The organism is Nonomuraea sp. CX421, assembly GCF_059358955.1.
This window is the reverse complement of the sequence record NZ_JCADBK010000018.1, coordinates 1-56364: the sequence shown is the minus strand read 5'-3', so window position 1 is coordinate 56364 and position 56364 is coordinate 1. Positions and strand designations below refer to the sequence as shown.

The 56364-nt window shown below is 71.9% G+C and carries 53 protein-coding genes and 2 pseudogenes (1 of these 55 only partly in view); 31 read left to right on the top strand and 24 right to left on the bottom strand.

Going from position 1 to position 56364, the window contains the following annotated elements; all coding sequences use genetic code 11:
• Positions 1–945, bottom strand: the 5' portion of a protein-coding gene (locus AC5L3X_RS27640) for a 2-dehydropantoate 2-reductase (protein ID WP_494860738.1). Its footprint begins 33 nt before the window's first position; 945 of the gene's 978 nt are visible here — the first part of the coding sequence; it begins with the start codon at positions 943–945; its stop codon lies beyond the left edge, outside the window.
• Here AC5L3X_RS27640 and AC5L3X_RS27635 point away from each other — a divergent pair.
• From AC5L3X_RS27635 to AC5L3X_RS27600, 8 genes and pseudogenes are all read left to right on the top strand, one after another.
• Positions 860–1288: pseudogene (locus AC5L3X_RS27635) on the top strand (hypothetical protein); the annotation flags it as partial. The gene AC5L3X_RS27640 and the pseudogene AC5L3X_RS27635 overlap by 86 nt on opposite strands.
• Before the next feature lie 64 nt (positions 1289–1352).
• Entirely contained in the window at positions 1353–1883 is a 531-nt protein-coding gene (locus AC5L3X_RS27630; RefSeq protein WP_494860736.1) for a molybdopterin-binding protein, read from the top strand.
• 58 nt (positions 1884–1941) lie between these two features.
• The gene (locus AC5L3X_RS27625) at positions 1942–3612 is read left to right on the top strand and encodes a thiamine pyrophosphate-binding protein (protein WP_494860734.1); all 1671 of its coding nucleotides are present in this window, start codon (positions 1942–1944) and stop codon (positions 3610–3612) included.
• 12 nt (positions 3613–3624) lie between these two features.
• Entirely contained in the window at positions 3625–4848 is a 1224-nt protein-coding gene (frc, locus tag AC5L3X_RS27620) for a formyl-CoA transferase (protein WP_494860732.1), read from the top strand.
• A gap of 1 nt (position 4849) precedes the next feature.
• Positions 4850–6967, top strand: a complete 2118-nt coding sequence (locus tag AC5L3X_RS27615) for an acetate--CoA ligase family protein (protein WP_494860731.1) — start codon at positions 4850–4852, stop codon at positions 6965–6967.
• Between the two features lie 154 nt (positions 6968–7121).
• Positions 7122–8528: an Nramp family divalent metal transporter gene (locus AC5L3X_RS27610; RefSeq protein ID WP_494860729.1), complete on the top strand. Its 1407-nt coding sequence runs from the start codon at positions 7122–7124 to the stop codon at positions 8526–8528.
• Complete coding sequence (locus AC5L3X_RS27605) at positions 8528–9016, top strand: hypothetical protein (protein WP_494860727.1); 489 nt, start codon at positions 8528–8530, stop codon at positions 9014–9016. Before AC5L3X_RS27610 ends, AC5L3X_RS27605 begins: the two co-directional genes overlap by 1 nt.
• On the top strand, positions 9013–10002 hold the full coding sequence (locus AC5L3X_RS27600) for a TerC family protein (RefSeq protein WP_494860725.1): 990 nt from the start codon (positions 9013–9015) through the stop codon (positions 10000–10002). The genes AC5L3X_RS27605 and AC5L3X_RS27600 overlap by 4 nt, the downstream gene beginning before the upstream one ends.
• Before the next feature lie 36 nt (positions 10003–10038).
• On the opposite strand, the gene AC5L3X_RS27595 is transcribed toward AC5L3X_RS27600, so the two are convergent.
• The 3 genes from AC5L3X_RS27595 to AC5L3X_RS27585 form a co-directional block, all read right to left on the bottom strand.
• On the bottom strand, positions 10039–10215 hold the full coding sequence (locus tag AC5L3X_RS27595) for a hypothetical protein (RefSeq protein ID WP_189123058.1): 177 nt from the start codon (positions 10213–10215) through the stop codon (positions 10039–10041).
• 76 nt (positions 10216–10291) lie between these two features.
• Positions 10292–11023, bottom strand: coding sequence for a GntR family transcriptional regulator (locus AC5L3X_RS27590; protein ID WP_494860830.1), 732 nt, complete (start codon positions 11021–11023; stop codon positions 10292–10294).
• An 87-nt stretch (positions 11024–11110) separates the two neighbouring features.
• Positions 11111–12376 (bottom strand): MFS transporter, encoded by a 1266-nt coding sequence (locus tag AC5L3X_RS27585; protein WP_494860723.1) that lies wholly within the window; start codon positions 12374–12376, stop codon positions 11111–11113.
• Positions 12377–12466: 90 nt separating this feature from the next.
• Here AC5L3X_RS27585 and sucC point away from each other — a divergent pair, with 90 nt between their 5' ends.
• The 7 genes from sucC (at position 12467) to AC5L3X_RS27550 (ending at position 20118) form a co-directional block, all read left to right on the top strand.
• Complete coding sequence (gene sucC / locus AC5L3X_RS27580) at positions 12467–13597, top strand: ADP-forming succinate--CoA ligase subunit beta (RefSeq protein WP_494860722.1); 1131 nt, start codon at positions 12467–12469, stop codon at positions 13595–13597.
• Entirely contained in the window at positions 13597–14481 is an 885-nt protein-coding gene (gene sucD, locus AC5L3X_RS27575) for a succinate--CoA ligase subunit alpha (protein ID WP_494860721.1), read from the top strand. The genes sucC and sucD overlap by 1 nt, the downstream gene beginning before the upstream one ends.
• Positions 14482–14497: 16 nt before the next feature.
• Complete coding sequence (locus AC5L3X_RS27570; protein WP_494860719.1) at positions 14498–15265, top strand: hydroxypyruvate isomerase family protein; 768 nt, start codon at positions 14498–14500, stop codon at positions 15263–15265.
• On the top strand, positions 15262–16122 hold the full coding sequence (locus AC5L3X_RS27565) for a 2-hydroxy-3-oxopropionate reductase (protein WP_494860718.1): 861 nt from the start codon (positions 15262–15264) through the stop codon (positions 16120–16122). Before AC5L3X_RS27570 ends, AC5L3X_RS27565 begins: the two co-directional genes overlap by 4 nt.
• A complete protein-coding gene (gene gcl / locus AC5L3X_RS27560) occupies positions 16119–17840 on the top strand; it encodes a glyoxylate carboligase (protein WP_494860717.1) in 1722 nt (573 codons plus the stop codon). Before AC5L3X_RS27565 ends, gcl begins: the two co-directional genes overlap by 4 nt.
• 11 nt (positions 17841–17851) lie before the next feature.
• Positions 17852–19381 (top strand): aldehyde dehydrogenase family protein, encoded by a 1530-nt coding sequence (locus AC5L3X_RS27555; protein WP_494860716.1) that lies wholly within the window; start codon positions 17852–17854, stop codon positions 19379–19381.
• A gap of 119 nt (positions 19382–19500) precedes the next feature.
• A complete protein-coding gene (locus AC5L3X_RS27550) occupies positions 19501–20118 on the top strand; it encodes a hypothetical protein (RefSeq protein WP_494860715.1) in 618 nt (205 codons plus the stop codon).
• Between the two features lie 48 nt (positions 20119–20166).
• On the opposite strand, the gene AC5L3X_RS27545 is transcribed toward AC5L3X_RS27550, so the two are convergent.
• Together AC5L3X_RS27545 and AC5L3X_RS27540 are read right to left on the bottom strand one after the other, a co-directional pair.
• Entirely contained in the window at positions 20167–20700 is a 534-nt protein-coding gene (locus AC5L3X_RS27545) for a hypothetical protein (protein ID WP_494860713.1), read from the bottom strand.
• Complete coding sequence (locus AC5L3X_RS27540) at positions 20700–21971, bottom strand: cupin domain-containing protein (RefSeq protein ID WP_494860711.1); 1272 nt, start codon at positions 21969–21971, stop codon at positions 20700–20702. The genes AC5L3X_RS27545 and AC5L3X_RS27540 overlap by 1 nt, the downstream gene beginning before the upstream one ends.
• 282 nt (positions 21972–22253) lie before the next feature.
• Here AC5L3X_RS27540 and AC5L3X_RS27535 point away from each other — a divergent pair, with 282 nt between their 5' ends.
• Positions 22254–22733: a DUF6328 family protein gene (locus AC5L3X_RS27535; RefSeq protein ID WP_189123048.1), complete on the top strand. Its 480-nt coding sequence runs from the start codon at positions 22254–22256 to the stop codon at positions 22731–22733.
• A gap of 12 nt (positions 22734–22745) precedes the next feature.
• On the opposite strand, the gene mnhG is transcribed toward AC5L3X_RS27535, so the two are convergent.
• Genes mnhG through AC5L3X_RS27505 form a run of 6 tightly spaced genes read right to left on the bottom strand, consistent with a single transcriptional unit; the run spans position 22746 to position 28887 of the window.
• Positions 22746–23069, bottom strand: coding sequence for a monovalent cation/H(+) antiporter subunit G (gene mnhG / locus AC5L3X_RS27530; RefSeq protein WP_494860709.1), 324 nt, complete (start codon positions 23067–23069; stop codon positions 22746–22748).
• Complete coding sequence (locus AC5L3X_RS27525; RefSeq protein ID WP_189123046.1) at positions 23066–23326, bottom strand: monovalent cation/H+ antiporter complex subunit F; 261 nt, start codon at positions 23324–23326, stop codon at positions 23066–23068. Before AC5L3X_RS27525 ends, mnhG begins: the two co-directional genes overlap by 4 nt.
• Positions 23323–23853 (bottom strand): Na+/H+ antiporter subunit E, encoded by a 531-nt coding sequence (locus tag AC5L3X_RS27520; protein ID WP_494860707.1) that lies wholly within the window; start codon positions 23851–23853, stop codon positions 23323–23325. Before AC5L3X_RS27520 ends, AC5L3X_RS27525 begins: the two co-directional genes overlap by 4 nt.
• Positions 23850–25415, bottom strand: coding sequence for a Na+/H+ antiporter subunit D (locus AC5L3X_RS27515; protein ID WP_494860706.1), 1566 nt, complete (start codon positions 25413–25415; stop codon positions 23850–23852). Before AC5L3X_RS27515 ends, AC5L3X_RS27520 begins: the two co-directional genes overlap by 4 nt.
• Positions 25415–26125: a Na(+)/H(+) antiporter subunit C gene (locus AC5L3X_RS27510; RefSeq protein WP_494860704.1), complete on the bottom strand. Its 711-nt coding sequence runs from the start codon at positions 26123–26125 to the stop codon at positions 25415–25417. The genes AC5L3X_RS27515 and AC5L3X_RS27510 overlap by 1 nt, the downstream gene beginning before the upstream one ends.
• Complete coding sequence (locus AC5L3X_RS27505; protein WP_494860702.1) at positions 26122–28887, bottom strand: Na+/H+ antiporter subunit A; 2766 nt, start codon at positions 28885–28887, stop codon at positions 26122–26124. Before AC5L3X_RS27505 ends, AC5L3X_RS27510 begins: the two co-directional genes overlap by 4 nt.
• Before the next feature lie 237 nt (positions 28888–29124).
• Between AC5L3X_RS27505 and AC5L3X_RS27500 the strand changes: the two genes are divergently transcribed.
• Positions 29125–31257: a DEAD/DEAH box helicase gene (locus AC5L3X_RS27500; protein WP_494860700.1), complete on the top strand. Its 2133-nt coding sequence runs from the start codon at positions 29125–29127 to the stop codon at positions 31255–31257.
• A 13-nt stretch (positions 31258–31270) separates the two neighbouring features.
• On the opposite strand, the gene AC5L3X_RS27495 is transcribed toward AC5L3X_RS27500, so the two are convergent.
• From AC5L3X_RS27495 to AC5L3X_RS27485, 3 genes are all read right to left on the bottom strand, one after another.
• Positions 31271–32305: a carbohydrate kinase family protein gene (locus tag AC5L3X_RS27495; protein ID WP_494860698.1), complete on the bottom strand. Its 1035-nt coding sequence runs from the start codon at positions 32303–32305 to the stop codon at positions 31271–31273.
• 150 nt (positions 32306–32455) lie between these two features.
• Entirely contained in the window at positions 32456–32674 is a 219-nt protein-coding gene (locus AC5L3X_RS27490; protein ID WP_494860697.1) for a hypothetical protein, read from the bottom strand.
• 79 nt (positions 32675–32753) lie between these two features.
• A complete protein-coding gene (locus AC5L3X_RS27485; protein WP_494860695.1) occupies positions 32754–33701 on the bottom strand; it encodes a zinc-binding dehydrogenase in 948 nt (315 codons plus the stop codon).
• 84 nt (positions 33702–33785) lie between these two features.
• On the opposite strand from AC5L3X_RS27485, the gene AC5L3X_RS27480 reads away from it, so the two are divergent.
• A complete protein-coding gene (locus tag AC5L3X_RS27480) occupies positions 33786–34424 on the top strand; it encodes a TetR/AcrR family transcriptional regulator (protein WP_494860693.1) in 639 nt (212 codons plus the stop codon).
• A gap of 37 nt (positions 34425–34461) precedes the next feature.
• Here the strand turns inward: AC5L3X_RS27480 and AC5L3X_RS27475 are convergent, their stop codons facing one another.
• Positions 34462–35289, bottom strand: a complete 828-nt coding sequence (locus AC5L3X_RS27475) for a PIG-L family deacetylase (RefSeq protein WP_494860691.1) — start codon at positions 35287–35289, stop codon at positions 34462–34464.
• An 11-nt stretch (positions 35290–35300) separates the two neighbouring features.
• The gene (locus tag AC5L3X_RS27470) at positions 35301–36719 is read right to left on the bottom strand and encodes a tetratricopeptide repeat protein (protein WP_494860689.1); all 1419 of its coding nucleotides are present in this window, start codon (positions 36717–36719) and stop codon (positions 35301–35303) included.
• 255 nt (positions 36720–36974) lie between these two features.
• On the opposite strand from AC5L3X_RS27470, the gene AC5L3X_RS27465 reads away from it, so the two are divergent.
• The 3 genes from AC5L3X_RS27465 (at position 36975) to AC5L3X_RS27455 (ending at position 39262) form a co-directional block, all read left to right on the top strand.
• Positions 36975–37463, top strand: a complete 489-nt coding sequence (locus AC5L3X_RS27465; protein WP_494860687.1) for a hypothetical protein — start codon at positions 36975–36977, stop codon at positions 37461–37463.
• Between the two features lie 395 nt (positions 37464–37858).
• Entirely contained in the window at positions 37859–38662 is an 804-nt protein-coding gene (locus AC5L3X_RS27460) for an NUDIX hydrolase (RefSeq protein WP_494860686.1), read from the top strand.
• Positions 38663–38878: 216 nt separating this feature from the next.
• Entirely contained in the window at positions 38879–39262 is a 384-nt protein-coding gene (locus tag AC5L3X_RS27455) for a hypothetical protein (protein WP_494860684.1), read from the top strand.
• Between the two features lie 217 nt (positions 39263–39479).
• Here AC5L3X_RS27455 and AC5L3X_RS27450 read toward each other — a convergent pair whose 3' ends face one another.
• The 3 genes from AC5L3X_RS27450 to AC5L3X_RS27440 all read right to left on the bottom strand — a co-directional run bounded on the left by AC5L3X_RS27450 (position 39480) and on the right by AC5L3X_RS27440 (position 42587).
• Positions 39480–39995: a GNAT family N-acetyltransferase gene (locus tag AC5L3X_RS27450; RefSeq protein ID WP_494860683.1), complete on the bottom strand. Its 516-nt coding sequence runs from the start codon at positions 39993–39995 to the stop codon at positions 39480–39482.
• 95 nt (positions 39996–40090) lie between these two features.
• Positions 40091–41395 (bottom strand): hypothetical protein, encoded by a 1305-nt coding sequence (locus AC5L3X_RS27445; RefSeq protein ID WP_494860681.1) that lies wholly within the window; start codon positions 41393–41395, stop codon positions 40091–40093.
• 151 nt (positions 41396–41546) lie between these two features.
• Positions 41547–42587 carry a helix-turn-helix domain-containing protein gene (locus tag AC5L3X_RS27440; RefSeq protein WP_494860679.1) on the bottom strand — a complete coding sequence of 347 codons (1041 nt, stop codon included), beginning with the start codon at positions 42585–42587 and terminating at the stop codon, positions 41547–41549.
• 385 nt (positions 42588–42972) lie between these two features.
• On the opposite strand from AC5L3X_RS27440, the gene AC5L3X_RS27435 reads away from it, so the two are divergent.
• A complete protein-coding gene (locus AC5L3X_RS27435) occupies positions 42973–43227 on the top strand; it encodes a hypothetical protein (protein ID WP_189123032.1) in 255 nt (84 codons plus the stop codon).
• Positions 43228–43287: 60 nt separating this feature from the next.
• Here AC5L3X_RS27435 and AC5L3X_RS27430 read toward each other — a convergent pair whose 3' ends face one another.
• Genes AC5L3X_RS27430 through AC5L3X_RS27415 form a run of 4 tightly spaced genes read right to left on the bottom strand, consistent with a single transcriptional unit; the run spans position 43288 to position 46591 of the window.
• Positions 43288–44322, bottom strand: a complete 1035-nt coding sequence (locus tag AC5L3X_RS27430; RefSeq protein WP_494860677.1) for a hypothetical protein — start codon at positions 44320–44322, stop codon at positions 43288–43290.
• The gene (locus AC5L3X_RS27425; RefSeq protein WP_494860675.1) at positions 44319–44807 is read right to left on the bottom strand and encodes a SigE family RNA polymerase sigma factor; all 489 of its coding nucleotides are present in this window, start codon (positions 44805–44807) and stop codon (positions 44319–44321) included. The genes AC5L3X_RS27430 and AC5L3X_RS27425 overlap by 4 nt, the downstream gene beginning before the upstream one ends.
• Before the next feature lie 51 nt (positions 44808–44858).
• Positions 44859–45827 (bottom strand): adenylate/guanylate cyclase domain-containing protein, encoded by a 969-nt coding sequence (locus tag AC5L3X_RS27420; RefSeq protein ID WP_494860673.1) that lies wholly within the window; start codon positions 45825–45827, stop codon positions 44859–44861.
• Between the two features lie 35 nt (positions 45828–45862).
• On the bottom strand, positions 45863–46591 hold the full coding sequence (locus tag AC5L3X_RS27415; protein ID WP_494860671.1) for a FadR/GntR family transcriptional regulator: 729 nt from the start codon (positions 46589–46591) through the stop codon (positions 45863–45865).
• Positions 46592–46700: 109 nt separating this feature from the next.
• Here AC5L3X_RS27415 and AC5L3X_RS27410 point away from each other — a divergent pair, with 109 nt between their 5' ends.
• From AC5L3X_RS27410 to AC5L3X_RS27370, 9 genes and pseudogenes are all read left to right on the top strand, one after another.
• Positions 46701–48194: an ABC transporter substrate-binding protein gene (locus AC5L3X_RS27410; RefSeq protein ID WP_494860669.1), complete on the top strand. Its 1494-nt coding sequence runs from the start codon at positions 46701–46703 to the stop codon at positions 48192–48194.
• Positions 48191–49138 (top strand): ABC transporter permease, encoded by a 948-nt coding sequence (locus AC5L3X_RS27405; protein WP_494860667.1) that lies wholly within the window; start codon positions 48191–48193, stop codon positions 49136–49138. The genes AC5L3X_RS27410 and AC5L3X_RS27405 overlap by 4 nt, the downstream gene beginning before the upstream one ends.
• The gene (locus AC5L3X_RS27400; RefSeq protein WP_494860666.1) at positions 49135–49968 is read left to right on the top strand and encodes an ABC transporter permease; all 834 of its coding nucleotides are present in this window, start codon (positions 49135–49137) and stop codon (positions 49966–49968) included. Before AC5L3X_RS27405 ends, AC5L3X_RS27400 begins: the two co-directional genes overlap by 4 nt.
• The gene (locus tag AC5L3X_RS27395) at positions 49955–50869 is read left to right on the top strand and encodes an ABC transporter ATP-binding protein (protein ID WP_494860664.1); all 915 of its coding nucleotides are present in this window, start codon (positions 49955–49957) and stop codon (positions 50867–50869) included. Before AC5L3X_RS27400 ends, AC5L3X_RS27395 begins: the two co-directional genes overlap by 14 nt.
• Positions 50838–51806 (top strand): ABC transporter ATP-binding protein, encoded by a 969-nt coding sequence (locus tag AC5L3X_RS27390; RefSeq protein ID WP_494860662.1) that lies wholly within the window; start codon positions 50838–50840, stop codon positions 51804–51806. The genes AC5L3X_RS27395 and AC5L3X_RS27390 overlap by 32 nt, the downstream gene beginning before the upstream one ends.
• The gene (locus tag AC5L3X_RS27385) at positions 51803–52984 is read left to right on the top strand and encodes a M20 family metallopeptidase (RefSeq protein ID WP_494860660.1); all 1182 of its coding nucleotides are present in this window, start codon (positions 51803–51805) and stop codon (positions 52982–52984) included. The genes AC5L3X_RS27390 and AC5L3X_RS27385 overlap by 4 nt, the downstream gene beginning before the upstream one ends.
• Positions 52985–53025: 41 nt before the next feature.
• Positions 53026–54225 (top strand): P1 family peptidase, encoded by a 1200-nt coding sequence (locus AC5L3X_RS27380; protein ID WP_494860659.1) that lies wholly within the window; start codon positions 53026–53028, stop codon positions 54223–54225.
• A 56-nt stretch (positions 54226–54281) separates the two neighbouring features.
• Positions 54282–55715 carry an aldehyde dehydrogenase family protein gene (locus tag AC5L3X_RS27375; protein ID WP_494860657.1) on the top strand — a complete coding sequence of 478 codons (1434 nt, stop codon included), beginning with the start codon at positions 54282–54284 and terminating at the stop codon, positions 55713–55715.
• A 320-nt stretch (positions 55716–56035) separates the two neighbouring features.
• A pseudogene (locus tag AC5L3X_RS27370) lies at positions 56036–56364 on the top strand (RNA-guided endonuclease TnpB family protein); the annotation flags it as partial.

The following is a 56364-nucleotide window of genomic DNA, read 5'->3' as shown; positions in this document are numbered from 1 at the left end:
GTCGCTCACCGCGTGGATGGCGCGCAGGGTGGGCACCTTCGCGCCCGTCAGGTCCGCCAGCTCGACCACCGCCGCGAGCAGCACGTCGAGCTCCATCGGTTTGCCCTTCTCCAGGTCCTGGAGCGTGGACGTGCGGTGCTCGCCCGCCTTCTCGGCGCCGCGCAGGCGGCGTTCGATCGAGATGCCGGGGTCGCAGCCGACGTTGCGGGCCACCTCGACGGTCTCCCGCATCATCGCCCTGACCAGCTCCCTGGCGCCGTGGTGACGGCATATGCCGGCCATGGTGGCCCTGGACAGCGCGCTGATCGGGTTGAACGCGATGTTGCCCATGAGCTTGATCCAGATGTCCCGGCGCAGGTCGGACTCGACCGGGCACTTCAGGCCGCCCGCCACGGCGGCGTCGCTGAACTCCGCGCACCGCCCGGTCGGCGTGCCGGTCGGCTCGCCGATCGAGAAGCGGGTGCCCTCCAGGTGCCGGATCACGCCCGGCTCCTCGATCTCGGTGGCGGCGTACACGACGCAGCCGATCGCCCGGTCCAGCGGGAGCGCGGCGGTGACCGCGCCTCCCGGGTCCACGCTCTCGATGCGATAGCCCTCGTAGGGGCCCTTCAGGCCGTGGAAGTACCACCACGGGATGCCGTTCTGCGCGGCGATGATGCTCGTGGCCTCGTGCAGCAACGGCTCGATCATGGGGCCGGCCGAGGCGTAGCCGTTCGCCTTGAGGCCCAGGAAGACGTGGTCCACCGGCCCGACCTCGCGCGGGTCGTCGGTGGCATGGGGGTGGGCGGTGAAGTCGCCCCTGGGGCTGAGGACCCGCACGCCGGACGTGCGGATCGCCTCCAGGTGGGGGCCTCTCGCGATGAGGGACACCTCGACTCCCGCCCTGTGCAGGGCGGCTCCCACGTACGCGCCGATGGCGCCGGCGCCAAGAACAGCGACCTTCACGCTCCGCTCCGTTCTCGCGTCGTATTGTGCATTCGGTATACAGTATGGAAAAATGCCGGTCAAGGAGCCGCCCGTGACTGTCGCCGGACCCGGACCCCACCTGCGCCCCGGACCACCCTCACCCGGCCGGATCGCGGCCGCCGCCGCGCGGCCAGGGGAGGCGGCCGAGGCGGTCGAGGTGCCGCTGCCCGAGGCGCGGGGATGCCGGTTGGCCGGGCCGCTGCGCGCGCTGGTCGCCGTGCCGGGCGCCGACGTGGCGGCCATGGACGGCTACGCGGTCGCCGGGGCGCCGCCGTGGCGGATCGTCGGCCGGGTCCTCGCCGGGGGCAGACCCCACGACGCTCCGTTACGGGCGGGGGAGGCGGTGGAGATCGCCACCGGCGCCCCGGTCCCCGGCGGCACCCGCCGTGGCGCCCGTCACCGTCGCGGAGGCCGGGGCGTCGCCGGGGTGCGGCGAGGTGGTGGTGGTGTGCGGGGCGTCGTCGCGCGGGCCGGCCGATCACCTGCGGGCGGTGCTCGCGGACCTCGGGGCGGAGACGCTGGTGGACGGGGTGGCCGTGCGCCCGGGGCATCCGCAGCTGCTGGCCCGGCTGCCGGGCGGGCCGCTGGTGGCAGGGCTGCCCGGCAACCCCTACGCCGCGCTCGGCGCGGCGCTCACGCTGCTGGTGCCCGTGCTGGACCGGCTGACCGGTACGGAGCGCGGGCGCGAGAGCGCCGCCCTGGCCGGACCGGTCAGGGCGCACCCGCACGACACCCGGCTGGTCGCGGTGCGGCGGACAGGCGGGGGAGCAGTACCGGTCGGGCACGACCGGCCGGGATCGCTCTGGGGCGCCGCGCTGGCGGATGCCCTGGCCGTGGTGCCGCCGGGCTGGGACGGCGAGCCGGTGGAGCTTCTCGACTTGCCCGGAGGTCTAGACAGGCCGTTCGCGAGAGGGTAACCATTGCCTTCATACGGTATGCAGTATGCGGAAGACACTCGCCCGAAAGGTTGGCACGATGTCGGAAACGATCTCCGGTGGTCATCTTGTAGCCAAGGCACTCAAGGCGGAGGGCGTGGACGTGATCTACACGCTCTGCGGCGGCCACATCATCGATATCTACGACGGCTGTGTCGATGAGGGCATCGAGGTCATCGACGTACGCCACGAGCAGGTCGCCGCGCACGCCGCCGACGGCTACGCGCGGATCACCGGCAGGCCCGGCTGCGCGGTCGTCACGGCCGGGCCGGGCACCACCGACGCGGTCACCGGCGTGGCCAACGCGTTTCGCGCCGAGAGCCCGATGCTGCTCATCGGCGGCCAGGGAGCGCTGAGCCAGCACAAGATGGGCTCGCTGCAGGACCTCCCGCACGTCGACATGATGAGCCCGATCACCAAGTTCGCGGCGACGGTGCCGAGCACCGAACGCGTGGCCGACCTGGTCTCGATGGCCTTCCGCGAGTGCTACCACGGGGCGCCCGGGCCGTCCTTCCTGGAGATCCCGCGCGACGTGCTGGACGCGAAAGTGCCGGTGGAGCGGGCGCGCATCCCCAAGCAGGGCCACTACCGCGCCTCGACCCGCCAGCAGGGCGACCCCGAGGCGATCGAACGGCTGGCCGACCTGCTGGCGCACGCGGAGAAGCCGTGCGTCCTGCTCGGCAACCAGGTCTGGACCTGCCGCGCGACCGACGCCGCGATCGAGTTCGTGCGCGCCCTGAACGTCCCGGCCTACATGAACGGCTCGGGCCGCGGCACGCTGCCCCCGGGCGACCCGCACCACTTCCAGCTGTCCAGGCGGCACGCCTTCACCGAGGCCGACCTGATCATCATCGTCGGCACGCCGTTCGACTTCCGGATGGGCTACGGCAAGCGGCTGTCGCCCACCGCCACGGTGGTCCAGATCGACCTCGACTACCGTACGGTCGGCAAGAACCGGGACATCGACCTGGGGATCGTCGGCGACGCCGGCCTCATCCTGGCGGCGGCGGCCCAGGCGGCGAGCGGCCGGATCGACGGCGCGGCGGCCCGGCGCAAGGAGTGGATCGACGAGCTGCGCGCGGTCGAGGCCAGGGCCTACGAGAAGCGGCTGCCGCGCCAGCTGTCCGACTCCTCCCCGATCGACCCCTACCGCCTCGTGCACGAGATCAACGAGTTCCTCACCGAGGACACGATCTACATCGGCGACGGCGGCGACATCGTCACCTTCTCCGGCCAGGTCGTGCAGCCCAAGTCGCCCGGCCACTGGATGGACCCCGGACCGCTCGGCACCCTGGGCGTCGGCATGGCCTTCGCGATGGCCGCCAAGCAGGCCCGGCCGGACAAGGAGGTGCTCTGCCTGTTCGGCGACGGCGCCTTCAGCCTCACCGGCTGGGACTTCGAGACCATGGTCCGCTTCAACCTGCCGTTCATCGGCGTCATCGGCAACAACTCCTCGATGAACCAGATCAGGTACGGCCAGGCCGCCAAGTACGGCCAGGAGCGCGCCCGCGTCGGCAACACCCTCGGCGACATCCGCTACGGCGAGTTCGCCAAGCTCCTCGGCGGCCACGGCGAGGAGGTGCGCGACCCGGCCGAGATCGCCCCGGCGCTCCAGCGGGCCCGCGAGTCGGGCAAGCCCTCGCTCATCAACGTGTGGGTCGATCCCGAGGTGTACGCCCCGGGGACCATGAACCAGACCATGTACAAGTAGGGAGAGGCGGCTGTGAAGGCTCTCGAAGGTGTCCGCGTCCTCGACATGACCCATGTCCAGTCGGGCCCGTCCTGCACCCAGATGCTCGCCTGGCTCGGCGCCGACGTGGTCAAGCTGGAGGCCCCGGCGGGCGACATCACCCGCCAGCAGCTGCGTGACGTCCCCGACGTCGACAGCCTCTACTTCACGATGCTCAACTGCAACAAGCGCAGCATCACCCTGAACATGAAGAGCGAGCGGGGCAAGGAGATCTTCACCGAGCTGGTGAAGGAGTCCGACGTCCTGGTGGAGAACTTCGGCCCCGGCGCGGTCGACCGGATGGGCTTTCCCTGGGAGCGGCTCCAGGAGCTCAACCCGCGCCTCGTCTACGCCTCGATCAAGGGCTTCGGCACCGGCCGCTACGCGAAATTCAAGGCGTACGAGGTGATCGCGCAGGCGATGGGCGGCTCGATGTCGACCACCGGCTTCGAGGACGGCCCGCCGCTGGCCACCGGCGCGCAGATCGGCGACTCGGGCACCGGCATCCACGCGGTCGCCGGCATCCTGGCCGCGCTCTACCAGCGCGAGCGGAGCGGCCGGGGACAGCGGGTGCAGGTCGCCATGCAGCACGCGGTGCTCAACCTGTGCCGGGTCAAGCTGCGCGACCAGCAGCGGCTCACGCACGGCCCGCTGCGCGAATACCCGAACCGGACGTTCGGCGACGAGGTGCCGCGCTCGGGCAACGCCAGCGGCGGCGGCCAGCCCGGCTGGGCGGTGCGCTGCGCGCCAGGCGGGCCCAACGACTACATCTACGTGATCGTCCAGCCCGTCGGCTGGCAGCCGCTGTCGGCCATCATCGGCCGCCCCGAGCTGGCCGAGGACCCCGAGTGGGCCACCCCGGAGGCCCGGCTGACCAAGCTGGACAAGATGTTCCAGCTCATCGAGGAGTGGACGATCCGCCACGACAAGTGGACCGTCCTCGACCGGCTCAACGCCGCGAACGTCCCGTGCGGGCCGATCCTGTCGACCAAGGAGCTGGTCGAGGACGAGAGCCTGCGCGAGGAGGGCATCGTCGTCGCGGTCGAGCATCCGGAGCGCGGCGAGTTCGTGACCGTCGGCAGCCCGCTGCAGTTGTCGGACTCGCCGGTCGAGGTGACCACGCCGCCGCTGCTCGGCCAGCACAACCAGGAGATCTACGGAGCCCTCGGCGTCAGCGTCGCGGAGCTGTCCGAGCTCAAGACGAACGGAGTCATCTGACATGGACGCGGTCCGCGAGGTCCTGGAGAAGGCGAGGGCCGAGGGGCGTACGGCCCTGACCGCCCCCGAGGGGCGCGTGCTCTGCCAGGCGTACGGCATAGCGACCCCCGGTGAGGGGCTGGCCACGTCGGCCGAGGAGGCGGCCCGGATCGCCGGGGAGATCGGCTTCCCGGTGGTGCTGAAGATCGTCTCCCCGGACATCCTGCACAAGACCGACGCCGGCGGCGTGCTGGTCGGCCTGAAGACGGCCGAGGCGGTCGCCGCCGGCCACGAGACGATCATCGCCAACGCCCGCGCCCACGACCCCGGCGCCCGGATCGAGGGCGTCCAGGTGCAGCAGCTCGTCGGCGGCGGGCACGAGGTGATCGTCGGCGCGGTCACCGACCCCACCTTCGGCAAGGTCGTCGCGTTCGGCCTGGGCGGGGTGCTGGTCGAGGTGCTCAAGGACGTGACGTTCCGGCTGGCCCCGCTCACGGGCGACGAGGCGCTCGGCATGCTGGACGACATCAGGGCCGCGGAGGTGCTGCGCGGCGTGCGCGGCGCCGAGCCCGCGAACCGGGAGGCGCTCGCCGGGCTGATCGAGAACGTCGGCCGGCTGGTGGCCGACTTCCCCGAGATCGCCGAGATCGACCTCAACCCGGTCTTCGCGAGCGCCGGCGGAGCCGTCGCCGCCGACGTGCGCGTCATCGTCGGCGAGCCAGAGCCGGAGCGCGAGCGCCCCTCGCGCGAGGAGATCCTGGCCAAGATGAACCGGATCTTCAAGCCGCGTTCCGTCGCCGTGATCGGCGCCTCCGCAGAGGAGGGCAAGATCGGCAACTCGGTCATGCGCAACCTGATCAACGGCGGCTACCAGGGCCGGATCTTCCCGATCAACCCGAAGGCGCCCGAGATCATGGGGCTGCCCGCCTACCGGAGCGTGTCCGACGTGCCCTACGACGTGGACGTGGCGGTCTTCGCCATCCCCGCCAAGTTCGTCGCCTCGGCGCTGGAGGAGGTCGGGCGCAAGGGCGTGGCCGGCGCGATCATGATCCCCTCGGGCTTCGCCGAGACCGGCAACGTCGAGGGCCAGCGGCAGATCGTGGAGATCGCCCGCCGGCACGGCGTGCGCATGCTCGGCCCCAACATCTACGGCTACTACTACACGCCGGAGAACCTCTGCGCGACGTTCTGCACGCCGTACGACGTCAAGGGCGGCGTCGCGCTGACCTCGCAGAGCGGCGGCATCGGGATGGCCATCCTGGGCTTCAGCCGCACCACCAAGATGGGCGTCTCGGCGATCGTCGGCGTCGGCAACAAGGCCGACGTGGACGAGGACGACCTGCTGACCTTCTTCGAGCAGGACGACAACACCCGCGCCGTGGCCATGCACCTGGAGGACCTCAAGGACGGCCGCGGCTTCGTCGAGGCGGCCCGCCGGGTGGTCAAGGAGAAGCCGGTCATCGTGCTGAAGGCGGGGCGCACCGCGATGGGCGCGCGCGCCGCCGGCTCGCACACCGGCGCCCTGGCCGGTGACGACAAGGTCTACGACGACATCCTCAAGCAGGCCGGCGTGGTGCGGGCGCCCGGCCTGAACGACATGCTCGAGTACGCCCGCGCGCTGCCGCTGATGCCCGCCCCCCAGGGCGAGAACGTGGTCATCATCACCGGGGCCGGCGGCTCGGGCGTGCTGCTCTCCGACGCCTGCGTCGACGCCGGGCTGACGCTCATGGAGATCCCGCCCGATCTGGACGAGGCGTTCCGCGCGTACATCCCGCCCTTCGGCGCGGCCGGCAACCCGATCGACATCACCGGCGGCGAACCGCCGTCGACCTACGCCAACACGGTCCGCCTGGGCCTGTCGGACGAGCGGATCCACGCGCTCGTCCTCGGCTACTGGCACACGATCGTGACCCCGCCCATGGTCTTCGCGGAGCTGGTCTCCCGCGTGGTGGCCGAGGAGCGGGCCAAGGGCAACACCAAGCCGGTCGTGGCCTCGCTGGCCGGGGACACCGAGGTGGAGGAGGCCTGCGAGTACCTGTTCGAGCATGGTGTGGTCGCCTATCCGTACACGACGGAGAAGCCCGTAGCGGTCCTCGGTGCGAAGTACCGCTGGGCCAGAGCCGCCGGACTGCTGCGCTAGAGCCAAGGGCACAGTTCAGGCGAGGGGGCGCATCGGGGCGCAGAAGAACCAACAACCCCCAGGAGGTCCTTTAGTGGACACATCAAAGCCACCGGTGGCGGCGTCGCCACCGGTGGAGGACGAACGAGTGTGGAAAGCGGGCCGGCTTGAGCCGATGCCCATCAGGAAGCTCCCTGACGCGCCTCCCTCGGTGCACATCCTCGGGCCCACCGTCTTCCTCGTGGCCCTGGGCGTCGGGATGGGCGAGTCGTACATGTGGCCCCGGCTGGTGCTGCTGTTCGGCCCGGAGATCCGGTGGCTCTTCCTGATCGGCGTGACGCTGCAGGCCGTGGTCATGCTGGAGATGGCCCGCTACGCCATGGCGACGGGCGAGAGCATCTTCTCCGGGGCGGCCCGCGTGTTCAAGCCGCTGATGTGGTTCTTCTTCGTCGTCGCGATCGCCGTCTACATCTGGCCGGGTCACTTATCGGCCGGGGCGGCGGCGTTCGAGGAGATCACCGGCATCCCCTGGGTGGCCACCGCGGTCGTCGGGCTCATCCTGGTCGGCGTGATCTTCAGCCTGACCAAGGTGATCTACAGCGTGCTGGAGAAGGTCCTGTCACTGCTCATCGGCGTCCTGGTGATCAGCACCTCGGTGGTCGCCTCCCTCGTCGGCTCCTGGAGCGACGTGGTCTCCACGATCACCGGCATGTTCGCCTTCGGCTACCTGCCGCCCGAGGCGATGTCGGCGGCCTGGTTCCCGGTCATCGTCGGCGCGTGCGCCTTCGCCGGGCCCTCGGGCATGCAGCAGATGTGGTACACCCTGCACCTGCGTGACTCGGGCGCCGGCATGGGCGTGCACATCCCGCGCATCCGGGGCCTGCGGCACGCCGGCGAAGAGGAGGCCATGCCGGCGCGCGGCTTCATGTTCGACACCGACGACCCGGCCGAGATGGCCAAGTGGAAGGGCTGGCGGCGCTGGGTCACCTTCGACGCGCTGCTGCTCTTCTGGGGCATCACCATGCTGGTCACGATCTCCTTCACGGTGATCGCCCAGGCGGCGGTGCGGCAGAACCCCGCCGTCCGCACGGCCGTCCAGGGAGACGACCGCGAGGTGGCGCTCGGCGCCATGTCGGACGCCGTCTCCTCGGTGGGCAGTTCGGTGCTCGGCATGATCTTCCTCGGGTTCATCGCGCTGATCGGGCTCAACGCGACACTGGGGCTGTTCGACTCCTTCTCGCGTGGCCAGGCCGACATGACGTACAACTTCGTCAAGGGCGCCAAGAAGCTGCGCATGTCCCACCTGTACGCGGGCTTCCTGTGGGGGGTGATCATCTTCGGCATCCTGATCCTGCTGTTCGGCCCGGCCGACGGGCCCAGCGGGATCCTGGACACGCTGGCGTTCCTGTCGACCTTCGCGATGGGCGCCTACTGCGTGACGCTGCTGCTGGTCAACAACCGCATGCTGCCCAAACCGATCAGGCCGAGGTGGTGGACGAACGTGATCATCGGATTTGGCGCGTTCTTCTACCTCGGCATGCTGTTCTACAGCCTGTTCGCCTTCGGCGTGGTCGTGGGCTGATGATCGGACGGCACAGCCTCGAACTCGCCCTGCCAGGGGCGTCGATCGGAGCCGTCGCCGGTGCCATGGCCGGTGGGCTGACCCTCCTCGCGGGGCAGTCCGCCGGCCTGGCCGCGCTCTCGGCGCTGGTGCTCGCCGCACCCCTCGCCCTGTTCGGGGGACTGTACGGCGTGCTGCTGGGCCGGGGCGTGTTCCGGCCGGGGACCTTCGGGCCGGCGGGCCTCTACTGGATGGCGGCCTACCCGCTGTCCCGGTTGTTCCAGGAGAGCGTGGCCGGGGTCGGCCTGGCCGACGGCGTGCTGCCCTTCCTGGGGTTCCAGGCCATGGTCAGCCTGGGCTTCGCGATCGGCTTCATCTGGCTGCATGAGCGGCTCATGCCGCACTGGCTGCTCCACCGCGCGGGGGACAACCCGCACGCCGCGGAGCTGCTCGACCACTACGTCCGGCACGCCCAGGTCCTGAGCCGGAGGAAGGGAGCGCGGCGGTGAACCTGCCCGCCTGGGTGTGGCTGGCCACGATCGGCGGCTTCTGCGTGGTGCTGGCATTCGACTTCTACCTGGTCGCCCGCAACCCGCGCGCGCCGTCGTTCAGGGAGTGCGTCGCCTGGGTGTCGTTCTACGTCGGCCTGGCGGTGCTGTTCGGCATCGGCCTGCTCGCGCTGTCGGGCCCGGCGCACGGCGGGGAGTTCTTCGCCGGCTGGATCACCGAATACTCGCTCAGCGTGGACAACCTCTTCGTGTTCCTGCTGATCATGAGCAGGTTCCGGGTGCCGTACGAGTATCGGCAGAAGGTGCTGCTCGTCGGCATCGTCCTGGCGCTGCTCATGCGGGGCGTGTTCATCGCGGCGGGCGCGGAGGCGGTGTCGCGCTTCGACTGGCTCTTCTACGTCTTCGGCGCCTTCCTCGTCTACACCGCGTGGAAACTGATCGGCAACGAGGAGGAGGAGGCGGAGTTCTCGGAGAACGTCGCGCTGCGCGCCATCCGGCGGGTGCTGCCGACCACCGACACCTACCACGGCGCCCGCCTGACGGTGCACCACGGCCGGCGGATGGTCACCCCGATGCTCATTGTGATGGTCGCGATCGGCACCACCGACCTGTTGTTCGCGCTGGACTCGATCCCGGCCATCTTCGGCCTGACGAAGGAGCCCTACCTGGTCTTCACCGCCAACGCCTTCGCCCTGATGGGGCTGCGGCAGCTGTTCTTCCTCGTGGGCGGCCTGCTCGACCGGCTGGTCTACCTGAGCAAGGGGCTGTCGGTGGTGCTCGCCTTCATCGGCGTCAAGCTGGTGCTGGAGGCGCTGCACCACGACGGTGTCTCGTGGGCGCCGCGGATCCCGATCCTGGTGTCTCTCGGGGTCATCCTCGGCACTCTCGCCGTGACCACGGTGCTGAGCCTGCGGAAGTCGGCCCGCGACGCCAGGAGCGCCGCGGCGGCGGAGAAGGCCGAGGTGTCGGAGCCGGTGGAGGGCTGACCGCCGTGGGCGGGGGCGTCGGCTCCTGCCCACGGCTCAGCTCCGCGGCGTCTCGCGGACCTCCTGGTCCACGGCCCATCGGCGCAGGTGGCTCTCCGCGTCGTCCGCGGAGTAGTGCTTGCGCAGCGCGATGCTCAGGCCGAGGCCGATCGCCCGGCCGTCGGCCGGTTGGCCCAGGGGATCACTTAGAAGAAAGCGGACAAACGCCTTCATCGACTCATCACCTCCATGTGAAGCTCATCCTCTACCCCCGGTGTTACCGGGCAAGCGACCGCTTGTGAACGTCTCGTCAATTCGCCGACGACGTGCGCGTGCGGCGGCGGCGTACCCGCTTGGGCGCAGGCTCGATCGGTTCGCCGGCCCGCTGCTCGCGGTAGGAGGCGCGGGTGCTCTCGGTGTGCTCGCGCATGATCTCGGCGGCCCGCCGCTCGTCGCCCGCCTCGATGGCGTCGATCAGGGCCGCGTGCTCGCGCCAGGACGTCATGCCGCGCTGGCGTGCCACGGGCGTGTGGTACCAGCGCACCCGGCGGGCCACCTGGGCGGCCAGCTCGGCCAGCACCTTGTTGCCGGACAGCGCGGTGACCAGCGCGTGCAGGTCGGAGTTGATCGCCACGGCGGCGTCGGTGTCGTCCGACTCGACCGCCTGGATGCCGCGCGAGCACAGCTCGCGCAGCCGCCGGACGCCCTCCTCGCTCGCGTGGTGCGCGGCGAGGCGGGCGGACTCGGTCTCCAGCAGCGCGCGCACGGCGAGCAACTGGTCGGCCTCCTCCACGGTCGGGACGTGCACGAACGCGCCCTGACCGGGATGCAGGTCGACCCAGCCCTCACCACTGAGCTGCTGCAACGCCTCGCGCACCGGCTGACGGGACACCCCGAGCAGCTGGGCCAGCTCACTCTCCACCAGGTGCTGGCCGGGCTTGAGCTGACTGGAGACGATGAGCTCCTGGATGGCCTCGATCACGCTCTCCCGGAGCGTGGCGGGACGGGGGATCTTGGCGCCCGCCTGGTCCGACAGCAGCATCATCTCTGGCTCCCAGAATGTTCTTCCGTTTTTCGTCGACTGCCTACAGCATACCGTGGGGTCTGGTGATCTCGCTGGTGAGCCTGGTCACACGGGGATCGTCGCCGGCAGTCCGGGCGCGCGGAGCCGCAGGCCGGCCGCCGCGGTCAGCCCCGCGACGGCCGCCGCCGCCAGCAGTGCCCCGCCCGGCGCGGTGAGGGCGATCGCGGCCAGGGCGACGCCGCCGATCCCCGCCAACGCCTTCGCGCTGTAGACGACCGCGTGGATCTGCCCGGTACGCTCCGCGCCGAAGTAGTCGCGGACCAGGCCGGCCACCAGCGGGTAGAAGGCGCCGCCCGCCGCGCCCGCCGTGACGGCCCCCAGCCACAGGGGCGCGGTGACGACGGCCGCGCCCGGCGAGGCGGACCACCCGGCGGCGAGGAGCGCCTGGCCGGCCGCGAGCAGAGTGAGGACGCCGGCCAGCACCCGCCTGCGCCCGAACGCCTCCGAGCAGCGCATGGCCAGCGCCCGGCCGGCGCCGTTCAGCGCCACGAGGACGGCGAGCGGGCCCCAGGCGCCGGTGCCCGCCACGACGATCACATCGAAGATCGACACCGCGCCCGCGCAGACGAGGACCCCGGCCAGGGTGGGCAGCGCGCCCGTCCGGAGCGCCTGGGGCAGCGAGAACTCCCGTAGCGGCCCCGGGGTCCGGCGCAGGATCGCCGCGTCCAGCGCGTGCGACCTCGGGTCGACGGTGTCCGGCCACCAGCGCTCCGGCGCCAGGCGCAGGAACCGGGCCGCGGCGCCGATGGCCGTGCACGCCAGGACCGCCGCGACGAGGAAGGCCGCCGGCAGGGCGTCCGGGACCAGGCCCACCCACACGATCAGGGGCACCGCGCCGTAGCCGAAGGCGCCGGTCAGCAGGCCGACCCGGGTCGCCGGCCGTTCGGGATGCCAGGAGGAGACGACCTCGCCGCACACGCCGTAGACCAGCCCGGCGCCCAGCCCGCCGAGCACGGCATAGCCGAGCAGGACGGCGGGGAGGGGGCCGGAGCCGGCCGTGAGGGCGAGCGTGAGCAGGCCGAGCCCGCTCAGCGCGGCGCCCGCGCCGAGGGCGGCCCGCACGCCGAGCCGCCGGCGCCGGACCAGGCGCAGGGCCGGGAGCGCGCCCGCGGCCTGGCAGGCGATCCACACCGCGAGCGGGACCAGGGCGGCGCCGTCGCGGGTGAGCAGGGCCGCGTAGCCGTACTGGAGGGGGCCGATCGCCACCATGGCGGCCCAGGCGAGCCGGAACATCCGAGGCCGGTCGGAGGGGACCGGTCCGACGAGGTAGGAGCGCCCGCGCCAGTCCCTGACCGCTGCAGTGTTTTCCATACTGTATGGAATATCCCGCATCGCGGACTCCTGTCGAGGGTCTGGACGAGGGATATTCCATACGGTATACCGTCTACAAAGGAGGCTCGAATGGACCTGTACGAACACCAGGCGAAGGAGCTCTTCCAGCGTCACGGCATCGAGGTGCCGGCCGGCGGGGTCGCCACCACACCGGCCGAGGCGCGCGCAATCGCCGCCCGCCTGGGCGCCCCCGTCGTGGTCAAAGCGCAGGTGCGGATCGGCGGCCGGGGCAAGGCGGGCGGGATCAGGGCCGCGCCCGGCCCGGCCGCCGCCGAGGAGGAGGCCGGCCGCGTCCTCGGGATGGACATCAGGGGCCACCGCGCGCACGCCGTCCTCGTCGAGGCCGCCACCGCCCCCGCCGCGGAGTACTACGCGGCCTACCTGGTCGACCGGGCCGAGGGCGCCTTCCTGGCCATCGTCTCCCGGCACGGCGGGATGGACATCGAGGAGGTGGCCGCGACCAGCCCCGACGCCGTGGCGCGGGTGCCGGTCGACCCGCTCACCGGCGTGGACGCCGCCACCGCCCGGCTGCTGGCCGAGCGGGCCGGCCTGCCGGAGGAGGCGGCCGGGACACTCGAACGGCTCTGGCGCGTCATGGTCGAGGAGGACGCCCTGCTGGTCGAGGTCAACCCGCTGATCCGCACCACCGAGGGGCGGATCGTGGCCCTCGACGGCAAGGTGACCCTCGACGGCAACGCCGCCTTCCGGCACGACCACCCGGCGCCGCCCCCGTCCGCCGGGCTGGAGGGCCGCGCGCGGGCCAAGGGCCTCAACTACGTCAAGCTGGACGGCCGGGTCGGCGTCGTCGGCAACGGCGCGGGCCTGGTCATGAGCACGCTCGACGTGGTCGCCGGCGCCGGAGCCGCCCCGGCCAACTTCCTCGACATCGGTGGCGGCGCCTCCGCCCAGGTCATGGCCGACGGGCTGGAGATCATCCTGTCCGACCCCGATGTGCGCTCCGTGCTGGTCAACGTCTTCGGCGGCATCACCTCCTGCGACGCCGTCGCCACCGGCATCGTCAGCGCGCTCGACCTGCTCGGCGAGCGAGGTCTGGCCCGGCCCATCGTCGTACGCCTGGACGGCAACAACGCCGAGGCGGGGCGGCGCATCCTCGGCGAGGCCGCGCACCCGGCGGTCCGCCAGGTCCCCACCATGGACGGCGCCGCCGAGCTGGCGGCCGGACTCGCGGCAGGTGCGTGATGGCGATCTTCCTGACCAAGGACAGCCGGGTGCTCGTCCAGGGCATGACCGGCGCGGAGGGCACCCGGCACACCGCCCGGATGCTCGCCGCCGGCACCGACGTCGTCGCCGGGGTCACCCCGGGCAAGGGCGGGCGCACGGCCGACTTCGGCGAGCGCGCAGTGCCCCTCTTCGGCTCGGTCGCGGACGCCGTCGCCGCCACCGGGGCCGACGTCAGCGTCGTCTTCGTCCCTCCCCGCTTCACCCTGGCCGCCGTCGAGGAGGCCGTCGCGGCGCCGATCGCGCTCTGCGTCGTCATCACCGAGGGCGTCCCGGTGCACGACGCCGTCCGGCTGCGCGCCCTGGCCGCCGGACGGACCAGGATCATCGGGCCCAACTGCCCCGGCCTGATCAGCCCCGGCCAGTCATCCGCCGGGATCATCCCCGCCGACATCACCTCCTCCGGGCGGATCGGCCTGGTCTCCAAGTCCGGCACGCTCACCTACCAGCTCATGTACGAACTGCGCGACCTCGGCTTCTCCACCGCCGTCGGCATCGGCGGAGACCCGGTCGTCGGCACCACCCACATCGACTGCCTCCAGGCGTTCCAGGACGACCCGGCGACCGACGCGATCGTCATGATCGGCGAGATCGGCGGCGACGCCGAGGAACGGGCCGCCGCCTACGTCGCCGCGCACGTCACCAAGCCCGTCGTCGCCTACGTCGCGGGCTTCACCGCGCCCGAGGGCCGGACCATGGGCCACGCCGGCGCCATCGTGTCCGGCTCGTCCGGCACCGCCCAGGCCAAGAAGGACGCCCTCGAAGCGGTCGGCGTCCGGGTCGGCCGCACCCCTTCGGAGACGGCCGCGCTGCTGCGTACGGTGCTCGGGAAGACGACGCCTTGAAGCGCTTGGAGGACCCATGCTGAAGTTCGACGTCAACCTCTCCCTCCTGTTCACCGACCTGCCCCTGCTGGAGCGTCCGGAGGCGGCGGCCAAGGCCGGATTCGACGCCGTCGAGCTGTGGTGGCCGTTCGCCGGGCCGCAGCCGTCCGACCGGGAGTTCGACGCGCTGAAGGGCGCCATCGACGATGCCGGGGTGCACCTGGTCGCGCTCAACTTCGACGCCGGCGACCTGGCCGCGGGCGATCGCGGCCTGCTGGCCCGCCCCGACGGTTCGGCGCGCTTCCGCGCCAACGTCGACGTCGCGGCCGGATTCGCCGCCGAGCTGGGCTGCACGGTGCTCAACGCCCTCTACGGCAATGACCCCGGCACCGACCGCGACCTCGCGGTGGAGAACCTCGCCCTGGCCGCCGACGTGGCGGCCCGCGCCGGCGCGACCGTCGTGCTGGAGCCGCTCAACTCCCAGGAATGCCCCCACTACCCGATCACCTCGTCGCGGGCGGCCTTCGCGGTGATCGACGCCGTCGGCCGCGACAACGTGGCCCTGCTCGCCGACCTCTACCACCTGCACGTGATGGGCGAGGACGTGCTGGCCCTCATCGACACCGCCACCCCCAGGTTCGGCCACGTACAGATCGCCGACGACCCCGGCAGGGGGCAGCCGGGCAGCGGGAGCATGCCGTACCCCGAGATTCTCACCCGCCTGGAAGCCGCCGGCTACCAGGGCCACGTCGGCCTGGAGTACCGGCACCAGGGGCCGGGCGCGTTCGCTTGGAGGAACCCGTGACCATCGGATTCGTCGGCCTCGGGATCATGGGCACCCCGATGGCCGCCAACCTGCTCAAGGCCGGGCACGCCGTGACCGGCTTCGACCTCAGCGGCGAGCGGATCGAACACCTGCTGGCCAGAGGCGGCACGGGCGCGCGGAGCGTGGCGGAGGCCGTCACGGACGCCGACCTGGTGATCACCATGCTGCCCGACTCGCCCCAGGTGGAGGAGGTCGTCCCCGAGATCCTGGAGCACGCCCGGCCCGGGCTGCTCTACCTGGATATGAGCACGATCAGCCCGCGGACCTCCCGCCGGGTGGCCGAGCTGGCCGCCCCCCGAGGCGTCAGGGCGCTCGACGCCCCGGTCAGCGGCGGCGAGCGCGGCGCGGTCGACGGCACCCTGTCGATCATGGTCGGCGGCGCGGCCGAGGACTTCGAGGCGGCGAAACCCGTCCTCGGCACGCTCGGCACCACCGTGGTGCACGTGGGCCCGCCGGGCGCCGGCCAGACCGTGAAGGCGGCCAACCAGCTCGTCGTCGGCGGGATCTACGGGCTGGTGGCCGAGGCGATCATGCTGCTGGAGGCCTCCGGCGTGGACCCGGTGGCCGGGCTGGACGTGCTGGCCGGCGGCCTGGCCGGGTCGCGGATCCTCGACCTCAAGCGGCACAGCATGGTCCGGCGCGAGTTCGCCCCCGGCTTCCGCCTCGACCTGCACCACAAGGACATGGGCATCGCGATCGCCGCCGCCCGCGAGGCCGGGGTCTCCCTCCCGCTCACCGGCCAGGTCGCCCAGCTCGTGGCGGCGGCCAGGGCGCAGGGCCACGGCTCACTCGACCACTCCGCCCTGCTCAAGGTGATCGAAAGGCTCAACGCATGAGACGTGTCCCGTGCATGGAGGCGGTGGTCGCGGTGCTGGAGTCGGAGGGCGTGGACACCGTCTTCGGCATCCCCGGCGCCGCCATCCTTCCCCTGTACGCCGCCCTGCGGACCAGCTCGGTCCGGCACATCACGGTCCGTCACGAGGAGGGCGGCACCCACGCGGCCGACGGCTGGGCCCGGGTGACCGGCAACGTCGGCGTCTGCGTCGGCACCTCGGGCCCGGCCGGCACCAACATGATCACGGGCCTCTACACGGCGATGGCCGACTCGATCCCGCTGATCTGCGTCACCGGCCAGGCCGCGACCACCAAGCTGCACCAGGAGGCGTTCCAGGCGGTCGACATCGTGGAGATCGCCCGGCCGGTGACCAAGTGGGCGGTGCAGCTCAGGGAGCCCGCCCAGGCGCCCTGGGTGTTCCGCGAGGCGTTCCGGGTCGCCCGGTCCGGCCGCCCCGGGCCGGTGCTCGTCGACCTGCCGATCGACGTGCAGCGCGGCACCTGCCTGTACGACCGCGAGCTGGACGCGCCACTGGCCGTCGAGATGCCCCGGCCGCTGCCCCGGGTGGTGCGCGCGGCGGTCGACCTGCTGCAGGGCGCCGAGCGGCCGCTGATCCTGGCCGGTGGCGGCGTGATCAGCGCCGACGCCTGCGAGGAGTTACGCGAGCTGGCCGAGCACCTGGGGATCCCGGTGCAGGTGACGCTCATGGGCAAGGGCGCCTTCCCCGAGGACCACCCGCTGTTCGCCGGGATGGCCGGCATCCAGACGCAGACCCGGTGGGGCAACGCCGCGTTCCTGGAGAGCGACCTGGTGCTGGCCGTGGGCGCGCGCTTCGGCGACCGGCACACCGGCGACCTCGACGTCTATCGCAGGGGCAGGCGGTTCGTGCACGTCGACATCGAGCCGACGCAGCTCGGCCGGGTCTTCGAGCCGGACCTCGGGATCGTCGGGCACGCCCGGCCGGTGCTGGCCGGCCTGCTGGCCGAGGCCCGCTCCCGCGCCCCGGAGCGCGGCCGTGAGCGGTGGGCGCACCGGATCGGCGAGCTGCGCGGCACGCTGACCCGCCGGGACGACTTCGACGACGTGCCGATCAAACCGCCACGCGTGTTCAGGGAGATCAACGCGTTCTTCGGCCGCGACACCACGTTCGTCACCGCGATCGGGCTTTACCAGATCTGGTCGGGCCAGTTCCAGACCACCTACCTGCCGCGCCGTTACCTGGTCTGCGGCCAGGCCGGGCCGCTCGGCTGGGAGGTGCCCGCCGCCATGGGCGTGAAGTGCGCGCATCCGGAGCGCCAGGTCGTGGCGGTGGTCGGCGACTACTCCTTCCAGTTCCTCATGGAGGAGGTGGCGGTCGCCGCCCAGTACCGGATCCCGTTCGTCATCGTGATGATCAACAACGAGTACCTGGGCCTGATCCGACAGGCCGAGCTGCCGTACGAGATGAACTACGCGGTAGACCTGCACTACGGAGAGGGTGGCATCGACCATGTCAAGGCGATGGAGGCCTTCGGCTGCCCGGCCCGCCGGGTGGAGCTGCCCGGTGACCTTCGCGACGCGCTGGCCTGGGCGAGCGCCGAGTCGGAGCGGGAACGTTTGCCGGTGCTCGTGGAGGTGATGGTGGAACGCGAGGCCAACGCCGCGATGGGCTCCTCGCTGGACGCGATCAGGGAGTTCGAGCCGCTGCCCGAGCTCGTCGCCGTCGACTGGTCCGACTGAGGAGGGCCCTCATGCAGCTCAAACCAGGGACGTCCTGGACGGACGCCTACGACAGATGCTGTGCCGCCGCCCCGGAGGCGTTCCACGACGACCGGGTGCTCAACCACTGGGGCGGGTTCTGGCAGCGCGACGGCCGCCCGGCCCCCGTCTTCTCACCGGTCGACGGCACCGCGATCACCGGCCCGCCCCGGCTGGACCGGGCAGGGGCGGCGCGGGCCGTGGCCGGCGCGGCCGACGAGCACCGGCAGTGGCGGCACGTGCCGCTCGCCGAGCGCCGCGCCAGGGTGTCGGCGGCCGTCGAGTCGATGGCCGCGCACCGCGACCTGCTGGCCCTGCTGCTGGTCTGGGAGATCGGCAAGCCGTGGAAGACGGCCTGCGCCGACGTCGACCGGTGTCTCGACGGGGTGCGCTGGTATCTCGGTGAGATCGACCGCATGGTGGCAGGCCGCGCGCCGCTGTCCGGGCCGGTCAGCAACATCGCGAGCTGGAACTATCCGATGAGCGTGCTCATGCACGCCGTGCTGGTCCAGGCGCTGGCCGGCAACGCGGTGATCGCCAAGACCCCGACAGGCGGCGGGCTGTCCTGCCTCACGCTGGCCACGGCCCTCGCCGTCAAGGAGGGCCTGCCGGTCACCCTGGTCAGCGGGGGAGGGGCGGAGCTGTCGCCGGTGCTGGTCCGGGGACAGTCGGTCGGCTGCGTCTCGTTCGTCGGCGGCCGGGACGCGGGGGCGCAGGTGGCCGCGTCGCTGGCCGACCTCGGCCGCCGGCACGTCCTGGAGCAGGAGGGGCTCAACTGCTGGGGCGTGTGGGACTACTCGGGCTGGGATCTGCTGACCGGGCAGATCCGCGCCTCGTTCGACTACGGCAAGCAGCGGTGCACCGCCTACCCGCGGTTCGTGGTGCAGCGGGAGCTGTTCCACGAGTTCCTGGCCGCCTACCTCGCGGCCGTCGGTTCGCTGCGCTTCGGCCATCCGCTGGCGGTCCGCGATCCGGACGATCCGCTGCCCGAGCTGGACTTCGGGCCGCTGATCAGCGCCTCGAAGGCCAAGGAGCTGGCCGACCAGGTGGACGAGGCCGTCGACAAGGGCGGGGTGCCGATCCACCGGGCCGCCCTCGACAGCGGACATTTCCTGCCCGGTCAGGATATTTCCGCGTACTTCGCTCCGACGGCGCTGCTCGACCCGCCCCGCTCCTCGCCACTGTTCCACGCCGAACCGTTCGGCCCGGTCGACACAATCGTCCTGGTCGACACCGAGGCCGAGCTGCTGGCCGCCATGAACGCCAGCAACGGGGCCCTGGTCGCCACCCTGTCCTGCGACGACGAGGCGACGGCCGAGCGCCTCGCCCCCGAGATCCGGGCGTTCAAGGTGGGCCACAACCGGCCCCGCTCCCGAGGCGACCGCGACGAGCTCTTCGGCGGGCTCGGCGCGTCCTGGCGCGGCGCCTTCGTCGGCGGCGAGCTTCTGGTGCGGGCGGTCACCGCCGGCCCCGAGGGCGAACGCCTGGTGGGCAACTTCCCGCACTACACCCTGCTGCCCTGATCCAGCCGGGCCGGGCGGGAACGGCTGACACCAACTCTTGGCCCGCACGAGAACCGTGCCGTCTCGAATTCGCGGAGAGGCCCCCCTAGCGTGAGGAACAGGGACGGAAGCAGGGGGCCGTGATGTTCATCGAGATCATTCAGGGTCAGGTGACCGCGTCCGGCGAACTGCGGGAGGCCCACGACTGGTGGCATCGCGAGATGTCGCACGAGGCGCACGGCTGGCTCGGCAGCACCATAGGCGTGACCGACAGCGGCGCCTACATCGCCGTGGCGCGCTACGACACGCAGGAGTCGGCATGGCGCACGGCCGACCTGGCCGTCCAGGGCAAGTGGTGGTTCGCGACCGCGAAGCTGTTCGAGGGACAGATGATCCTCCACGACTGCCCCCGAGTACGGCAGTACCTGGGCGGAGGGTCCGACTCGGCCGGATTCGTGCAGGTGATCCAGGGCCACCTCAAGGACCCGGACCGGATGGACGAGATCATCCGGCTCTGCGAGCCGGAGCTGGCCGCCTTCCGCCCCGACCTCATCGGCGGCACCACGGCCCTGCACGAGAGCGGCCTCTACACCGAGACCGCCTACTTCACCTCCGAGGAGGAGGCCAGAGCGGGTGAGCGCAAGGAGCCGCCGCCCCGGCTGCGCGACGCCTTGGCGGAGCTGACGAGTCTCTTCGAGGGGCCGCCCACCTACCACGACCTGCGTGACCCCTGGATGTACTCGCCCATCGGCACCTGACCGGAGGTCGTCTGCCGGCATGACGAGGCCGGCGGACGCCTTCCGTCGTCAGGAGGGGAGGACGAAGATGGGCGGGTCGACGGCGGGGTCTCCCGTGTCACGGCCGTCGCCGTTGTCGAGCACCGCGTCGCCCAGGTCGGCGTTGTCCTCGAACCACGCCTGTGCCGAGGTGCGCGAGCTGAGCAGCTCGCGCACTGAGGGGGAGCGCCGGCTCATCTCCCTGGCGCGCGGTGGCAGGACCACATAGAGGGTGTCCGGCGTGTGCTCGACGAAGCGCAAGGTCACGCCGTCCGGCAGCTGGTCGCCGATGTGCACCTTCCGGTCGAGCTCGTCGAGCAGCCGCTCGGTGTCGGTGACGAGACGTGCCCGGAACGGTTCGTCGACCATCGCCATGCGCACCAGACCGGCCACGCCCTTGCTGTTGAGGCGCGGTTCCTGCAGGACGACGCTCTCCTGCCAGAGCCGGAGAAGGCGTTCGTCCTCCTCGTTCAGCCTCTTGAGGGCCTCGCTCACGACGCGCTTCTCGGGGCCGTCGGTGAGATCGTTCCCGCGCCCCGCCGTCGCGTCCTGGTCAGCGGTCATCAGCTCTCGCCTCCATCGTCGTTGTCCGTGCAGTGCAGCAGGCCCTCGCTGACCAGCCGAGCGACAAGATCGATCTTGTCTTCGGCCGAGAGCGGGCCCGGTAGCTCGCCGACCGCGAACCGCTCGTGGCCGGCGACGAACGTCAGCGCGGGCGCCAGGAAAGCGGGCCCGGAGACGTAGTTGCCGGCGAACTCGACCCGTGCCTCCTCGGCGGTGGAGCCGGCCCGGCAGAGAGCACCGTGAGCGCGGGCCACGACACTGTCGAGGGTCAATCCGGCGATGGCGTCTATCGACCGGAAATGCCCGCCGCCCGCGGCCTTGCCGGTGGCCCGGACCCGCGCGCCGAGCCGGGCTTTGGCGCGTTCCATCAGCAGCGGTTGGCTGATCGCCGCCCGCGCCAGTTCGTCCGCGAGGGTCGCGAGCCGGGCCGCGTCCAGCGGGGCGTCCAGGAAGCCGGGCGCCAGCGCGCTCCGCAGGCCGGTGTGCTCGTCGGCGAACAGGGCCAGCGCCTCGCTCACGAGGTCGATCCACCTGAAGACGTGCAGACCGACGGTGAGGTGCAGGGACGAGGAGGAGCCCGTCACGGCCTCGTGCGGGAAACCGCGCGGCAGGTAAAGGACGTCGCCCGGCCGTAACGTGAACGCGCGGAAGCCGGAGAACGACTTCAGGGGCCCGGACTTCGCCGAAGCGAGGGGAAGGCTGTCCAGCGGGTCCGCGACGTGCCATTCCTTCGTGCCGTGCAACTGCAGGATGAAGACGTCATGGGTGTCGGCGTGCGGAAGGAATCCCTGGCTGTCGCGCGGAGTGAGATACAGGTTGGCGCCGACCGGGTGGTGGAGCGAGACCTCGAGCGCGCCGCAGAGCCGCGCGACCACGCCGGACCTGTGATGGATTCGGTTCAGGACGATCGAGAAACCGTCGTGGTAGGCCCGGTAGGCCTCCTGCACATCCGGCATGCCGCCCGCGTCCAGCCGGAAACGCCGATCCGTCCGGGTGCCCCTCGCATCCGTTCTGACCATGAGTCCGTCGTCGGCGGCTCGAATCGGGCCCGACGTCGTGGCCGTGATCAGCTCGTCGACATCGTCCAGCCCCGGCAGGCGCGAGAAATACTCCGGCGTCTCGCGATGGACGACAAGGGGCGCCGTCTCCCAGTACGAACGGATGAACTTGGTGGTCGAGACGGGATGAAGAAGCCAGGCGAGGCTGAACGGCTCGGTTAATTGCGGCAAATTGCCGGAAATTGTCGAGCTTTCCAGCGGTTCGCGGTTCATCAGTGATTCTGATCCGGACACATCTTGCACGCTCGCATATCGCCCGGGGGAATACCAGCGTTTCCGAGGCGACGGCGAGAGGGCACCGCCGAGGGGGCGGCGGCTCCCGGCAGGGGGCCGATCCGCCGGCTCCGTCACGCCGGGCCGAAAGGATCATCTGGCGGCCGCTCATCCGCCCTGACCGGCGGCGATAGGCCCGCGGGGGAGGCCGGAGGTTTCGAGGAAAGCCGCAAGGTAAGTCATAGCCCATCAAAAGGTAATAAGGGGAGAAAGGGGGCCCGGGTGGAGCAGGGGCTGGAGTCGGCGAAGGAATCCCACGGCGAGCGAGCCGACCGTAACTTCGTCGAGCTGTTGCAGGGCGCCCGGGTGGCGGTGACCGGAGTCCAGGTGCTGTTCGCGTTCCTGCTCACGGTCCCGTTCTCGGAGGGGTTCGTCCGGCTGGGCGACCTCGACCGGCGGCTGTACTTCGTCGCGCTGGTGAGCGCGGCCATCGCGTCCATCCTCTACATCGCCCCGGCCACCCAGCACCGGGTGCTGTTCCGGCAGGGCATGAAGGAGACGCTGGTCCGCCGCTCCAACCTGTACGGCATCGCCGGCGCCCTGGCGCTCGCCGTGGCGATGACCGCGGCGACCATGCTGGTCGTCGACTACCTGTTCGACGGCACGGTGGCGATCATCACGGCCGGAGTCGTCGCGCTGCTCGCCCTGTGGGCCTGGTTCATCCAGCCGGCGCTCGACCGCTCCACCTCCACGGAGGAATGACGCGGCGAGCCCTCAGGACTCCCGCGGGGGCAGTTCGGTGCCGTCCTCGCCGGGAGCGCCCGCTTGGTAGGAGGCCCGCCCCACGATGTGCGCGGCCACCGAGACCGTGATCACCTGCGCCAGGCCGGTGACCACCAGCGGGCCGGCCATCGCCCAGGTGGGATTGCGCAGCCACATCGCGACCAGGATCAGCAGCACGCCGAGCACCTGCGGCTTGGTGCCCGGATGCATCCGCTCCAGCGTGGTCGTGAAGCGCACCAGGCCGACCCCGGCGATCAGGCACAGCCCCGCACCGGTGATCATGCAGACGGCCGCGGCCACGTCGAGGAGGGTCATCGCGACCTGCCCGCGAAGAAGCGGGCGATCGACACCGAGCCGACGAAGCCCAGCAACGACAGCACCAGCATGATCGGCACGTCGGAGTAGTCGTGCCGGACGGCGGCGAACGCGCCGATGCCGCACATGGCCAGCGCGGTCATCACGTCGAGCGCGACCGCCCGGTCCAGCATGTTCGGGCCGCGCGCCATCCGGTAGAGCGTGGCCAGCGCCGCGCAGCCGAGCAGCCCCAAGGTCACCAGGTAGACGCCCGTCACCGCAACTCCTCCCGATCCGCCCGGGTGCCGAACGCCGCCACGATGCGGTGCTCCAGCCCCGCGACGTCCTCCGTCACCTTCTCGGCCACGTCCCCCCGGTAGCCGAGGATGTGCAGCACCAGCTGCCGGGGCTCGCCGTGGACCTCGATGACGAGGCTGCCCGGCACCGACGACAGCGCCACCATGACGAGCATGGTCATCGCGTCCGACGAGGTGCGCAGCCGTACCGTGACGACCTGGGTCGGCGCCGGGCCGGGACGCAGCACCCAGACGGCCACCCGGACCGTCGAGGCCACCATGTCGCCGGCGAACCGCACCAGAAAGGCCGGCAGCGCCGGCAGGTTCAGCCTGAGGCCCGGATCCAGCACCGGCAGCGGCAGCAGCCACGTGACGACGAGCCCGACGGCCAGCCCGCCCAGCACGTTGCCCACCGACAGCTCGCCCCACAGCGTCACCCAGAGCAGGGCCAGCGCGACCAGCAGCGGCAGCGGCACCCGCCTGCCGAGCAGCCTCGGCGCGAGGTTCACGATCCGCCCCCGGAGATCGTCCGCCCGAGTACGGCGGAGATGTACGGCTCGCGCGCCATGAGCTCACCGGCCGCCCGCTCCGCCAGCGACGACAGCGGCCCGGCCAGCACCGTGAACGACAGGGCCAGGGCCACCAGCGCCGCCGACGACCCGAGCAGCAACACCGGCATCGCGGCCGTGGTCACGATCGGAGCCTCGCCGGTCGCCTCCTCGCTCTCCACCACGAGCCCCGGGTGCTCGGCCGGCGGCTCCCGCCAGAACGCCTTGCCCCAGGTCTTCACCATGGCGTACAGCGTGAGCAGACTGGTCACCAGGCCGCCGGCCACCAGTGTGAGCGCCAGCGGGGTGCCGTCCGCGACCCCAGCCTGGACCAGCACGAGCTTGCCCAGGAAGCCCGACATCGGCGGGATGCCCGACAGGTTCATCGCCGGGACGAAGAACAGCACCGCGATCAGCGGCGCGGCCGTCATCAGCCCGCCGAGCCGGTCCACGGACGTGGTCCCGGTGCGCCGCTCGATCAGCCCGGTCACCAGGAACAGGCTCGTCTGCACGGTGATGTGGTGCACGACATAGAAGATGGCGCCGGTCAGGCCCTGCACGGTCGACAGCGCCACTCCGAACACCATGTAGCCGATGTGGCTGACCAGCGTGAAGGAGAGCATCCGCTTGATGTCGGTCTGGGCCACGGCGCCGAACACCCCGGTCAGCATGGTCGCCAGCGCCACCCACATGAGCAGCGTCGACACCGGCCCCCCGGGGAACAGCAGGGCCTCCAGCCGGATCACCGAGTAGACGCCGACCTTGGTGAGCAGCCCCGCGAAGACCGCCGTGGCTGGCGTCGGCGCGGTCGGATAGGAGTCGGGCAGCCACGCCGACAGGGGGAACATCGCCGCCTTGATCGCGAAAACCAGCAGCAGGGTCAGCTCGATCAGCAGCTGGACGTGCATGGGCAGCGTGGGGAACCGCTCGGCGAGCTGGGCGATGGCCAGGGTCCCGGTGGCCGCGTAGGTGACGGCCAGCGCGACGAGGAACAGCATCGACGAGGCCAGCGCCATCACCGTGTACGTGGCCCCGGCGCGGATCCTCGACTGGGTGCCGCCGAAGGTGAGCAGCACGTACGAGCCGCTCAGCAGCATCTCGAACGCCACGAACAGGTTGAACAGGTCGCCCGTGAGGAACGCGTCGGTCACGCCCGCCACCATCACCAGGAACGCGGGGTGGAAGATCCCCATGGGCGCGGTGAGCTCCTGGTCGGCGTACGCGCTGGTGACCGCGTAGATCATCACGCAGAGCGTCACGGCCGACGAGACCACCAGCATCAGCGCGGACAGCCGGTCGGCGACCAGGCAGATGCCGACCGGGGCGGGCCAGCCGCCGAGGTCGGTGACGAGCGCGCCGTTCGTGTCGGCCTCGATCAGCAGCAGCACCGAGACCACGAGCACGCCGCCGAGCGTTCCGATGCTGATCAGCGACTGCAGGCGGCGCAGGCGGGCGCCGATCGCCAGTTTCAGCCCCGCAGCCAGGAGCGGCAGCAGCACCGGCAGGCTGACCAGACTCTCCATCAGTCCTCGTCGCCTTCCAGCTCGGGGTCCAGCGCGAGCGCCTGGCGCTCCCGCTCGGCCCGGATCGCGGCCCGCATCTGCTTGAGCGCCTCCCGCTGCCGGATCCGCAGCCTCCTGCGCAGTTCCTTCTCCCGTGCCGCCTGCTGGCGTTGCCTGCGGGCGTCCTCCTCGCGCAGCCCGAGCAGCCGGACCTTCTTCTCCTCGGCGGGCTCCAGCTCCTGGCGCCTGGTCTCCTCCAGCGCCTGCCGCTCGGCCCGCGCGGCGTCCAGCCGGGCCAGCTCGGCCCGCTGGTCGAGGATGAGCCGCCGGTAGGCCGCCCGCAGCTGCCGGACGCCCTCGCTCAGCTCGCCGCGCCTGGCCCGCAGCCGCACCTGGCGGTCCTCGGTGTCGTCCTGCACCCCGTCGCTGCCGGTCAGCTGCCACGAGCGGTGCACCATGGCCAGCAGGAACGCGCTGACGCCCAGCGTGATCACGATCGAGGTGAGCACCATCGCCTGCGGGAGCGGGTCGGCCATGCTCGCCGGCGCGAACCGGCCGAGGATCGGCGGGTTGCCCGACGGCCCGCCGACCGTGACGATCAGCAGGTTGACGCCGTTGCCGAGCATGATCACGCCCACCAGGATGCGGACCAGGCTGCGTTCCAGCAGCAGGGTGACCCCGGCGGCGATCAGCACGCCACAGGCGGCGAGGGGCAGCAGCGGGGCCGTCACGCGGCCTCCGCGTCGATCTGCCGGTCCAGCTCGGCGCCGAGGCCGCGCAGCACGTCCTGCACCAGGCCGATGACGGCCAGGTAGACGCCGAGGTCGAACACCAGCCCCGTGGACAGGTGCAGGTGGCCCAGCACCGGGACCGCCAGGTCCACGGCCAGGATGTCCAGCGCCGCCTGCCCGAACAGCAGCCCGGCCAGCGCCGTCCCGGTCGAGAGCGTCAGGCCGACGCCCATCAGCACGCCCGCGTGCGCCGGCACCGCCCTGGCCAGCTCGTAGCGGCCGCCCGCCAGGTAGCGGACGGTGATGGCCAGGCCCGCCACGATGCCGCCCGCGAACCCGCCCCCGACCCGCGAGTGCCCGATGACCAGCAGGAACACCGACAGCAGCAGCACCGAGTGAAAGGTCAGCCGCGCCACGATCTCGAACAGCAGCGCCCGCTCACCGGCGGGCAGCGTCGAAGCCAGCCAGTGGGTGCGGCCGGGCGGCTGCTCGCCGCCCTCCCTCTCGATGCTGTACGTCCGGCGGCGCAGGAACACCATGCTGGTGACGCCCAGCGCCAGCACCACGATCACCGAGCTCTCGCCCATCGTGTCCCAGGCCCGGATGTCGAGCAGCAGCGCGCTGACGATGTTGTGCGCGCCCGCCGTCTCCGCCGCCGACGCCATGTGCGCGCCCGCGGGCTCGGCGGCGCGCGCGCTCATCGCCAGCATCCCGGCGCCCGCTGCCACCACCCCCACCGCGACGCCGAGGGCCAGCCGGAGGCGGAGATCCACTCGCCCCCGGTCCGCCTCCAACGGCAGCCGCCGCAGCACCAGCGCGAACACCACCAGGCTCAGCGTCTCGGCGAGGAACTGGGTGAGCGCCAGGTCGGGGGAGCCGTGCACCAGGAAGAGCAGCGCCGTGCCGTACCCGGTGAGACCGGAGACGACGGCCACCAGGATGTACGCGCGGGCGTACAGGGCGAGCAGCGCCGCCGCGACCAGAAGCACCACGACGACGGGCTGCTCGGGCCGCTCCCAGGCGACGACGCTCACCTCCAGCGACGCCGGCCGGCCGTAGCCGATGGCGAAGACGCCGAGGCCGACCATCGCGCTCAGCGCCAGCATCAGGTAGTCGGGCAGCGAGCCGCGCTGGGTGACGCCGGTGAACTGCACGAAGAACAGGTCCAGCCGCCGCATGAGCGACCAGTAGACGTGGCCGGAGTCCAGCAGGTGCAGGCTCGTCCCGAGGCGGGCGACCGGCTCCCGCGCCAGGAACAACGCCACCCCGCCGAGCAGGGCCAGCGCCGACAGCGCCAGCGGCACCGGCGCGCCCGACCAGAGCGCCAGATGGGTGCCGTGACCGGGCGGGAACGTCCCGGTGTAACCCGACATGGCGGCGTCGTACACGGAGGCGAGCGGCGCCAGCGCGAGCCCGAGCGCCGACAGTAGCGCGGGCGGCGCGAACATCGCCGCCTCGGTACGCCGGACCGGCGTCGGCTCCAGGCCGGGCTTGCCGGCGAACGCGCCCCACAGGAAGCGCAGCGTGTAGGCGGCGGTCAGCGCCGACCCGAGCACGATCCCGGCCAGCATCGCCGTCGCCGCCGGCTCGCCCGTCAGCAGCGACTCCAGCGCGGCCTCCTTGCCGACGAACCCCACGAACGGCGGCAGACCCGCCATCGACGCCCCCGCCAGCAGCGAGACCACGCACACCCACGGCATCGACCGGCGCAGCCCGCTGAGCACGCGCAGATCCCGGGTGCCCGTCCCGCGATCGATCACGCCGACCACCAGGAACAGCGCCGCCTTGAAGAGCGCGTGCCCGAGCAGCATCGCCACGCCCGCGAGCGCGGAGTCCCGGGTGCCCGCGCCGAACAGCACCGTGAGGAAGCCCAGCTGGCTGACTGTGCCGTAGGCGAGCAGCCGCTTGAGGTCCGTCTCGCGCAGCGCCCGCCACCCGCCGAGCAGCATCGTCAGCACCCCGAGGCATACCGCCGGCGCCCGCCACCACGTCAGGTCGCCGAAGGCCGGGCCGAGCCTGGCCAGCAGGTAGATCCCCGCCTTCACCATGGCCGCGGCGTGCAGGTAGGCCGAGACAGGGGTCGGCGCGGCCATCGCCGCGGGCAGCCACAGGCTGAACGGGAAGATCGCCGACTTCGACAGCGCCCCCACCAGGACCAGCGCCAGCGCCCCGGCCGCCACCGGCGGAGGGTCGGCGACGATCGCGGAGACGCGGTAGGTGCCCGCCGCCTCGCCGATCAGCACGAGCCCCGCCAGCATGGCCAGCCCGCCGAACGTGGTGACGGTCACCGCCACCAGCGCCGCCCGCCTGCTCGTCCTGCTCTCCGGGTGGTAGCCGATCAGCAGGTAGGAGAAGACCGTGGTCAGCTCCCAGAACACGTACAGCAGGAGCAGGTCGTCGGCGACCACCAGGCCGAGCATCGAGCCCGCGAAGGCGACCATCACCCCGCCGTACCGGCCGAGCCCTTCGTCGCCGGCCTTGAAGTAGCGCGTGCTGTAGATCAGGACGAGCGCGCCCACCCCGGTGACCAGCGCCATCATCAGCACCGCCAGCGAGTCGGCGCGGAAGGCCAGCTCCATGCCGAGCGCCGGCGCCCACGGGCGGGCCGACGTGACCGGCTCGTTCGCCGCGGCCCAGACCGTGTATCCGAACCCGCAGGCGGGAGGCACGGCCAGCACGGCGAACGAGCCCCGCCCAAGGCGCCTCGCCAGCCACGGAGCGCAGATCGCCGCCACCGCGTGCAGGATCAGCAGCGACTCCATGGGCTCCTCGGACGGGAATGACCGGGCACGTCCGATCGAACCTCTCGCGAAGCCCGCGACCGCGCGCCGAGGCGCGACGGGTGTTGACCGGAACCTCACCACCCGCACACCCGCACATGATCAGGCGTGTGCCCCCGCTCAGGCGGACGGGACACCCGCAGGCGGCGTTCTGTGGCACTGTAGGACGGTGCGTCCAGTAACCTGCCCGGCAAGAGGTGCCCGATAAGCGGCAAAGAGGTGCGGAGCCTGCTGCGCCGCGCGGGGCGGCTGCTCGACGACACCCGGCGTCTCGGCCACGAGCACGACAGGGCGCTGGCCGAGGTCCGCGCCGCCCTCGACGCCGTGCGCGATCGGCTGTCCAGGGCCGGGCTGGGCGCCATCCCGCTGGCCCGGCTGAAGGACGTCACCGGCGGGCGGCTGCGGCTCGGGTCGCTGGAGAGCGCCGGCTACACCACCGTGCTCAGCGTGCTGGAGGCGACGCCGTACGAACTGCAGCGGGTGCCGGGCATCGGGCCGCAGACGCAGCGGCAGGCGCACGCGGCGGCCCGGCAGATCGCGCTCGCCGCCCGCGGGTCCACCGCCGTGCAGATCGACGTCGAGCACCAGGATCCCGAGACCACCACGCTGCTCGTCACCCTGCACCGGCTGGTGGCCGCCGGTCCCGAGCTGCCGCGCGCCCGCCGCGCGGCCGAGACCATCGCGCGGCGACTCGACACGCTCCTCCCCGCCGCGCGCCCCGCCGCCAGTTGGTGGCGCACGCTGCTGTCCGGCGCGGAACGCCGTGACCACGCCGCCCGGGCCGTGGCGGAGCTCGGCGACGTGCTCGCCCGGGAGACCGAGACCCGGCTGCTCCTCGCCCAGGCCACCGCCGACCTGCTGCGCCCGCCGCCCGACGACGACGAGGCGTGGATCGACTTCGAGATCCGCTCGGCCGACTACTACAACCTGCTGGCCGAGCTCGCCGCCCTGGAGCCGGACGACCGGGTCGCCGCCGAGGGGTTCCTGCCCGACGAACTTGCCGAACGCGTCAGGTCCCAGCGGCTCGACGACACCCACCGGCGCGTCTCTCTGCGCGGTTACCAGGCGTTCGGAGCCAGGTTCGCACTGGCCCAGCGGCGGGTGATCCTCGGGGACGAGATGGGGCTGGGCAAGACCGTTCAGGCCATCGCCGCCCTGGCCCACCTGCGCGCCGAGGGCGCCACGCACTTCCTGGTCGTCTGCCCGGCGAGCGTACTGGTCAACTGGATCCGCGAGATTGAGACCCGCAGCACGCTGCGGGTCTACCGGCTGCACGGCGCCGAGCGCGCCACCGCCCAGGCCGAGTGGCCGGAGCACGGCGGCGTCGCGGTGACCACGTTCGACGGGCTGGCCAAGGTCGAGGCCGCGCACGAGGTCGCGATGCTCGTCGTGGACGAGGCCCACTACGCCAAGAACCCCGAGGCCCGCCGGTCCAGGGAGGTGGCCCGCTGGTGCGGCCGGGTCGACCGGGTGCTGTTCATGACCGGCACCCCGATGGAGAACCGGGTCGAGGAGTTCCGCAACCTCGTCCGCCACGTCCAGCCCGGCCTGCTCGCCGAGGTCAGGAGCAGCGACGCGGCGGCCGGCGCCGGGGCGTTCCGCCGCGCCGTCGCCCCCGTCTACCTGCGCCGCAACCAGGAGGACGTGCTGACCGAGCTGCCCGACCTCGTCCACGTGGACGAGTGGGAGGAGCTCAGCGCGGCCGACGCCGACGTCTACCGGGAGGCGGTGGCGGCCGGCCGGTTCATGGCCATGCGCCGCGCCGCCTACGCCGTGCCTGAGAAGTCGGCCAAGCTGGAACGGCTGCGCGAGCTGGTCGACGAGGCGGCCCGGAGCGAGCTCAAGGTCGTGGTGTTCTCCTACTTCCGCGACGTGCTCGCCACCGTGGGCGAGGAGCTCGGCGACCACCACGGGCCGATCTCCGGCGACCTGGCGCCCGAACGCCGTCAGCAGGTCGTGGACGCCTTCACGGCCGCGCCGGGCCACGCGGTGTTACTCGCCCAGATCCAGGCGGGTGGGGTCGGCCTCAACCTGCAGGCCGCCTCCGTCGTGATCATCTGCGAGCCGCAGGTGAAGCCGACCATGGAGAGCCAGGCCGTGGCCCGCGCCCACCGCATGGGGCAGGTCCGCAGGGTGCAGGTGCACCGGCTGCTCTCGCCCGACAGCGTGGACGAGCGGATGCTGCGCCTCCTGCACGCCAAGAGCGCCCTGTTCGACGCCTTCGCCAGGCGCAGCGACCTCGCCGAGTCGACGCCGGACGCGATCGACGTCTCCGAGCAGACGCTGGCCCGGCAGATCGTCGAAGAGGAACAACGCCGCCTGCACGTCGGCGACGCGGCCACCCCCGCCTGACCCGCCACCCGGCTCACCGAGCCGGGGGCTCGGTGAGCTGGTGCGCCCAGGGCGGGTCGGCGCCCGCCACCGCGCAGGTCAGCGCGGCGACCCGGGCGGCGAACGAGGCGGCCTCGGCGGCCGTGGCCAGGTCGAGCCGATCCAGCCGCCCGCCGAGCAGCCCGCGCTCGTCCAGCCGGTGCAGCAGCCCCGCGGTGAACGCGTCACCCGCGCCGACCGTGTCCACGACGGTCACCTCGGGCGCCGCCACCTCCGCCCGTGCTCCGGCCAGCGACACCAGCGCCCCGGACGCGCCCCTGGTGACCACGATCAGGCGAGCGCCCGCCTCGTGCCAGGCGTCGCAGACCCGCTCCACCGGCTCCCCGGGCGCCAGGAAGCCCAGATCCTCCTCGCTCAGCTTGAGGACGTCGGCCACGCCGCACCAGCGCGCCATCTGGTAGTCCTCGCGTCTTGCCAGGCTGGGCCGGACGTTGGGGTCGATCGAGACGGTCAGGCGCTCCGCGGCGGCGGCCGCGAACGACTCCACCGCGTCCCGCCCCGGCTTCCTCACCAGCGCCAGGGAGCCCGTGTGCAGGCACGACACCCCGGCCAGGTCACGTGAGCCCAGCTCCTCCGGCGACCATCGCCAGTCGGCGGCGCCCTCGGCGTAAAAGCGGTATCCGGCCTGCCCGTGCTCGTCGAGCGACGCCACCGCGAGCGCACTCGGCTCCTCGGCGTCCACGCATCCCGACAGGTCCACCCCCGACGAGGCCAGATGCTCGCGGAACAACCCGCCGAACACGTCACCCGAGATCCGCCCGAAGAACCGCGCCTGGCCGCCGAGCCGCGCCAGGGCCACCGCCGTGTTCGCCGGCCCGCCCCCTGGAAACACCCGCAACCCCAGCCCGGCGGAGCGCGCCGCGTCACCGCCGGGGCCGGGCGCCTCCACGCCGACTCGTGAGGGCCGCGCGGCGGGTCGTGAGGTTTCCGCGCCGGGTCGTGAGTCGTCCACGCCCGGCCGTCGATCGGCGAAGGCGTCCGCCACGCACTCGCCCAGGACCGCGATCATCGCCCGCCTCTCCGCCGGTCGCCGCCCGTCGCCGCCGTCGCCACGAGACCAGGGTGCCGACGTCTCCCAGATCGGAGCCCCTGCCCCCGGCGACCTGGACGACAACATGGTCCCCGCGCCGATCTGCCCGCATGGGATGGATGGATCAGGCTAGGCCGGAGGATAAGGGGGATTGGGGTAGTTCTGCGGGGCCTGGTGATAAGGAAAGGGAGGCTGGGGAGGTGGGGGAACCGCCGCGCTCCGGCGCTCGGCGGATGCGCACGCCGCCCCGCCGACCATCAAACCGATGCCGACCATCGCGAAAATCTGCGCCCGCTGAAGGTCTTCCTCAATGGTGTCGATTCCCCCTGCGCAGTAATAGAGGCTCACAGCCAGCATGATGCACCCAAAGGTGAGAAATAGGACACGCATGAGGCGTGAGTTTACTGGTCCCCCACCGTCGATATCACTAGGCGATCTTGGGATCGGACTCGATCTCCAGGACCGCCTTGCCGTGCAGGCGGCGGCCGAGCAGGGCCTCGGTCGCCTTGGCGGCCTCACGCCAGGAGCCCCGCCATGAGATGCGCGGGGTCAGCCGACCGGCGGCGACGCCACCCGCCAGCCAGGTCAGGTCGGGCGCCAGGTTCCGGCAGGCGAGCAGGAAGAAGGTGACGATCGAGCGATCGTGCCGCTCATGGCCACCGGAGAAGGCCCCGGCCGGGAAGCTCTCGCCGCTGTCGGCCGCATGCCCGACGGTGACCAGGGTGCCGCCCCCGGCCAGCCGGTCGTACGCCGACACCAGCTGGTCACCGCCGACCAGGTCCAGCACGCCGTCCACGGGCTCGGTGACCGCGCGCGGCCCGGACACGACCTCGTCCGCGCCGAGCTCTCGCAGGCTCTCACCGTGCGCGGCCGGGTCGCCGGTGGAGGCCACCACCTGGGCTCCGCCGAGGTGGGCGAGCTGCACGGCGTACCGCCCGACTCCGCCGGTCGCGCCCGTGACCAGCACGCGTCTGCCGAGGATCGGACCGAGCCGGTGGAGCGCGCGGAGCGCGCTGGCGCCCGCCACCGGAACGGTGCTGATCGCGCCGAGGTCGGCCTCCTGGGGCACGGCACCCATGAGATCGGTGTCGACGGCGCGGAGTTCGGCCCAGGCTCCGTCGGCGGCCAGCGTGACCACCCGTGTGCCGGGGGCCGGGCCGGACCCGTCCGCGGCGGCGCGTTCGACGATCCCCGCGGCGTCCCAGCCGAGGATGGTCCCCTGCGGGGCGTTCCGGATGCCGAACGCGACCTCGCCGTAGTTGAGCGAGGTCGCCGTCACCCGTACCAGGGCCTGGTTCGGAGCGGGCACGGGGTCCGGTGCCTCACCGAGCCGCAGGCCGCCTGGAACGGAACGGTCGACGAGCAGAGCACGCATGGGGTCCACCTTTACCGAGGAGTTTATGCCACTGAGTGGCATAAACCTACAGGAGGCATTCGCGTACCGGCTACACTCTGGTTCGTGAGTATCGTGACGCCGCCCGCGAGGCTGCCACTGCGCGAGCGCAAGAAGCTCCGCACCCGCGAGGCGCTGATCGACACCGCGCTGGAGCACTTCACCGACCGCGGTTTCGACGGCACGACCCTCGACGATCTCTGCGCCGCCGTCGAGGTGTCCAAGCGCACCTTCTTCCGTTACTTCGACAGCAAGGAAGACGTCGCGATGGCGCCCACCCAGGACCTCTGGGCGGCCTTCCTGGACGATCTCCAGACCCGGCGGCCGACTGGCGGCCCGCTCTTGACGCTGCTCCAGGACACCCTGCTCGCGGCGCTCGACCGGATGCCCGCCGAGGGCTGGGCGGAGCGTGTTCTGCTCACCCGTCGGCTGGCCGCCCGGACACCGTCGATGAACGCGCACGGGCTGCAGTTCTGCGATCGCACCACCCGCGGCGCGATCACGATCCTGCGGGAGCGCTTCGGCCTGGCCGACCCGCACGACCTGCGGCCCCGGCTGGCCCTCGACATGATGGTCGCGGCCTTCCACTGCGCGCTGGAGGAGTGGGCGTTCCAGCCCGGACCCGTGAGCCGCGACGACCTCACCGCCCGCCTCCGCGACGCGTTCGCCGCGATCCCGGGCAGCGTCACGATGACGGTCGCCTGAACGACGAGACCGCCCGCCACCGCGCCCCGCTCTGCCCTCAGTCGCGCAGCCCCGCGAACAGGTCGTGCTCGTGGGCCGGGGCGTCGACCCGGGACCGGACCCGGGTGAACGCCTCGTTGGCGAACGCCTGGTGCTGGGCCTCCTTGGGCAGGCGCAGCAGGAAGATGTTGTCTCCCTGGCTGGCGTGGGCCCGCAGCGCCTCGAGCTTGTGATCGACGTAGGGGGCGACGTCGACCAGGGTGGTCACCAGCTCGTCCGGGGTGCCGAAGTCGTCGGACGGCTCGAAGTCGACGCCGAGGTCGACGCCGTTGTCGCGCATGTGCTCGAACATCCGCTTGATCGCCGACCGGGGGATGGCGGTGTAGTAGAGCTTGTCGGGGATGCCCGTCGCCTCGGCCGCCGCCACGGCGACGCGGTGGGTCTGCACGTGGTCGGGGTGACCGTAGCCGCTGCCGCCCGTCTCGTCGTAGGTCACCACCACCTGGGGCCGGTAGCGCTCCATCAACGCGCCGAGCCGGGCGGCGGCCGTGTCGACGGGCACGTTGGCGAAGGCGTCGGGATGGTGGTTGGTCTCCCAGCCGTCCATGCCGGAGTCGCGGTAGCCGAGCAGCTCAAGATGGTCGATGCCCAGATGCCGCACCGACTCGCGCAGCTCGGCCAGCCGCAGCTCGGCCACGGCCTCGTCGTCGTGGCCCGGGTCGCCGGGTTTGACACCGCCGGGACCGTCACCCTGCTCGCCGTTGGTGCAGGTGACCAGCACCGTGCGGATGCCCTCGCCGGTGTAGCGCGCCAGGATGCCGCCGGTGCTCAGGCACTCGTCGTCGGGGTGGGCGTGCACGGCCATGAGAGTGAGTTGCCGATCCATGTCCGAGAACACTACCCGCCGGTTCCGACAGATTCCGGCCCAGCCTGGCGGACCAGTTCCCCGGCCCTCAGGCGGGCGGCCGCCGCGGCCGCGCGGTCGCCGACGGCCTCGGCCAGCGCGCCCTGCTTGAGCCAGTTGAACGGGCTGCACGGCCGGACGTTGATCCGCTCGCTGACCAGCACCCGTGCCAGGTCGTGGCGGCCACCCCTGAGCGCCGCCTCCAGCAGGGTCTTCTGGACCGCGTCGCGCTGCGCGTGGCTGCCGCCGAACTCGTTGACCCGGTGCCTGATCGGCCAGAGCAGGTCCACGACCCGGTCGTGGTCGCCCAGCCCGAACGCCACCAGCGCCCGGCACACCGGCAGACCGACCCGGGCCGTCATGTCGTGGTTGGTGACCCCCGGACGCGGCTCGGCGAGGTAGGTCTCGCGGCCGGCGATCAGCCTGTCGGCGTCGGCGAAGCGGCCCGCGCCCACGTACGACATGACCGCGTGCATGTCGTTGAACGCGTAGAACGGCTCCGCCACCAGCGCGGGCCAGCCCTCGGCCAGCGCGCTCCACCGCTCGTGCTGACCCGAGCCCTCCAGGTACAGCCGCCAGAGCAGGGCGGCGGCGTCGAGCAGCTCCATGGACGACCGCCCGGCGGCCAGGACCGCGTCGTAGATCGCCAGCGCCCTCGCCACGTCACCGGCCTCCAGCGCGTACAGCGCGTAGTGCCACCAGTTGTGCACGTTGAAGAACGTGCCGGTCGACCAGTCGTCCACCCTGGCGTCGAGATAGCGGATGCCCTCGCCGAACCTGCCCTGCATCTCGTACGTGTGCACGACGGCGTGGATGCCCCACACGTCGCGCGCGTTCAGCTCGACCGCGCGCAACCCGACCTCCTCGGACCTGTCGTAGTGCCCCGCCTCCTCCAGCCCGAAGGCGTACATGCCGAGCACGTGGCCGAAGTGCCGGTCGTCCTCGCGCCAGGCGGAGAGAGCGCCGCCGATCCGGTCGCGCAGCGAGCGGGCGTCGCCGGTGAAGAAGTCGATCTGGTGACCCGCGGCCAGGGCCAGCGCGTCACGGGGATGCTGCTCCGTGATCGTGCCCAGCCGCCTTCCGCAGGTGAGGAAGTCGCCGTCGAGCAGCGCCTGGACGGCCTCCACATGGGAGCGCTCGCGGGGGAGCAGGGTGGAGTGGTCGATCCGGGCACGGAAGGCGGCGAACCGCCGCCTGGCCGTCCGCGCGTCCTCGGCCTCGGTGGTGAGCAGCCCAAGGTAGGCGGCCAGGACGTTGCCCATCGGGAAGTCCGGCGCCTCGGCGAGGGCGGCCGTCGTCTCGGCGTCCACCTCCACCCTGAAGTGCAGCAGGTCGTCGATCGCCTGGTCATAGTGACGGGTGGCGGCGTCGCCGGCCCCGGTCATGGCCAGGTCGTGCTGGTCGGTGCTCATAGGGCCAAATATAGGAAGCCCCCGATCGCGCGTCTGTGCGGAAATCAACGGTTCGCCCGGCGTACGCGACAGGATCCGCGCGCGGAAGGGTGAACGGCACGGTGAGTGCGTGCACTTGTGCGCGGAAGCGGCCGGACCCGGCGGGTTAACGTGCCGGGTGCACGCGCTGCGGTGGCCAGCCGCCTCGGCCGGCGCAGGGCGTGCCACTCGTCCGCGTGATCGCGCGGACCAATCCACCGAAAACAGGAGAATCACATGTCCATGCCCTCCAAGGCTCCGTCGAGGTCACGCCGCCTGCGCCTGTCCGCGCTGGCGGTGGCGGTGACCGCCGGCGCGCTGCTCGCGGGGAACGTGACCCAGGCCGAGGCGGCACCACCGGAGGTGATCAGCCGCTGGAACAACGAGCTGGTCCACTCCAACTCCGTCAGCCCCGGCTTCAGCATGTTCCTCTCCAGCGGGGCGTACACGATCAGCGCGAAGCTCTCCGCGGCGAACCAGGGGAGCTCGACGATCAACTATTCCTGCATCCTCAGCGCCCAGGGCGGCGCCGACACCGACGTCGCCGCCGTGACGCTGGCGCCGAACGCGACCCAGTCGGTCGTCCTGAACGTCGTGCACAACTTCACGAGCACAGGGCAGCTGGCCTTCGCGTGCACCAAGCCGCCCGGGACCCCCACCGTCCGGATGCAGCAGGTGAAGATCACCGCGATCAAGGTCAACACGCTGGACAACCAGCCGTTCTGACCGACCTGCGATGCGAGCCGGCCGGCTCGGGGCGTCCCGTTCGCCTCGGGTCGGCCGGTTACGTGTGCGCTCCTCCCGGGCCGCGTATCCGTCGGTGGCGTCGGGCACACTGGGGGCCCATGACACACGACGGTGACGCGGGAGTGCCGGGCTCGCTGGCCAGGGTGCTGGCCGAGGTGAGGGCGGAGCGGGTCGCGCAGGACGCACGATGGGGCGTCCAGGAGTTCCCCGACGGCACCGGCCCTGACGGTGCCGGGTCTCCTGGCCCTGGGATTGACGGCCCTGGGATTGACGGCCCTGGGATTGACCGCCTTGAGGTTGCAGGTACAGGGGTCGATGGCGCTGGGGTTGACGGTGCTGGGTCGGGCGGAGCGGGAGGCGGGCGCGCGGGTGCGGTGGCCGCCGCCGACCAGGCCAAGCGGGCGGTCGCCGAAGCCGCTGCCGTGGGGCGGCTGACCTGGCGGCACATCCTGCACGAGGAGGTCCTGGAGGCGTTCGCGGAGGACGAGGCCGGGCGGTTGCGCGAGGAGCTGATCCAGGTGGCCGCCGTGGCCGTCAAGTGGGCTCAGGCCATCGACCGCCGCCAGACCTCACCTCCCGAGCTGGCGTGCCGGACCGACCTTGCCGGTCTGGTGGATCAGCCACCTCCGGCCGGTCCAGCGGATCAAACACGTCCGGTGGGTCTGGTGGATCAGCCACGTCCCGCTGGTCCAGCGGATCAGCCACGTCCGGCCGGTCCGGTGGGTCGGACGGTCCCGGCGGGCGAGGAGCGGTTCCGGGCCGTCGTGGCCGTGCACGTGCTGGTCGTGCGGGGTGAGGAGGTGCTGCTCGGCAGGAGGGCCGGCACCGGCTGGGCCGACGGGAGGTGGCACCTGCCGTCGGGGCATCTGGAGCCGGGCGAGTCGGTCGTGCGCGCCGCCGTGCGGGAGGCGCGGGAGGAGCTCGGCGTCGGCATCGAGCCACGCGACCTGACCTTCGCGCACCTCATGCACCGCGCGCCCGACCGGGTCGACCTGTTCTTCGTCGCCCGCGAGTGGCAGGGCGAGCCGCGCAACGCGGAGCCGCACAAGTGCTCCGAGGTGCGCTGGTGGCCGCTCGACCGGCTGCCCGGCGACACCGTGGGCTACGCCGCGGCCGCTGTCGCCGAGGTGCTCGGACAGGTGCCGTTCACGCTGCACGAGTGGCCCGGCGAAGACTGACCGCCGGGCGCGAGGTCACGGGACCGCGGGCATCCACGGCCAAGGCCGGGACGCCTGACAGTCGCGCGTGGGGGTCTCGAAATTACCTATCGACACGGAGAGTGATGGCATGGATACTCTTCGTGTAACCCCCGCTTCTCTGGCCACTTCCGCACCACCGGCGGCTACGTGCCGTCCACGGGCGGACCCGGGTCAGGGAACACCGTAAGGAGAGCGATGCATTCGAAGAGGTCCACCGCGCTCACCCTCGCCGTCCTTCTCGGCGGCGCGTGCCTGACGACGGCCGCGGCCAGCGCCACGTCCGCCAACGCCACGGCCGCCAACACCGCGCCGGCGGCCGTGGTCCAGCGCGCCGGCGCGCTGCCTCCCGGCTACCAGCTCGTCACTCTGCCCAACGCGAACGTGCCGAACTTCCAGCGCCGCACCCTCTACTGCCCCGGCTCGAAGAGGGTCCTGGGCGGCGGGGCCGAGGCCCGGGGCAACGACGCGATCCTGGTCGGCTCGTTCCCCACCGATGACGGGCGCGGCTGGATCGGCATCGGCCGCCAGAACGCCTACCGCGACGTCGGCATCAGCGTCTTCGCCATCTGCGCCGACTGACGTCCGGCACCACGAGGCCCCGGTCGCCCTGTCGGCCGGGGCCTTTCCACGCTCGGACCGCCAAGAAGCTGGTCGCGTTCTGCCACGACGGGCTGGCCGGGTTCAAGCGCCCACGTGAGGTGCCGATGCCGGACGAGCCGCCCAAACCCGGCCACAGGCAAGATCCAGCGCGTCGTGGTCCGGGAGATCGCCGCCTGGATGGGTGAACCCCGAGCTCTCAACGGGCCTGGGCCTCGCGCAGGTCCTTGACCAGGATGTGGCACACGTCGGCCACCTGTTCGACGCGGCCGTCCGCACGATACACCTGGCGGGTGGTCGGGACCGGCGGGTGCGGCCACTCGCGGTAGCCCAGCCGCCGGTACAACGAGCGTGCGCGGTGGTTGTCCAGGTCCACGCCGAGCGCCACCCGGGAGTGGCCGAGGTCGCGCAGCCGCGCCTCGGCCGCGTCCATCAACTGGGTGCCGATCCGGTGGTTGCGCTGCTCGGGCATGACCTCGAGGTGCGTCAGGAGCGGCACGCCCGGGAGCCGGTCGCGAAGCTCAGGCTCCTCGGCCGAGTCCAGCCACAGGTACACGTCGCCGACCGGGGTGAACGCCTGCCACGCGACCAGCAGCACGCCGTGCCCGGCCCGCTGCCGGGCGAGCTGGGTGACGAAGTACGGTTCCTGCCCCAGCGCGCCGACCAGCGAGGGCAGGTCAGTCTGACAAGCAGCCCGGATCCGGACATGTCGCATGACATCTACGATCGGGGGATAAATCGCTGCCTTACAAGCTGGTGAGGCGAGTTCTGTTAGGTGACCACGAAGGATCCGGCGCCTTTGGGCAGAAGTTACGGCCGCAGGTGTATCGAGGTGAAGGGGAGATGGGTGGGGGCCGACAGCCGTCTCAGCGCCTCGCCGACGGACTCGGCGACGGGCAGGCACTCCACGAAGTCACGCCACGACTTCAGGTCGGCCCGCCAGGCGTCGAGGTAGGTCAGGCACATGTCCGGTGTGATCAGAGCGAGGCGCCCCAACGACGCCTTGAGTGCCTCCTCCATGCGACGCCGCTCCCCGGACTCCACGTTCGAGTCCGGGATATGCCGCAACACGCTCAGAATGAAGCGGTGGCGTCTGGCGAGGAAGTCCTTCCAGTGGCCCTGATGCGCGTCGCGGATGGTCCTGCCCTCATCGAGCAGCCAGAAGATCCCCTCGGCGAGTACGTCTCCCAGCTCCTCGTTTCTGGCCCGGGCGGGTGTGCGGAAAGGCTCGTACGGAGCCTGTTTCACCGTGCCCGTCACGGCGAGGGGTCGTAGCCCATCCGCTTCGAGCAGGTAGAACCAGTCCTCGTTGTAGATATCGGGAAAGTAGGAGACGCAACGGGTGGTCTCCACCGCGAGTGCGCCGCCGCCGACGAACGAATCCTGAGCGCCGCCGACCGCGCGGAAGGCGTGGCAGACAACCGAATTGTCGGGGAACCCACCCACTGACAGGCCGACGGCGCTGTAGGTGTGGAGCAGCCCTGCCGCTCTGCGAAGGTCATCAGGCGCGCTGACCTCGATGTCGTCGTCGAGGAACACGATGCGCCGCCATCCGCGCATCCTGGCGAGGGCGAGGGCGAGGTTGCGCTTCGCCGCCGTGTCGGTCCTGCGGCGAAACCTGTGTGGCAGGACTGACGAGGTCTCGAACCGGGGCAAGGCGAGCGCGTGACTGTGGGTGAAGTCGATGGCGATCACTTCGGCCCCATGGCTGCCGAGCGCTTTGACATGTTCGGTCCCGGTGTAGGGCCCACTGCAGATCACGAGCAGCGGGCACCGGAGCCTCCTCGAAAGGTCGGCCGCGTGGAGCAGGCGGCGGCGATGACGGACCGTGGGCACCACGATCGCGTCGATCGTGGCCGCCTGGTCAACGGGCGCGTCCGGCGCCAGAAGCAGATGCCTGTGGGTTCCGTGGTGATCGCTGGATCTCAGGGGAGACACGGGCGAACCGCCAGCGGAATCCGGATCCGAAGAAAGGTGACGATCCAAGCCGGTCCCCGGGGTGGGGAATGGGGAGCTGACGCGCTCGGGGACACCCGTGCAGACTGCATGTTCGCTGATGAAGCTGTGCCGGCGTAGGCGGGCGCACAGGTTCTGGCGGCGGATCCGGCGTGGCAACCCGCACGTGGTTCTGGCTCCGCACCGCGGACGGTCACAGGTGAGATGGGAGCCGTCGGGCGTTTATGGCACGGGCGGCATGGAAGCACTTCACGAACTCCAGAATTTGATCACAAGATGGGGGCGGTCGGGCCTTCGGCCGGGTGGTCGTTCATGGCTGGCCGGGCCACTCGTGCAGCCTTGACTCCTCCTGTGTCCAGTCGGGAGTCATCACCAAGCCGTTGAGGATGGAGACGCGGGTGAGAATGGCGAACGACTCGCTGTCGCCGAACCGGTCATTTACGTAGGCGGCGTTTCTGTCGCGGAAACGGCTGTCGGTCAGCGTCCGGACCGCGCCCAGGGTGCCGCGGCCGTACATGCCGTTGCAGATCGTGAGCGTGCGTTTGCGGTTGAGCGGGTTGGGCCCCCGGTAGAAGAGCGCGACATCCTCGAGGAGCACGCCGTCGTCGCGCAGCCTGGGATGGTGGCGCTCGGATCCGGCCTCGAAGTAGGGGCCGGCCGAGCCGTCCCAGTCGTTGATCTGTCTGACGGGCAGGCCGAGGTGATGGATGACGTCGGCGGTGAGGTCGTTCCAGTCGACCCCGCCGAGCAGCACGAGGTGCGTGGTGAGATCGTCGGGCACCAGCTCGTTGGGTGTGTGGCGGCGGACCTCGCTCGACGGGTTGAAGGCCCGGATGTGGCCGTGCAGCTCGAAGAGCGCGTCCAGGTCGGCATAGGTGTAGAGCTCTATGTAGTCGGGGTCGTGGTGCTTGACGTACGGCATGCGGTCCAGCAGCTCCTGCGGCAGACGGGCGCAGACGAGCGTGACCGGCTTGTCGTCGCCGAAGTCCCACGGATTGCGGACCGTCTCCGGATCGGAGACGACCTGGCCGAGCGCGGCGGCGCGCAGGGCCAGCAGTTCCTGCCGGAGGTCCTCCCGCGTCCGCAGCTCGTCGGGGTCGAGCTCGTCGTCCGGCAGCGGGGCGAGCGAGCCGTCGCGCATCGAGCGGATGGTGCAGAAGAGGGTCGCGTAGGCTTCCAGCCGGTTGACCGGCGGGACCTTGGGCGCGGTCGGAGACTCCCAAGACGAGATGAGCGGGACACTCACGTCGAGGGCGCGTGCCAGCTGTGGCTGCGTGACGCGGGTGTCCGGCCACTGCCGATCGCGCAGCGAGCGTAGCCGTCGTGCTAAGGCCCGGCCGGAATCCACCATGATGGCACTCCTCATCTGAGCTTCAGTGTCTTCAGTAAACCTCTACTGATGCTCAGATGCGAGCATATTTGGCCAGGCCAGCGTCGCCAGACGGATCACGTCGCGACGAATGCTTCATTGTAGGACAGTGGCCGAGTCTTGGGCGGGTGATTAGGGGAAAGCGGGGGTGGGCATCTCATCTTCAGGACTTGTCGCACATCTGCTGAAGGTTAACTGAAGTTAATTGCGGAGGATTTACCGTGAGCATCAGGGATCCGCCGAGCATGCCTGGAGGCGCGGGCTAGCACCCACGAACAGGCAGGCACCCCCGGGTCGGCGCAAACGATCACCAGGAGTGCCCGCACTCGTACAGGCCCCATCGGCGCGTCACACACCGGGAACCTCGATGCTCGCAACCATAGTCTTCCCCACCGGCCTGGCAACCGTCGTCGCCAGCCCCGAGGGCGTCGCCGCGGCGCGCGGCGCCCTCTACCTCTTCGCCGTGGTCTCGTTCTGGGCCCTCATCCTCGCCGTCCGCCAGGTGTCCAAAGTCGTCACCGCCCTGCTCCGCGCGCTGCTCGTGCTCCTCGCCCTCGCGGCCCTGGGCGCGGTGGCCGTCGCGATCATCGCGCAGGTGGCGCTCGCCATAGGGCCCCACTGACGGCGCGTTTCACGAAGAGGGCGCCCGCCGTATGCCGGCGGGCGCCCTCACCGGCGCTCCCTACTTCCGGAAGAGGCCGACCGACCAGCGGACCGGGCGGTTCGTGGCTTCGCCCCTCATGCGCAACGTCACCGTGATGGTCACCTGCTTGCCCTTCGGCACCGTGAACATGGTCATGGCCATGGGGAACGAGCCCTTCTTCCATACGCCGCACGAATCGCTGGACGAGCTGTCCTTCCCGTCCACCCGGTAGGCGAACCACAGCCGGTCGGCCAGGTCGCCGGTGCAGATCTGGTCGATGCCGAGCGGGCGGCCGTCGCCCAGGACCCGGAAGGTAGCCGACTTCTCCCGGGGCCAGGTGCCCGTCGAGGAGTCGGCCAGCGAGTAGCCGTCGATGCGGCGGGGCAGGGCCCTGGGCGCCTTCGGCTCGACCGGCCGCTCCGGCGGCGTCCACTCGTACACGCCCAGCGTCCAGGCGGCCCGCTCGGGCTTCACCGGCTCGCAGGGGCCCTTGCCGTCGGCCCGCACACAGGCCGTACCGCTGCGCTTCGCGTCGAAGGTGAGCGTGATTCGGTCGCGGGCGCCAGGCGGCACGGTCAACGGCAGGAGCCTCATCTCCTTGTCACAGGGGCCGAAGTAACCCCCCATGTTGATTCCGTCGATCCTCACCATCGGGCTGCCGCCCGTAGTGCCGCCGGACGTGCAGATCCCCGCCACGTCCAGCGGCCTGCCCGTGACCGGGATCGTCACCTTGGCCGTCTCGCTGCCTGTTCTCTTGATGGAGGTCAGGGCGAGGCGCCGGTACTCGGTGCCGTCCGGGGAGGTGAACCTCTCGGGCAGCTCGGCGGCCCCGGACGCGGCGGATGGCCCGGACGGCTGGGTGGCGACCGTGATCTGGGGTCGCGGCTCCGCCGTACCGGACAGCAAGGGGAAGCCCAGTGCGGCGATCGCCAGCACGGCGGTGCCGGCGCCGAGCCGCCTGCGGAGGCGGATTCGGCGGATGCGCACCTGAATCTGCTCGTTGCGCACCGGGTTGGCGGGAGCCGGGCCCTCGCCGTGCGCGTGGAGAACGTCTCGCAGGTCTTGTACGGTCATCGGTGCAGCTCCTTCGTGATCAGGTCGTCCACGCGTAGTTTCGCTAGGGCCTTGGCCGTCTGGCTCTTGACCGTGCCGGGCTCGCAGCCCAGCAGCCTGGCCACCTCGGTCACCGGCAGGTCTTCGTAGAAGCGCAGCACCACGACGGCGCGCTGCCTGGCCGGGAGCCTGCCGACGGCCTCCCAGAGCGTGTCGCGCTCACCCAGCCGGCCCGTCGCGTCGAGGACGGGTGTGTCGGGCAGGTCGCCGACGGGGCGCTCCGCCCGCCACTTCCGGCGCCACCACGAGGTGTACGTGGTCACCAGCACCCTGCGCACGTACGCCTCGGGGTCGTCCACTCGCGCCCAGGCAAACCACGTCTTGGCCAGCGCCTCCTGCAGCAGGTCCTCGGCCAGGGCCCAGTCCCGGGTCAGCAGGTAGGCAGTGCGTAACAGCCGGTCGGACCGCGCCACCACGAAATCTTGATATAAGGCACGATTAGCCACCAAATCGCCTCCCGTTAGGTTCCTGAAGGGAGGGACGCGCCGGGAAAGGCGTCAGGTTGCCCGGCCGGCGCGGATCACCGTGAAGGGGGCCAACTCGCCCAGGCCGCGCACCGACAGCCGGTCGACCGCCCGCAGGTGGAAGGCCCGGTCGCCCTCCAGTTCCTCGGCCATCTCCGGATCGGCCAGGATCGTGCCGGGCAGCGCCAGCGCGGTCAGCCGGCTGGCCAGGTTGACCGTGGTGCCGAACACGTCGCCCATCCGCCAGATCACCGGCCCGGCCGCCAGGCCGACGCGCAGCTCCGGCATGCCCCTGACCCTGGCGTGGATCTCGACCAGCCGCAGCGCGATCTCGGCCGCCTCGTGCGCCTTGCCGGCGACGAACAGCACCGAGTCGCCGAGCGTCTTGACCACGCGCCCGCCGGAGGAGGTGATGATGTCGGAGGAGCGCCCCTCGAAGGCGTCGACCAGCTGGGCCAGCTCCCACTCGGTGATCTGCCTGCTCAGCCTGGTGAACCCGACGAGGTCGGCGAAGCCGACGGCCAGCCGGGCCGCGCTCCGCTCCTGGACGGCCATCCGGCCGGCCGCGGCGGCGAGCTGGCGCTGCCAGGAGTAGACGAGCAGCTTCGCCAGGTCGGGCACCACCCGCTCGGCCCGCCTGCGCCACGCCCTGGGCCGCTCGGCCAGCGGCACGCCCGCCTGGTCGAGTGCCTCGGCGCCGAGCTGCGCCTGCGACTCGGCCAGCCGGGTGGAGGCCCGGCCCAGCGAGCGGGCGATGAGCAGGACGTGCTCCTCGTCGTAGATGCCGTCGCTCACCATGCCGAGCAGCGTTCTGAGCGCTTCCACATCGGAGTCGGTGAACTCGACGGCGTCGTCGGCGACGTTCGGGAAACCCAGTGCGCGCCAGAACCGGCGCGCACGGTAGACCGGCACCCCGGCCATCTCGGCGACCTGGTGGCTGGTGTAGCGACGGGGCTCACGCAGGAACGCCTCCGCAAGCCCGTCCTGTTCCTCGCGGGCCACGGCTGCAACATACACCGCCAAAGCGGGTGTTATGGCTACTCCAGGAGGGCCCGGAGCGCCGGACGTTCGCTGGTGGGGACGTACCCCACGTAGTAGTCGTACATGGTCCGCCGGGAAAGCCGGGCGGCCAGCGGGCCGTCGCCGGCGCGGACGGCGGCCAGGACCTCCTCGTGGTGGCGGATGCTCCGGCGCATCAGCGCCACGCGGTCGGGCGCGGCGGCGATCTTGTCGGCGATCAGGCCCAGCACGATCGAGCGGACCACCTCGGTGCAGATCTGGATGAGCTTGTTGCCGCTGGCCCGCGCGACCGTGTCGTGGAAGGCCACGTCGGCGGTGCTGAACTCGTCGTATCCCACCTCGACGGCGGCCCGCATCGCGGCGATGGCCGTGTCCATCTCGGCCAGTTGCTCGTCGGTGCGCAGCCGGGCCGCCAGCAGGTTGGCCGAGGAGTCGAGCACCATGCGGAACTGCACCAGCTCGCCGAGCGACAGCCCGTCGACCCGCGCCAGCATGGTCATCGACTTGCGCAGCTCGGTGGGGGTGAACGGCTGGACCTCGGCGCCATGGGGGTCGCCCGGCCGGGACCTGACCAGGCCGCGGGCCTGCAGCACGCGCAGCGCCTCGCGGACCGTGGAGCGGCTCACCGAGAACTGTCCCATCAGGTCACGCTCGCTGGGCAGCCGCTGCCCGGGGCAGAGCGTGCCGCTCTCGATGGCCTCCTCGACCTGCTCGACGATGCGCTCGTAGGCACGTACGGTTCGCACCGGCTCGAACCGTGGACCACCCATTTCGCCCCCTTGACCCGAGCCGTCACCGACTGGCAATGTGCAGCCTACTGGTCGGACCAGTGCACTATCCAGGAGGCTGTTGGACATGAGGCGCATCGGCATCTGGATCGCCGTGGGCGGTCTCCTGCTGGGCACGACCGCCTGTGGCGGCGGGGGCGGAGGCGAGCCCGCGGGGCAGGCGGCCGGGAGCCAGACGTTGTCCGTCGGGTTCGTGGCCGAGCCGGCCAACCTCGACTTCACCTCGACCGAGGGTGCCGCGATCCCGCAGGCGCTGCTCGTCAACGTCTACGAGGGGCTCGTCAAGCTCGGTCAGGACGGCTCGATCCAGCCGCTGCTCGCCGAGAAGTGGGAGGTCTCGCCCGACCGCAAGACCTACACCTTCTCGCTGCGCAAGGGCGTCACGTTCAGCAACGGCGCCCCGTTCACCGCCGACGACGTGATCTTCTCGTTCGACCGCGTCAAGTCCGACTGGAAGCTGAAGATCAAGTCGCAGCTCGACTCGGTGGACCGGGTCGAGAAGGACGACGAGTCGACGGTCGTCGTGACGCTCAAGCAGCCGAGCAACGGCTTCCTCTACACGCTGACGACCCGGCTGGGCGCGATGTTCAGCCGCACCGGCGTCGACGACCTGGCCAACAAGCCCGTCGGCACCGGCCCCTACACACTGGCCTCCTGGAAGCGCGGCGACTCCATCCAGCTGAACGGCAACGACGCCTACTGGGGCGCCAAGCCCAAGGTCACGGCCGTCACGCTGAAGTACTTCAAGGACGCCACGGCGATGAACAACGCGCTGCTGACCGGCGGCATCGACGTCATCTCCAGCGTCCAGGCGCCCGAGTCGCTGCAGCAGTTCGCCGATCCCGGCCGCTTCGAGACGGTCGAGGGCACCACCAACGGCGAGGTCGTGCTGTCGATGAACAACGACCGCGCGCCGTTCAACGACAAGAAGGTGCGCCAGGCGGTGCGCCACGCGATCGACCACAAGGCGCTGCTCGACACCGCCTGGGCCGGCCGCGGCGGGCTGATCGGCTCCATGGTGCCGCCCACCGACCCCTGGTACGAGGACCGCACCGGCGACTACCCCTACGACGTCGCCAAGGCCAAGGAACTGCTCGGCGGCAAGACGTACGACGTCAAGATGCGCATCCCCAACCTGCCCTACGCGGTGGCGAGCGCCCAGGTGGTCAAGTCGCAGCTGGCCCCGGTGGGCATCAACGCGGAGATCGAGCCCCTGGAGTTCCCGGCTCGCTGGCTGGACCTGGTGTTCACCAAGGCCGACTACGATCTGTCCATCATCAACCACGTCGAACCCCACGACATGAGCATCTTCGCCGACAAGTCCTACTACTTCCGGTACGACAATCCGGAGTTCGGCAAGCTGCTCACCTCCGCCGACCAGGGCAGCGAGCAGCAGCAGATCGACGACCTGAAGAAGGCCGCCCGGATGCTCTCCGACGACGCCGCGGCCGACTGGCTGTTCCTGTTCCCCAACCTGATCGTGGCCAAGAAGGGCGTCACCGGGCTGCCGAAGAACGGCATCGCGGAGGCCTTCGACTTCACCGCGCTCGCCAAGCAGTGATCCTCTACCTCGTCAAGCGGCTGGCGGTGCTCGTCGTGAGCACCGCCGTCGCCGGTGTGGTGGTCTTCGCGTTCATGGCCCTGCTGCCCGGCGACCCGGCCGAGATCGCGCTGGGCGTCAACGCCACTCCCGAGGCGCTGGAGGAGCTGCGGCGGCAGTTCGGCACCGACCGGCCGGCCGCGGCGCAGTTCGCCGACTGGTTCGGCGGTCTCGCCCAGGGCGACTTCGGCACCTCCTACGTGACCAGTTCGCCCATCGGGCCGCAGGTCGCCGACCGGCTCGGCGTCACGGTGACGCTCGTGCTCGGCGGCATGGTGATCGCGCTGCTCATCGCGGTCCCGCTCGGCGTCTTCGCCGCCGTCCACCACCGCGACCCGCTCGGCGTGGCGATCAGCGCCGCCAGCCAGGTCGGCATCGCGATCCCCGCCTTCCTGGCGGGCATCCTGCTCGTCTTCGTGTTCGCGGTGCAGGCCCAGGCGCTCCCGTCGGGCGGGTACGTGCCCTTCGCCGAGAGCCCGGGCGAGTGGCTGCGCGGCCTGCTGCTGCCGTGGCTGTCGCTCGGCCTCGTCCAGGGAGCCGTCCTGACCAGGTACGTCCGCTCCGCCGTCCTCGACGTGATGCGCGAGGACTACCTGCGCACCGCCCGGGCCAAGGGCAGGGGCCGGATGGGCGCCCTGTGGCGTCACGGCCTGCGCAACGCCTCCGTCCCCGTGGTCACCGTGCTCGGCCTGCAACTGGCCACCCTGCTCATCGGCGCGGTCGTGGTCGAGCGGGTGTTCGTCATCCCCGGCCTGGGCGACCTGCTGCTCAACGGCGTCGCCGGGCGCGACCTGCTGCTCGTCCAGGGGGTGGTGATGGTGCTGGTGGTGGCCGTGCTGCTGATCAACTTCGTGGTGGACGTGGCCTACGCGGCGCTCGACCCCCGGCTCAGGGGGGCGCGATGAGACTCCGGGTCAACGCCGGTCTGGTCGCCGGAGCCGTCCTCGTCGGGCTCGTCGTGCTGGCGGCGCTGGTGTCGTTCGTGTGGACGCCGCACGACCCCACGCTCGTCGACGCGGCGGGCAAGCTGCGCGACCCCGGCGACGGCTACCTCCTGGGCGCCGACAAGTTCGGCCGCGACACCCTCAGCCAGCTCATGGTCGGCGCGCGCACCACGCTCTACGTCGGCATCGTGGCCGTCGGCATCGCCGCGCTGCTCGGCACCCCGCTCGGCGTGATCGCCGGGATGACCCCGTACGGCTGGCTGTCCGAGCTCGTCATGCGGGTCAACGACCTCGTGTTCGCCTTCCCCGCGCTGCTGCTCGCCGTCATGCTCGGCGCCGTCTACGGGGCCGGCACGCTCACCGCCATGATCGCCATCGGCGTGGCCACCGTGCCGGCGTTCGCCCGCGTGGCCAGGGCCGCCACCCTGCAGGTCATGGTGACCGACTACATCCTCGCCGCCCGGGCGGCGGGCCAGCGCGGCACCGCCATCGCGTTCCGGCACGTGCTGCCGAACATCGGCTCCATGCTGATCGTCCAGGCGTCGGTGTCCTTCGCGATCGCCATCCTGGCCGAGGCGGCGCTGTCGTTCCTCGGCTTCGGCACCCGTCCGCCGACCCCCTCCTGGGGCCGCATGCTGCAGGAGTCGCAGGAGCTGCTGTTCTCCACGCCGCGCCTGGCGCTGTGGCCCGGCCTGGCGATCGCGCTGGCCGTCCTCGGGTTCAACCTGCTGGGCGACGGCCTGCGCGACCATCTCGACCCCAAGCTCAGGAGGATCCGTGCTGAGCGTTGAGGGTCTCAGCGTCAGCGCCGAGTCGGTACGGCTGGTGCGCGAGGTGTCGTTCGCCATCGCGCCGGGCGAACGCGTCGGCCTGATCGGCGAGTCCGGCTCCGGCAAGTCGCTGACCGCGCTGGCGCTGATGGGCCTGCTCCCGGAGGGCGTGACCGCCACCGGCACGGCCAGGCTGCGTGAGCACGACCTCCTCGGCGTGCCCGAAGGCCGGCTCAAGCGGCTGCGCGGCCGGGACGTCTCCATGGTGTTCCAGGAGCCGATGACCGCGCTCAACCCGCTCATGCGGGTCGGCGCGCAGGTCGCCGAGGTCATGACCCTGCACGGCGAGCCCGCCGCGCGGGCCCGTGAGCGCGCCGTCGAGCTCCTCGGCCGGGTACGCCTGCCGCGGCCCGGCCAGCTCGCCCGCGCCTACCCCCACCAGCTCTCCGGCGGCCAGCGCCAGCGCGTCATGCTCGCGATCGCCCTGGCCAACGAGCCCGACCTGCTCATCTGCGACGAACCCACCACCGCGCTCGACGTCACCGTGCAGAAGCAGATGCTGGAGCTGATCGCCGAGGTCGCGCCCGCGCTGCTGTTCATCACGCACGACCTGGCCGTGGTCGCCTCGATCTGCGAGCGCGTCCTGGTCATGTACGGCGGCCGGGTCGTCGAGACCGGCCCCATCCGTGAGGTGTTCGCCCGGCCCCGCCACCGCTACACCGAGGGCCTGCTGGCCGCCTCCCGGCTGACCCCGCGCGGCACCCGGCTGCCCACGATCCAGGGCAGCGTCCCGCCGGCGGGACGGTTCCCCGACGGGTGCGTCTTCCGCAACCGCTGCCCGCAGGCCGGCCCCGCCTGCGAGACCGAGCCGACGCTGACAGGAGACGGCCATGCCTTCGCATGCTGGCACCCCGGCGCCTGACGCGGTGCCTGACGCGGTGCCTGACGCGGTGCCTGACGCGGTGCCTGACGCGGTGCCTGACGCGGTGCCTGACGCGGTGCCTGACGCGGTGCCTGACGCGGTGCCTGACGCGGTGCCTGACGCTGACTCCGGTCTCGCCGGATCCCCCGAGACCGGGCCGCTGATCGAGGCCCGCGACGTCACCCGCGTCTACCGCCGCCCCCGCACCTCGCTCACCAGGCCCGGCGAGGCCGTGCACGCGCTGAACGGCGTGTCGCTCACCGTCCGCCGGGGCGAGCGGTTCGGCATCGTCGGCGAGTCGGGCTCCGGCAAGTCGACCCTGCTGCGCCTGCTGTGCGCGCTCGACCAGCCCACCAGCGGCGTCATCCGGTTCGACGGGCAGGACCTGGCCGGCAGGTCCGAACGGCGGCTGCGCTTCCTGCGCCGCAGCCTGCAGATCGTCTTCCAGGACCCGATGAGCTCGCTCGACCCCCGCATGCGGGTGCGCGACCTCGTCGCCGAGCCGCTCGTCGCCCTCGGCGAGCCCGTCGGCGGCCGGGTCGCCGAGCTGCTCGACGAGGTCGGCCTGCCCGCCTCGGCCGCCGACCGTTACCCGCACCAGTTCTCCGGCGGCCAGCGCCAGCGCATCGCGATCGCCCGCGCGCTCGCGCCCCGCCCCAAGGTGCTGGTCGCGGACGAGCCGGTCAGCGCGCTCGACGTGTCCGTACGCGGCCAGATTTTCAACCTGCTGGCCGACCTCGTCGACGAGCTCGGCCTCACCCTGGTCTTCGTCTCACACGACCTGTCCGTGGTCCGGCACGTCTGCGAGACCGTGGCGGTGATGAACGGTGGTGAGATCGTCGAGACGGGCCCGGTCGACGACGTGTGGGCCGCGCCGCGTCACCCCTACACGAGGACGCTGCTGGAGGCCGTACCGACTTTGGAGGATGTGTTGTGATCGACGTCGACGCCCAGGGAGTGGTGGAGTTCACCCAGGCGCTGGTCCGCGTCCCGAGCACCAACGACCCGGCGCTCGGCCGCAGCGAGCGGCCCGCCGCCGAGCTGGTCGCCGCGAAGATGCGCGAGTGGGGCTGGCGGCCGGTCGTCTCCGAGGCCGCGCCCGGCCGGCCGAACGTGGTGGCCGTCGTCGAGGGCGGCGGCGGTGACGGGCCGACGCTGATGTTCGAGGGCCACACCGACGTCGTGACCGAGGGCGACCTGTCGACCTGGACCGTCGACCCGTTCGGCGGCGAGATCCGCGACGGCAGGCTGTGGGGGCGGGGCAGCGCCGACATGAAGTCGGGCCTGGCCGCGACCCTCTACGCCACCCGAGCGCTGCAGCTCGCTGGACCGTTCCCGGGACGGATCAAGGTGTGCGCGCTGGCCGACGAGGAGGGCCTGATGCTCGGCGTCCACCACTTCGTCGCCGAAGGGCTGGCCGCCGGCGTCGACGGCGCCATCGTGGCGGAACCCGAGGCCGGCGAGATCTGCGCGGTCGCCAAGGGCGCGCTGCGGCTGCGCGTCGACCTCACCGGCAAGATGGCCCACGGCGCGATGCCGCAGCACGGCCGCAACCCCATCCAGGCCGTCGGCTCCCTGCTCGTCGCGCTGCGCGACCTGGAGCGGGAGCTGCAACGGCGCCACCCCGCGCACGAGCACCTCGGCGAGGTGTACGTGACGCCGACCGTCGTCCGGGCCGGCACCGAGGAGCAGGTCAACGTCATCCCAGCCGTCGCGTCCGTCTTCGTCGACGTGCGCACCATCCCGGGGCTGGACCACAAGGAGATCGCCGACCGGGTGGCCGTGCTGGCCGCCGCCGACGGCATCGCCGCCCAGGTGACGAGCCTGGTCGACCGGCCGCCGGTCGAGGTGCCCGTGGACGATCCCGTCGTCGTCGCCCTGGCCGGCGCGCACCGCGCGGTCACCGGCGCCGAGCCGGTCTACGGCGGCGTGCCCGGCTCCACCGACGGCACCGTCCTCACGCACTGGGGCGGCGTCCCGTCCGTGGTGTACGGGCCGGGCGGCAAGTGGATCGCGCACCAGGCCGACGAGTACGTCGAGGTGGCCGAGATCGTCCAGTGCACCCGCGTCTTCGCCGAGGCCGCCCGCCGCTTCCTGACCGGGACATCCGCGTGACTCCCCGCCCGGCCGGAAGTTCGGCGCTTCCCGATGCCGGTGTGGCCCGCGGACCGGTCGGCGGGAGTTCGCCGCTCCCCGGTCAGAGGGCGGGGCTGGTCTCCGGGCCGGCCAACTCGCTGGCCGACGTGTCCGGGCTCCGGGTCGGGCACGCGTGGAGGCTGGACGACGGCCACCGCACCGGCACCACCGTCGTGCTCGCTCCCGAGGGCGGCATGGTGGCCGGGGTGGACGTGCGCGGCGCCGCGCCCGGCACCCGCGAGACCGAGCTGCTCGACCCCCGCAACCTGGTCGAACGCGTGCACGCCATCGTGCTGACCGGCGGCAGCGCCTACGGGCTGAGCGCCGCCTGCGGCGTGATGGAGCGGCTCGCCGACGCGGGCGTCGGCTACCCCGTCGAAGGCGGCGTGGTGCCCATCGTCCCCGCCGCCGTCATCTACGACCTGGGCCGCGGCGGCCGGTTCCGCGCCACGCCCGGCGCGGCCCTCGGCGCCGCGGCCTACGACGCCGCGATCGGGGTCACCGCCGCGCCCGGCGTGATCGGTGCCGAGGGTGCCTCAGGGGCCCCGTGGCCGCACGGCGGGGGCGGCGATGGCGGCGCCGGAGGAGCGGCGAACGGGTCGGTGGGCGCGGGCGCCGGGGCGGTCGCCGGCGGGCTGGCCGGCGGCGTCGGCACGGCCAGCGTCCTGTTGCCCTCGGGCGTCACCGTGGCCGCGCTGGCCGTGGTCAACGCCGCCGGGTCCGTGCTCGACCCCGGCGGCGGCAGGCTCTCCGGCACCAGGTACGGCCTGCCGGGGGAGTTCGACCATCTCCGCGAGCCGCTGCCGGAGGAGGTCGCCGCCTGGAACCCGGTCGGGGTGACCTCGTTCAACACCACGATCGGGGTCGTCGCCACCGACCTGACGCTGACCAAGGCCCAGTGCGGCAAGCTCGCCGGGGTCGCCCACGACGGGCTGGCCAGGGCGATCAGGCCCGCGCACACCATGGTCGACGGCGACACGATCTTCGCGGTCGCCACCTGCGCCCTGCCCATGCCGGAGGGAGAGCAGCGGGTGTACGGCTCCCGTACGGTGACCGACGACGGCGCCGGGCCCGGAGCGGCGCAGCTGCACGACCTGCTCGCGGCGGGGGCGGACGTGTTCAGCCGGGCCGTCGCGCACGCCGTGCTGGCCGCGACCGGGCGCGAGGGCGCACCCGCGTACCTCGACGTGTTTCCGAGCGCACTGAGGGATATTTCATGACACGACCAGCGGAGAATGGAGCACCCGCACCCGACACGCGGGGAGGGAGCCGGCCGGTGCGGGAGTGGCCGGACCGGGAGTGGCCGGCCGGGCTCCCCGTCGGTGACCAGTGGGTGGAGACCGGCGAGACGTCCGACGTGATCTTTCCCTATGACGGGTCCGTGGTGGCGGCCGCGCCGGTCGGCACCGCCGAGCTGGCCGCGCGGGCCGTCGACGAGGCGCTCGCCGTCGCCCCGGCCATGGCCGCGCTGCCCTCGCACGCCCGCCGCGCCGCGCTCATGGGCGCGCACGACGCGCTGGCCGGGCGGCGGGAGGAGTTCGAGCGGCTGCTCGTCCTGGAGACCGGCAAGCCTCTGGCCGACTGCCGGGTCGAGGTGGCCAGGACGCTGGTCACGCTGACCACCGCCGCCGAGGAGGTGGCCCGGCTGCACGGCGAGACCGTGCCGCTCGACCTGCTGCCGGCGGGGGAGGGGCTGGTCGGCTTCTGGACGCGCCGGCCGATCGGCGTCGTCGTCGGGATCACCGGCTACAACTATCCGCTGCTGCTGGCCGCGCACAAGATCGCACCGGCGGTGGCCGCCGGCTGCCCGGTGATCGTCAAGCCCGCCCCCGCCACGCCGCTGGCCACGCTCTGGCTGGTCCACCTGCTGCGCGCGACGGGCGCGCTGCCCCCGGCCGCGGTGCAACTCGTCACCGGTGACGTCGAGGTGGGCCGGACCCTGGTGGAGGACCGGCGGATCGGGGCCGTGTCGTTCACCGGCTCGGCCGCCGCCGGCCATGTCATCGCCCGCAACGCCGCGCCCACCAAGGTGCTGCTGGAGCTCGGGTCCAACGCCGCGCTCGTGGTGGCCGCCGACGCCGATCTGCCGGCGGCCGCCGACGCGGTCGTGCGGGGCGGCTACTACGCCTCCGGTCAGGCGTGCATCTCGGTGCAGCGGGTGCTGGTCGAGGAGCCGGTGCGCGAGGAGTTCCTGGCGCTGCTCGCCGACCGGGTCAAGGACGTGGTCGTGGGCGACCCTCGCTCGCCGGACACCCGGGTCGCGCCGCTGATCGACCCCGCCTCCACCGAACGGGTGCTCGGCTGGCTGCGCGACTCCGGCGGAAGCCTGGTCGCGGGCGGCACGGCCGACGGGCGGGCCATCACGCCGACGGTGCTCACCGACGTGCCCGACAGGGCCGCCGCCTGGGACGAGGAGATCTTCGGGCCGGTCGTGTGCGTGCGCTCGGTGCCCGACCTCGACGCCGCCTTCGCGGCGGTCAACGCCTCACGGTACGGCCTGCACGCCTCGGTGTTCACCCGGTCGCTGGCCACGGCGTTCGCCGCGATCGAGCGGATCGAGGCCGGGGGAGTGGTGGTCAACGACGTGCCGGGGTTTCGGGCGGACAACATGCCCTATGGCGGGGTCAAGGACTCCGGCATCGGCCGAGAGGGGCCGCGCTTCGCGATCGAGGAGTTCACCGTCACCCGGATGGCCGTCATCCGCCCCTGACCTGGCCCGGAGAGCACGCGAAGGGTCGCTGGGCCGCGCAGCCTGTGATCGGGCCGGCCTCGTCTCGTGCACGCACGAGCCGGGCTCGGCGATCCCTTCAGCGTGATCTGGCGTGGAACCCCGGGCGTTTACGCCCGGGAGGAAACGACAGCGCGGGAGGGCCGCCAAGGCGCGAGCGGTGCGGTGACCGGTAGGCCGTGGAGCGGCTCAGGGTGAAGATCACATGCGCGTGAAGCGGGCGGACGACGCGTCCGCCCTCTTCTCACGCCGGGGTTCGGTTTCCATCCCGGTGGCGTGGGCTTGGCGATAATGTGTTCGAGGTGAAGCTGGTGGTGCGGGTGAAGCTGCTGCCGACGCCTGAGCAGGCGGCGGCGCTGGAGGCGACGTTGCGCGCGGTCAACGACGCGGCCACCTGGGTCTCGCAGCTCGCCCACGACCGGCGGGTGTTTCGCAACTACGATCTGCGCAGGCACGTCTACGGGCAGGTCAAGGACAGGTACGGGCTGGCGGCCCAGGCCGCGCAGCACGTCATCAAGAAGGTCGCCGACGCCTACACCACCCTGCACGCCCATGTCCGCAACGGCCATCTGGGCAGGCCCGGCTCCGTCCGGCGTGAGCGGGTGCTGGCCCGGCCGATCGTCTTTCGCCC

What these genes read in the sequence shown, in the direction of transcription:
- AC5L3X_RS27625 (WP_494860734.1), top strand. Translation starts at nt 1,942, where the DNA reads ATGTCGGAAACGATCTCCGGTGGTCATCTTGTAGCCAAGGCACTCAAG.
- AC5L3X_RS27615 (WP_494860731.1), top strand. Translation starts at nt 4,850, where the DNA reads ATGGACGCGGTCCGCGAGGTCCTGGAGAAGGCGAGGGCCGAGGGGCGT.
- AC5L3X_RS27610 (WP_494860729.1), top strand. Translation starts at nt 7,122, where the DNA reads ATGCCCATCAGGAAGCTCCCTGACGCGCCTCCCTCGGTGCACATCCTC.
- AC5L3X_RS27605 (WP_494860727.1), top strand. Translation starts at nt 8,528, where the DNA reads ATGATCGGACGGCACAGCCTCGAACTCGCCCTGCCAGGGGCGTCGATC.
- AC5L3X_RS27595 (WP_189123058.1), bottom strand. Translation starts at nt 10,215, where the DNA reads ATGAAGGCGTTTGTCCGCTTTCTTCTAAGTGATCCCCTGGGCCAACCG.
- AC5L3X_RS27590 (WP_494860830.1), bottom strand. Translation starts at nt 11,023, where the DNA reads ATGCTGCTGTCGGACCAGGCGGGCGCCAAGATCCCCCGTCCCGCCACG.
- AC5L3X_RS27585 (WP_494860723.1), bottom strand. Translation starts at nt 12,376, where the DNA reads ATGGAAAACACTGCAGCGGTCAGGGACTGGCGCGGGCGCTCCTACCTC.
- sucC (WP_494860722.1), top strand. Translation starts at nt 12,467, where the DNA reads ATGGACCTGTACGAACACCAGGCGAAGGAGCTCTTCCAGCGTCACGGC.
- sucD (WP_494860721.1), top strand. Translation starts at nt 13,597, where the DNA reads ATGGCGATCTTCCTGACCAAGGACAGCCGGGTGCTCGTCCAGGGCATG.
- AC5L3X_RS27570 (WP_494860719.1), top strand. Translation starts at nt 14,498, where the DNA reads ATGCTGAAGTTCGACGTCAACCTCTCCCTCCTGTTCACCGACCTGCCC.
- gcl (WP_494860717.1), top strand. Translation starts at nt 16,119, where the DNA reads ATGAGACGTGTCCCGTGCATGGAGGCGGTGGTCGCGGTGCTGGAGTCG.
- AC5L3X_RS27555 (WP_494860716.1), top strand. Translation starts at nt 17,852, where the DNA reads ATGCAGCTCAAACCAGGGACGTCCTGGACGGACGCCTACGACAGATGC.
- AC5L3X_RS27545 (WP_494860713.1), bottom strand. Translation starts at nt 20,700, where the DNA reads ATGACCGCTGACCAGGACGCGACGGCGGGGCGCGGGAACGATCTCACC.
- AC5L3X_RS27540 (WP_494860711.1), bottom strand. Translation starts at nt 21,971, where the DNA reads ATGAACCGCGAACCGCTGGAAAGCTCGACAATTTCCGGCAATTTGCCG.
- mnhG (WP_494860709.1), bottom strand. Translation starts at nt 23,069, where the DNA reads ATGACCCTCCTCGACGTGGCCGCGGCCGTCTGCATGATCACCGGTGCG.
- AC5L3X_RS27515 (WP_494860706.1), bottom strand. Translation starts at nt 25,415, where the DNA reads ATGGAGAGTCTGGTCAGCCTGCCGGTGCTGCTGCCGCTCCTGGCTGCG.
- AC5L3X_RS27505 (WP_494860702.1), bottom strand. Translation starts at nt 28,887, where the DNA reads ATGGAGTCGCTGCTGATCCTGCACGCGGTGGCGGCGATCTGCGCTCCG.
- AC5L3X_RS27495 (WP_494860698.1), bottom strand. Translation starts at nt 32,305, where the DNA reads ATGATCGCGGTCCTGGGCGAGTGCGTGGCGGACGCCTTCGCCGATCGA.
- AC5L3X_RS27485 (WP_494860695.1), bottom strand. Translation starts at nt 33,701, where the DNA reads ATGCGTGCTCTGCTCGTCGACCGTTCCGTTCCAGGCGGCCTGCGGCTC.
- AC5L3X_RS27475 (WP_494860691.1), bottom strand. Translation starts at nt 35,289, where the DNA reads ATGGATCGGCAACTCACTCTCATGGCCGTGCACGCCCACCCCGACGAC.
- AC5L3X_RS27470 (WP_494860689.1), bottom strand. Translation starts at nt 36,719, where the DNA reads ATGAGCACCGACCAGCACGACCTGGCCATGACCGGGGCCGGCGACGCC.
- AC5L3X_RS27465 (WP_494860687.1), top strand. Translation starts at nt 36,975, where the DNA reads ATGTCCATGCCCTCCAAGGCTCCGTCGAGGTCACGCCGCCTGCGCCTG.
- AC5L3X_RS27455 (WP_494860684.1), top strand. Translation starts at nt 38,879, where the DNA reads ATGCATTCGAAGAGGTCCACCGCGCTCACCCTCGCCGTCCTTCTCGGC.
- AC5L3X_RS27450 (WP_494860683.1), bottom strand. Translation starts at nt 39,995, where the DNA reads ATGCGACATGTCCGGATCCGGGCTGCTTGTCAGACTGACCTGCCCTCG.
- AC5L3X_RS27440 (WP_494860679.1), bottom strand. Translation starts at nt 42,587, where the DNA reads ATGGTGGATTCCGGCCGGGCCTTAGCACGACGGCTACGCTCGCTGCGC.
- AC5L3X_RS27435 (WP_189123032.1), top strand. Translation starts at nt 42,973, where the DNA reads ATGCTCGCAACCATAGTCTTCCCCACCGGCCTGGCAACCGTCGTCGCC.
- AC5L3X_RS27430 (WP_494860677.1), bottom strand. Translation starts at nt 44,322, where the DNA reads ATGACCGTACAAGACCTGCGAGACGTTCTCCACGCGCACGGCGAGGGC.
- AC5L3X_RS27410 (WP_494860669.1), top strand. Translation starts at nt 46,701, where the DNA reads ATGAGGCGCATCGGCATCTGGATCGCCGTGGGCGGTCTCCTGCTGGGC.
- AC5L3X_RS27400 (WP_494860666.1), top strand. Translation starts at nt 49,135, where the DNA reads ATGAGACTCCGGGTCAACGCCGGTCTGGTCGCCGGAGCCGTCCTCGTC.
- AC5L3X_RS27390 (WP_494860662.1), top strand. Translation starts at nt 50,838, where the DNA reads ATGCCTTCGCATGCTGGCACCCCGGCGCCTGACGCGGTGCCTGACGCG.